The organism is Rhodococcus sp. (in: high G+C Gram-positive bacteria), from assembly GCF_049286785.1.
Lineage (GTDB): Bacteria > Actinomycetota > Actinomycetes > Mycobacteriales > Mycobacteriaceae > Rhodococcus_F.
In genome coordinates, this window is sequence record NZ_JBAQEO010000205.1 from 1 (window position 1) to 56949 (window position 56949).

The window sequence follows — 56949 nt, forward strand, 5'->3', positions numbered from 1 at the left end:
GGCGGTAAGACTGCCGTCCAGATCGAGGTGCATGATCGGGGACTCCAGGGCTGAAGGGTTCGAGGTGGAGAGAGTCACCCACGCCATTCTCGCTCAGCTGCTCTCCGTCGGCCTTGGATGTCGGTCAGACGGGATCGAAGCTGGATATCAGCCAGCGTCCGTCGACGTTCTGCATCCCGAGGCGGATGCTGCTGGTGGTCATCGTGGGGTCGGGGGTGTCCCTGCTGGTGGTGGTCTGGTTGATGAACACCAGCACCGTCGCCGAGGAAGGGTCGATGCGAGTGATCGCGGTCCCCATCACCGTCGCTTCGGTTTCGACGGCTTTGTCCTTCGCTGCGGGAGCCACCACCTGCTCGGTGAATCCCGAATAGTAGTTCAGGAAGTCGCCCGTCAACCGCGACTCGGCGTTCGCGAAATCGGCGTCGAGCGTGTCGGGGCGGTATGTGAGCACGGCGGCGGCGCCGTCGGTCGCAGCGCTGAGAACCTCCGACTGCACGGTGCCGTTCACCCTCTGATCGGCGCGGTAGTTGACGAAGTACAGCACCGACGCCAAAATCGCTGACCCGGTCAGCAGGACCGCAGTGAGCGCTGACACGATGACGGCCCGGCGGCCGAACCGCGCCGACCGGGTCTTCGGCTGGTCCTGGGTGGTCGCTGTGACTTCGACTGTTCCCGTCGTATCTGTTCCCGTCGTGTCCCAGGGCCTGTGGTCGGTCGAAGCAGACACGTCGTGCTGAGCCGGAGTGGATTTCTTCTCGAGCTTGTCGGTTGCGGTCACGGTACGAACTCCACCTTCGACATCTTGAGTTGGTCGCCGTCCGGGCTGACGGTGACACGCAGTCGCCAAGATCGCGGCTCTTCTTGCGCGCCGGCGGTATTGGTGACCTCGGAGGTTGCCGCGACCAGTACGACGGCCGAATCGCCGTCGGTGGACTCGACTCCGGCGTCGGATACGGTTCCTTCCGTCACCACCTTCGAGGCTTGCACGGTGGAGATGAAGGATTCGGATCGTCCCTGGAAGTCGTCGCGGAAACCGCCGGTGGACCCGTCGATGACGCGCTGCACGTCGGCTTCGGCGTTGTTGAAATCCAGGGTCGTCATGTTCATCACTCCCTGTCGAGCGGCCTGCACGAACGCGGCGTTCTCCGCCTGCCGCGTGGTCACGTCATGATGGTGCTTGACGAAGTGGCCACTCACGCCGAGAAGAGCGAAGCCGGCCAGCCACGCCAGGACGACAGCGGCGATTGCCCTGGTGGACCGCTGCCGACCGGCAACTTTCGCCGGTTCTTTCTGCACTACTTCTTCCGCTCGAGCTGCGGCCAGGCGAGCTGCGCTTGCGCGATCACGGGCCTCGGCTACCTCGGCTTCGCTTTCTGCCGCCTCGGCCGCGAGTCGTGCGGCGGTGGCTCGCTCACGTGCCGACTCCGCTGCGGTCTTGCTGCGTGTTGTCGCCGGTGGGTCGGACCGCTCGGCGCGTGTGTTCGTCCACAGCACGTGGGATGTTCCTCCTCGTAGCAGTCTCGGATCGTGGCATGAGAACTCGAGCCCGCGCTCGGTGGTGCCATGTTCGACGGCAGGAGGGAAAGTCACGGACTGCCGACTTGTCGACGAGCAATGCTCGTCAGCTGATATCTGCTACCTCCGGGCGTTCGGTGAAGGGCCGTGCAAGCTCCTGCTCATCACAGATCCGTTGGAGCTTGTCGAGGGTCTCGTCGAGACCGGCGCCTCGCCGAGGGCCGGGGGTGAAGGTTGCCGGGAGGTTGCGCATGCCCTGGATAACACCGATGGTGTCGTAATGCACGGCGCTGTCAGGGTCACAGTGGTAGTTGGGCATTCGGTCCAACACCGCGGTGAGCATCGACTTGAAAACGGTGCGCGCGACGTTGGAGCCGATACAGCGATGGACGCCCAGGCCGAAGCTGAGATGCCGATTCGATTTGCGGTCCAAGATGATCTGGTTGGGTTCGGGGAACACCGAACCATCCCGGTTGGCCATCGCCCACGACAGCCACAGCCGCTCACCTTCTTTGAGCTGTGTGCCGTCGATCTCCAGGTCTGCGGAGATTGTGCGTCCGTCACCGGGCGCTGGTGTGAAGTATCGCAAGAACTCCTCGGTGGCGGGGTTCAGCAGCGTCTCACGCTCGAGGCTGAGCATCTCGCGTTGTTCGGGATTGTCCGATAGCCACTGGAGCGAGTGCGCCGTGAGTGCGGTGGTGGTATCGAATCCACCACCGATGAGCAATCCCAGCATTCCTACCTGTTCCAGGATGGGCGCGGGCTCACCGCCGACCTGAAGGTTGGTGAGCGCATTCACCAAACCGGGGCGCGGGTTCTCCTTGATGTCGTTGAGGCTTGTGACCAGATCCAACCCCATCGTCCGATGCATTTCGGCGACCCGGATCATGTCGGGGGAATCCTCCGGCGTGTACACCGAAGCGTGCACCGGCTCGCTGTAGATCGACCACTTCTTCAACGGAATTCCGAGCATCGCCAGTGTGAGAACGGCCGGTGCGATGTTGGCGAGATCGTCGACGAAGTCGATCTGTCCGGTCTCGATCTTCTCATCGATGCACGCGCGAACGACGTCGTCGATGAAGGGAACCCACCGCTGGACCGCGGCGGGGGACAGGTACGGGTTGAGCACGGCACGGTATTCGCGGTGCTCAGGGTCGTCCATTTCCAGCATTCCACCGCGCACGACGCCGACGCGCTGGGCGCTCGGGATCGAAATGCCCTTGTACCCGCGGCGCTCGTTATTCAGGTCGTGATCGTTCGACACGTGTGGGCTTCGAGCCAGCTCGAAGACCTCGCGACTGCCGCTGGCGACCCAATGGCCGTCATAAGCGTCCGTCCAGGCTATAGGACACTTTGCGTGCAACTCCTCGGTGATCGCCTCGAAATTATGACGATATTCCGGAGTGTGCCGATCGAAGTGATAGCGGTTCCTCTTGCGGTCGCTGTCCGACTCGACGTTATCGACGCTCATCGCACTGTCCTTGTGGATTGCTCCTGGTTGACAGCGACGCGGGGAGAATTGTCCGGCAGTAACGAGATCGCCTGTTCCGGGCACGAGTGCGCCGCCTCGCTCACGTTCTCCTCTTGGTCGATAGGGACCCTTCCGGAAACGGCAGTCGCATGACCATCGAGGTCATCGAGTTCGAACGCACGGGGAGCTGCCATCGCGCACAGCGTGTGCCCTTGGCATCGCTCCGGGTCAACCCAAACCTTCACAAACGTTCCCTCCGCCGGACCGGCTGACCGGTCGATCATCGCAATCTAAGCAAAATGTGAACGCGCAACGAGATATTCGGATCAGACGTGGTAGTCGTACCACTTGAGGTAGCCACCGGCGTCGACACGCATCTGCATGCCGGTGATGTACCGGGCCTCTTCGGAGGCCAGGAAAACGATGATGTTGCTGATGTCCTCGGGTTCGATGTAGGGCACCTGCATTGCTTGCATGACTCCGAAGACTGGTTCGGCGTCCGCGCGGGTCGGGTGCTCGAGATCCGGCCGGAAAGAACGGTACATCGGTTCGCTCTGCAACATTGGAGTATTGCAGTTGGTCGGGTGCACTACATTCGCGCGAATGCCCCGCGGTGCCAGATGGGTGGCGAGGTCGTGCACGTACTGGGACAGCGCGCGTTTGGAAGTCACATACGCCGCACCGCCGAGGTCCTTGCCCGGGTTGTCCACCTTGTTGGTATCGATCAGAGCGGCTGTGGAACCGGTGGCGATGATTGCGGCGCCGTCGGAAAGGTGCGGTAACGCTACCTGAATCGCATTGATTGTCCCGACGAGGTTGGTATTGATGACATCGGTCCAGGCCTGTATCTGCGGCTCGCCCTTCATGCCGGCGATGCCGGCCTGTGCGACGACGATGTCGAGCCTGCCCAACTCGGAGATACCGCGTTCGAGCGCCGATGCAAGCTGAGCTGCGTCTCGTACGTCGGCCTGCGCCGTCACGATTCGCTGTCCCGATTTCTCCACCAGCCGTGCGGTTTCCTCGAGATCTTCCGGCCGTGAGAGTGAGTACCCGATCGACGTGATATCGCTGCACAGGTCGATGGCGATGATGTCCGCGCCTTCGTCGGCCAAACGGACTGCGTGACTGCGGCCTTGGCCCCGCGCGGCGCCCGTGACGAATGCGACTTTGCCGTCAACGCGTCCCACAGTGGTCCCCTTCGTCTGTTTCGTCGGATTCCTCCAGCGTGCGCTGACCCACCGACCGGAATATGTTGCTATTCAGAAAGATTGGTGTGCAGTGCCGATCGCGCGGGAGATGATTGGTGGCTCAGAGGGCAGAACCCCTCGCGCCGGTCCGGGCGCCGCTCACCGGATCGTTGCTTCAGGATTTGTGAGGTCGCCGGTCCCGATTTGTAAGAACTTCCTTCCCGATTTCGAGAACTGTACTTCCCTGTGCTGGATGCCCGCAAGGTTTCGGTCGATCCTCTTCGGTGAACGCGCGCTTGCGATCGCGCACTGTCGGGGTGCGTCCCCCGAATGGTGCGATGGCCGAAGTGGTATCTCAATGTTGTTGCGGTGCAGAGTGCTGGGCTGCTCGCGGTGCCCAGGGCCGTACAGCGCGAGCCGGTTCCCGGAATTCGGCCTGGTGAACCTACTTGAGGCAGGCGCCGGCATCGATGGGCAGCTGTACACCGGTGATGAAGCGAGCCTCGTCGGACGCGAGGAACAACACTGCGTTGCTGACGTCCGTGGCGTCGACCCATGGCGTCGGAAGAACGTGACTCTGCTGGGAGAACGGCGCGAAATCGTCGGCCGTCGGGTGCTCGAGATCCGGACGGAACATCTTGAATGTGGCGTCGTTCATCACCATGGGGGTGCTTACTTGCGTCGGGTGGACCGAGTTGACGCGGATGTTCTGCCAGCCGAGTTCTACGGCGAGGGAGCGCATGATCCCGATGACGCCGTGCTTGGCGGTGACATAGTGGCCCATCATGGGGTACGCCTTCATTCCGCCGACAGAGCTGGTCAGAATGATCGACCCACCGCGGCCACCGGCCACGAGGTGCGGGATCGCGACTTTTGCGGTCAGCCACACAGCGGTCATGTTGATGTCGATCATTTCTTTCCAGACCGACTCCTCCATGTCCTCCATCATTCCGCCGCTGGAACCGATGCCGGCGTTTGCGACCACGATGTCGAGTCGGCCCAGCTGCTCGACTCCACTGTCGACCAGCTCCCTCATGGCTGTCAGGTCACGGACATCGACCTGCGACGACACGATACGTCGTCCCAAACCCTTAACCAGATCGACAGTTTCGGCGAGATCGTCCGGGGTCGCCAACGGGTACGGCACGTTGTCGAATTGCTCGCAGCTGTCGATCGCGATGATGTCGGCACCCTCTTCGGCCAACCGCACCGCATGACTACGGCCCTGGCCACGAGCTGCGCCCGTGACGAATGCGACTTTACCTTCAACTCGACCAGCCATTATTTCCTCTTCCTTGACGTGTGTTGTGGGAGTCAACGGAGAAGCACCGTTGATGTGTTTCTGTCTGGAGAAAGCGGAGAGATCTTGCCGTCGAGCACCATCGCCGGCATCGCAGAGCTCAGGACGTGGATGCCGGGAGTTTGTCCCAACCTCGAACGGTGGATGTCGCGGAGAGGCTCGCGTTCGGCAGGTCTACTTCCCACTCGGGGAACCGCTTCAAGATCTCTTCGAGCGCTACCCGCCCCTCGAGACGAGCGAGCGCGGAGCCCAGGCAGTAATGGGTTCCGACGCTGAAAGCGAGGTGTTGACGTGCTGCCGCCCGGTGGATGTCGAAGACGTCGCCGTCCGGCGGATACCGGCGATCATCCCGGTTGGCTGATCCGATCAGCATCATCATCGTGCTGCCCGCCGGCACTGTCCGGCCGTAGTATTCGACATCGCGGGTCATATATCTTGCGACGTGTGGAGCAGGCGACTCGAAACGGAGAAGCTCTTCGATGGCGTTGGGGATGAGCGCGGTGTTCTCGACCAACTCACGCCGCTGATCCGGATGCTCGGCCAGTACCTTGCCGGCCCAACCGATAAGCCGCGTGGTGGTCTCGTTCCCGGCCCCGGCCACGATGTTTACATAGGTCAGCAGTTCGTCGCGGGTCAGTCGGCGCGTCCTCCCCGTCTCGTCCTCGAACTCGACGTTGAGAAGTTCGGTCATGATGTCGTCGGAGGGGTTCTCTGCCCGCCAGTCGATGTAGGCGGCGAAGATCTGACCGGTGACCATGCCGTCCTCAGCGGCTTTCATGGGTTTGCCCGCTTCGGTTCGCATCTGCTCATTCGCAAAGTCTCGAATGGCCTCCTGGTCTTCCTCGGGGATGCCCAACAGCATGCCGATTGTCCGCATCGGCATCTGTGCACCGAGATCGGCGACGAAGTCGAACCGCCCGGTGCCGATCAGTGGGTCCAGGCTTTGAGCGCAGAACTCACGGATCTTGGGCTCGAGCTCGCTGATCTTCTTCGGTGTGAACATCCGAGCCAACAATTTGCGGTGTATGTCGTGGAGTGGCGGATCCTCGAACACGAGTACCCCGGAGGGAATCTCGATGTTCGCTTTGATGAGCTCCAGGATCGCCCCTCGACCCGAGATGAAGGTCTGGTGATCGACCAGGGCTCGGTTGACATCGTCGAAGCGACTCACGGCATAAAAATCGTGCCGCTCGTTGTAATAGATCGGGGCTTCCTCACGCAGCCGTCGAAAGACCGGGTAAGGGTTGTTGTTGATGTCCACGTCGTACGGATCGAAATAGAGGTCGCTGGTAGCGCTGATCGTCATGGAACACTCGCTCTCTCGCCAGGAGCCACATTGTTTGAGGCGGGATGTGAGTGCGAAGAGCGTAGAAAGCCCGCCGGATCTGAGAATCGCATCCGAGTGAACACCGTCACAGCCACCACGTCAAGCACTTTCGACTAGGATCGCGCGAATCCGGGTGTCCGAAGAACGGTGCTGATTCGCCACATCGTTTCTCGCACCATAGTTCTCGATCGAGGCCGAGTCTGCGGCTCCGAATCTGCGACGGCGAACCGCTTCTCATTCACGCTCGGCATCGAACTCCGCACGCCATACGAATACCGGGCGAGACGCTGACCGACCGACTGTCGGCGAGAGTGCCCGGTGACCGCCGTCGGCGATTGCCCCGCCCCAGCAGACGTAGGCCGGAACGGACATGGGACCGATGAGATCGCCTGATCAGACGAAGATTTCGTAGACACCGATTCCGCCGTTCACCTCCATGTCAACTCGAAACTGCACTGATCGCGGAGCAGTGGATCGTGCGGTTTCCGACTGACAGTGTGATCGTGAGGCGCCGATCATCGGCCGGCTCACGCAGTCTGCACCGGAATTGCAGCCGTGCTCCCGTGCCGACGGTCACAGAGAGCGGGCCGACAATCGACAACACCATCCGATCGGACGAGCACGGCATCAGCGTAAACTAAATTTGCGAAAAAGAAGAGTGCACCTCTCAGTGCCGTCGCAAGGGGGCGTGCCAACCCGGATTGTGGTTTTTAGTTGAGGGAACGAAGAACTCGGCGATGCAACACTGGGGTTCAACGCGGTTCGCCAGGTTCGGGTCGCAGGCATGATGGCGCGAAGGGGCCTCAATCTCCCGTCGGGGACGTGAGGGTTCGGGTATTGTGATTTCGACATTGTCCCGAGGAGAGAATGGCATTATCAGTACCCGATGGAGAGGAATGAATCTCGAGCGCCGTAATCGGTCGCGAGCCGACGCAAGTGTTGGGGCGGGCCCGAGCGGCAGTGAACCATGCGTGCCGGATATTCGACATCACGGAACCCGTCGGTGCGCGATTTCGGTGCGGTGCAGACCGGATCGCCGAGTCGACGGAAGTTCGTTCACCTGAAGGGGTTCCGTGCAATGCGCTTCGCGCGTACGGTAAGCGCGGAATTGATTCGCCTGTATGAGAGCGGCATTTATCGAGAACGTGTCACGGGTTCTCACTCGAAAGGATCCGATGGATCGGAACGAACCGGCCGGTAGGACTTCGTGTGACCGTCACTGTGGCCGAAAGTTCGTCGATACGGAACCAAATGGGCGAAAAAGTCTATGGTACAAGCGAGTTCGGCCGAGCATCGCCGACGCGGCGGTACATGAATCTGATTGTGTCATTTCTCAGCATCGTTCGAATCGATTGTGGAGGACAAGGCCATGGGAATAGTCGTCGGGGAAGGGGCGTCCGCCTCGGTGTGCGAGGCGGTATGTGACAGTGCCTTGGCGCCATTTGAACGGGGTAGGGGCCGGTGCGGAGCACTGCCGGCATGAGCGGTCGACTCAACGCGCCGTTGAACGGTGTGGGTGGACTCTTCGCGATGTCCGCCGAAGCTGTTCGATGCTTGTTCAGGCGCCCGTTTCAGACCGCTGAGTTCATCGAACAGTCCTGGTTCGTCGCGCGGGTATCGCTCGCTCCCACCCTCGCGGTGGCGATTCCACTCACGGTTCTTGTCAGCTTCACCTTGAATATTTTGCTTCGCGAAATCGGTGCTGCCGACCTCAGTGGCGCGGGTGCTGCGTTGGGCGCGGTTACTCAGGTCGGCCCCGTCGTGACGGTTCTCATCGTTGCCGGCGCAGGTGCAACGGCCATGTGCGCCGATCTCGGCTCGCGCACCATTCGGGAGGAGATCGACGCGATGGAAGTGCTCGGAATCAATCCGGTGCAACGACTCGTCACGCCGCGAATGCTGGCCTCCGGACTGGTTGCGTTGCTGCTCAACAGCCTTGTCTGCACGGTCGGAATCGTCGGGGGGTTCCTCTTCTCTGTCTTCCTCCAAGATGTCAATCCGGGCGCTTTCGTCTCCGGAATCACGTTGCTGACACATCTGACGGAAGTGGTCCTGTCCTGCGTCAAGGCACTGCTCTTCGGTCTGATCGCGGGGCTGGTCGCGTGCTATCGGGGTTTGTCGGTCAAAGGCGGAGCCAAGAGTGTCGGAAACGCGGTGAACGAAACGGTGGTCTACGCATTCATGTCGTTGTTCGTCGTGAATGTGGTCGTCACTGCCATCGGTATCAGGTTGACCGTGAGTTGAACGGGGGGCAAACCAAAATGGCTGTCAGAGCTACACATCCGCTGGTTTTCCGGCGACTGAGTGTGCCGATCGATGTTCTCGGATCGATCGGTGATCACGCAATCTTCTATTGCATCGTATTACGGGGCGCGCCTCGTGCGGCAATGCGCTACAAGCGGGAGACGGTGCGTCTGATTGCCGAAATCAGCATGGGATCAGGTGCGCTGGCGGTGATCGGAGGCACCGTCGTCATCGTAGGATTCCTCACCCTCGCAGCCGGTGGCACCCTTGCGGTGCAGGGCTTCAGTTCGCTTGGAAACCTTGGAATCGAGGCTCTGACAGGGTTTTTTGCGGCTTTCATCAATGTTCGCATCTCCGCTCCCGTAATTTCCGGCATCGGGTTGGCAGCCACTATCGGCGCCGGATCGACCGCGCAACTCGGCGCGATGCGCGTCAATGAAGAGATAGACGCCCTCGAAGCCATGGCCATTCCGTCTGTCGCGTACCTGGTGAGCACCCGCGTCGTCGCGGGAGTTCTTGCAATCGTTCCGCTGTACTCGTTGGCTGTCATCGCGTCCTTCCTGGCCAGCAGATATACCACCGTCCTCTTGTTCGGGCAGTCGGGCGGACTGTACGACCACTACTTCTCGACGTTCCTCAATCCGATCGACATTCTGTACTCGTTTCTGCAGGCGATCCTGATGGCGATCGCAATCATGCTCGTTCATACGTACTACGGCTACCACGCTGCCGGCGGACCGGCCGGGGTAGGCGTGGCCGTCGGCAGCGCAGTTCGTGCGTCGCTGATCACCGTGGTGTCCGTGACGTTGCTCGTGTCCCTCGCCGTGTACGGCGGCGACGGAAATTTCAACCTGTCGGGTTAGGGGAGATGATGATTCACAGTATTCGTCCGCTCGCCGGATTGATTTTCGTGTCGGTGGTGGTCCTGGTCATCGGTCTCGTTCTGGTCATGTTCTCGGGGGGTTTCACCCGGTCGGCCGCGCTGACGGTGGTGTCCTCCCGTGCGGGTCTGGTGATGAACCCGGACGCCAAGGTGAAGTTTCGTGGTGTTCTGGTCGGTAGGGTCGCCTCGATCGACGAGCACGGGGGCACGACGGTTCTGACGCTCGATATGGATCCGGACAAGCTTCCGCTGATCCCGTCTAACACGCTTGTCGATATTCGGTCCACGACCGTCTTCGGCGCGAAATTCGTCGATTTGATCCCGCCCGCCGACCCGTCACCCGAACACATCACTGCCGGCACCGTGCTCGACTCGGGCAATGTCACGGCCGAGTTCAACACCTTGTTCCAGCAATTGACCGATGTTCTCGGAAAGATTTCGCCCGAGAGGCTGAACGAGACACTCGGAGCCATCCGGACCGCGCTGGACGGGCGGGGCAACGACGTGGGTCAGACGCTCGTGGACCTCGACACCGTGGTCTCGAAGCTCAACGAGGTGACTCCCGAACTCCAGCATGATCTGACCGCGGCGGCTTCCGTTACCGACACCTATGCGCGGTCGGTTCCCGATCTGCTGAACGTTGCGAATAACGCGACCGCGATCGGGCAGACGGTAGTCGACGAGCGAGCGAACCTCGACGGGCTGCTGACGGGAGTGATCGGACTGTCGGATATCGGTGATCGCGTGCTCGGAAACAACGGGCCGGCGCTCGAGGGCACGCTGCACGAGCTGATCCCGACGGTCGAACTCACCGATGAGTACAACGCGACTCTGACGTGTCTGCTCACCGGCTTGGCAGCGTTCAGGGATACCGCTGTGGAGAACGGTTCCAGCGTCCAGTTCTCGGTGAGCTTCACATGGGGTTCAAAGCCGTACGAGTACCCGGAGAACCTGCCGAAGGTGGCGGCCACGGGCGGTGATCAGTGCGGGCTTCTGCCGGCGGTTCCGCGCGGCCATATGGCAAAGTACGTTGTCGCCGACGTCGGAGCCAATCCGTTCGACCATCCGAACACGGCACCGATTGTCAGTACAGAATCGCTGGCGGAAATTCTCTTCGGCAGAAACGGGGTGAGTTTCCCGTGACGAAGACGACGCGAGCCGCGGCGTTGAAGTTCGGCGTCTTCGCCATGGTGATGCTGTTGGTGACCTTCGGTTTGGTCGTTGTGTTCGGCCAGTTCCGGGCGGGTGCAACCGCCAATTACACTGCGGTGTTCACCAATGTGTCCGGGTTACGCAAGGGGGACACCGTCCGCATCGCCGGAATTCGTGTCGGTACCGTCAACGACGTCACGCTCGGCGACGACCACCTTGCGTACGTGACGTTCGACGCGGACCGGACCTCGACGCTGACCCAAGGCTCACGGGCCACCGTGCGATACCTCAACCTGGTGGGCGACCGTTTTCTCGAGTTGCTCGACGGCCCCGGCAATCCCGAACCGCTCGCGGCGGGCTCCGAGATTCCGGTCGATCGGACAGCGCCCGCATTGGACCTGGACCTGCTCATCGGTGGCTTCAAACCGCTCATTCGGGCCCTGGATCCGGCCGAATCCAACAAGCTGACCGCGTCGTTGGTTCAGGTGCTGCAGGGACAGGGCGGAACACTGGTCTCGCTGTTGTCGAATACGAGCTCGTTCACGTCCGCACTCGCGGACAAAGATCAGCTGATCGGGCAGGTCATCGAGAACTTGAAGACCGTGCTGGGAACGATCAGCGCCAAGGGCGACCAATTCTCGGCGGCGATCGACAGACTGGAGCACTTGGTGTCTGGTCTTGCACAACAGAGTGATCCGATCGGTGACGCCATCACCTCCATCGACACGGGAACCGCGACAGTTGCCGATCTTCTGACCGAGACACGTGGACCGCTCCATGCGACCCTCGACAACCTGGCCGCCGTCGCGCCGACCCTGGACAGCGAAAAGGGTCCGATCGAGGCTGTATTGCAGAGGGCTCCGGGCAACTACCGGAAGCTGGCGCGGCTCGGCATCTACGGCAGCTTCTTCCAGTTCTACCTGTGTGGGGTGGCGGTGAAGGTGGACGGTGTCGACGGGGGTCCTCCGATCACGCTGCCATGGATCGCGCAGACCGAAGGGCGGTGTGCGGACGAATGATTCGTTTTCGTGATACGGACCTCTCGCGTGTCGGCATCATCGGCATCATCGTGATCATCGCGGTTATTCTGACCGGCTTGCAGTTCGGCAAGGTATGGCCGGTGAACTCGGGACTCACCTATCGTGCCGTCTTCGACGAAGTGGGTGGACTCGAGATCGGTGACAACGTCGCCATATCAGGTGTAATTGTTGGCACAGTGACCGCAATGGAGCTCGACAACGGTACTGTTGCAACGGAGTTCACGGTAGACGCGAACGTGCTCCTCGGTACCGAGTCGATCGTGAAGATCAAGACGAGTTCCGCCCTCGGCAAGCGGCAACTCGAGGTGGAATCGGTCGGCGAGACGTGGTTGCGTGCGGGCGAGATCATTCCGGTCGAGCGCACCATTTCGCCGTACTCGCTCACGGACGCCCTAGGTGACCTGACGACCGGAGTCGAAGGAACCGATACCGAGACGCTGAACAGTTCGCTCGACACTTTGTCGTCCACGCTGGATCAGGCAACCCCGGAACTGGGTCCGACATTCGACGGTTTGACCCGGTTGTCATCGACGCTGAACACGCGCGATCAGGGCCTGCGTGATTTGCTCGACACCGCCGGTGAGGTGACAGGAGTACTCGCCAAGCGAAGTGCGCAGGTGAATTCGCTGATTCTCAACGCCAACGATCTGCTTGGTGTGCTGAACCAGCGTCGCCAGGCGATCGTGGAGTTGCTCGCGAACACGGCGGAAGTAGCAACGCAACTGGACGGGGTGGTAGCGGACAATGAGGCTCAGCTCAAACCGGCTTTGGACCAACTCAATTCGTTCACAGACATGCTGATCCAGAACCGGGACAATATTTCCGCCCTTCTACCCGGCCTCGCGACCTACATGACAGCCCTCGGCGAGGCAGTGTCGACCGGGCCGTGGTACAACGCATATGTCGCGAATCTTATTCCTGCCCAGATGATTCAACCATTCATCAACTCGGCGTTCGATCTGCCACCTCAGCCGCTTCCGCTTCCCGGAGGCGGCGGTATCACGGTGCCAGGGGGTACCCCATGACGCGAACGAAGGTGACCAAGGCTGCGGTCGTGACGATCATCGCGCTGATGATGATCGTCGGGGGATATGCCGGATATCGGGTTGTGTTCGGGCCCCATACGATCACGGCGTACTTCACGTCCGCGACTGCGCTCTACGAAGGTGACGACGTCCGCGTCGCGGGGATGCAGGTGGGAACCATCTCGTCCATCGAGCCGCAGGGCGACCGAATCCGACTGGTGCTGAGAGTCGACCGCGATGTGAAAGTGCCGGCGGATGCCAAAGCGGTCATCGTGGCTCAGAGCCTGATCGCAGCTCGTTTCGTGCAACTGACACCGTCGTATCATGACGGTGGACCGACCATGGCGGACGGCGCCGAGATTCCGCTCGAGCGTACTGCGATCCCGATCGAATGGGACGACATCAAAGATCAGCTCCAGCGACTTGCGGACGCCGTGGGCCCGACCGCCGAATCGAAAACCGGAACGCTCGGAAACTTCATCGACAGCGCCGCCGACGCAGTCGACGGCAACGGGCGCAAGCTCAAAGACATGCTGACCCAGTTGTCCGGTTCGGCAAAGATTCTGTCGGACGAGAGTACCGACTTGTTCGACACGATCAAGAACCTGCAGATCTTCGTCGATGCACTGTCGGGAAGTGGTGAGCAGATCGTGCAATTCGAAGACCGGCTCGCATCCGTGTCCAGCCTGATCGACGCCAACAGGAACAACCTCGATGCGGCCCTGACCAACCTGTCTTCGGCGGTGGTGAACGTGCAACGGTTCGTGGCGGAGAATCGGCAGGGCGCACCCGAGCAGTTGGACAAGCTGCGTCAAGTGACGCAGATACTGGTCGATAACAGGGATTCGCTGGCACAGCTTCTGCACGTTGCTCCGAACGGTCTGGCGAACTACAACAACATCTACAATCCGGCGACCGGCACTGCGGCGGGCGCGTTCGCACTCAACAGTTTCGCAAATCCGATCCAAGCAATCTGCTCGGCCGTCGGGGCGATCCAGAACGCAACGGCGGAGGAGGGGGCGAACCTCTGCCGAGAGTACCTGGGGCCTGTCCTGAGCACCCTGTCTCTCAATTCGCTTCCGGTGCCGGTCAATCCGATTCTGGAGCCGACCGTGCCCCAGGACCGGTTGATCTACACCGAGCCGGATCTGATTCCGGACTCCGCGTCAGCGCAGCCGCCGGGTGCGCCGCCGACGACGTCGATCGAGGATTTACTAGCCCCCATCGGAGGTGGGCGATGACTTCTCCGTCACGCGCCGGCCGCGTCCGGCTCGCAGTCGCCGGACTGTTGACGCCCGTTCTGCTGACCGGCTGCAACTGGCAGGGCCTGAACTCGCTCGCTCTGCCCGGCGCGGAAGGTCGCGGCAGTGGATCGATAGTAATCCACATCCAGATGGAGAATGTCGGCACACTGACCGAGAACTCGCCTGTCTTGATGGACGATGTCGTGGTCGGCAGTGTGACGACTCTGGCGGTGAACGGGTGGAGCGCCGACGTCGATGTCTCGGTGCGAGGTGATGTGGTCGTACCCGCGAACGCGATCGCGAGCGTCGGCCAGACCAGTTTGCTCGGATCGAGCCACCTACAGTTGCGGGCACCCACGGGGACGGCGCGCGAAGGCGAGTTGAAGGACGGGGACACCGTACCGCTGAGCAGGTCCGGAACCTACCCGTCCACGGAGCAGACGCTGTCGTCGCTGTCGGTGGTACTCAACGGTGGTGGGCTCGGTCAGCTCAACGACATCATGCACGAGCTGAACCTCGGTCTCGACGGTCGGCAGGATTCGATCAGAAGCCTGCTCGGGCGGCTGGATACCCTCGTTGGAACTCTCGATGCGCAGCGCGGTGACATCATCACCACGATCGACGGATTGAATCGTCTCGCAGCGGAAGTATCGGCACAGGACGCCGTTGTCGCCGACGCACTCGACAAGCTTCCGCCCGCGCTGCAGGTGCTGGTGGATCAACAAAGGCACCTGGTGGACGCGGCCACCCGCCTCGGCACGTTCAGTGATACCGCCACGCACGTGATCGACGCGACGAAGTCCGATCTACTGACGGTGCTGAACAATCTGGCGCCGACATTGCGGGCCGTCGCGGACGCGGGCCCGGTGCTCGGCAAGGCGTTGGCCGGGGCCGCGCTGTACCCGTTCTCGCAATACGTTGTCGACCACCAGGTCCGGGGCGACTACATGAACTTGTTTGCGACTCTCGACCTCCGGGTCGGGCGGTTCCGCAACGAACTGCTCGCGGGGACGCCGCTCGGTCGGTCGGTGGTTGCGCTGCCGAGCATCGTCGGCAGCACTCCCGCCACGGCGCCGCATTCGACGAATCCCCTTGCCCAGCCTGTGACTCCGGCGACGGTGGTTCCGCCGCCGGATCCGCTGGAGATTCCCGGGCTTCCACCGATTCATCTTCCGCCGGTGCCTGGGCTGACGCTGCCCGGAGGTGGACGGTGATTCTTTCCAGGTTCGTCAAAGTTCAGCTGGCGATCTTCACCGTGCTGACGGTCATCGGTGTGAGCGTCGTCAGCCTCGGGTACATCCAGTTTCAGACATTCCTGGGTATCGGCAAGGACAACATCACCCTTCGGTTGCCGGCGGTGGGTGGCCTCTACAAGTTCTCGAATGTCACGTACCGCGGTGTCACAGTCGGGAAGGTCACCGCGCTGGATCTGACGTCCGATGGCGTGGACGTGACGCTGTCGCTCGATGATTCCGCGAAGATCCCGGCCGACCTCGAGGCTTACGTGCGTAGCGTGTCCGCCGTCGGCGAGCAGTACGTCGATCTGAGGCCCAGGACCGACAATGGCCCGTATCTCGAAGATGGGTCCGTGATCGACTCCGAGGTGACGTTGCCGCGTGAGGTGGGGCCACTGCTCGATCAGGTCTCCAACTTGGTCAGCAGTATCCCGCAGGACAAGACGAAGATTCTCGTTGGTGAGGCGTTTACCGCGTTCAACGGGTCGGGCGACGACTTCGGAGCACTATTGGATGCGACCGAGACGCTGGTCTCAGGTGCCAACGAGGCCTCGGATCAGATGAAGCAGCTTGTGCAGCAGGCCGGGCCGCTGCTGGACACCCAGATCGAGTCCGCCGACAAGATCGCGGAGTGGGCGTCCAGCCTTGCCGGGATCACCGGTCAGATTCGGCAGAACGACCCGCACGTCCGCACGGTGCTCCAGCAAGGTCCCGGTTTGACGGATCAGATCAATGGTCTCCTCAGGGAAGTGGAGCCCACAGTACCGGTGCTGCTTGCGAATCTCACGACGGTGGAGCAGGTTCTGGTGACGTACAACCCCTCACTCGAGCAGATTCTGGTGCTGTTGCCGGGTCTGATCGAGGCCGTCATCGCATACGGCCCGGGATACAGCGAGGGCGGGCTGACGCCGGCCAGCTTCCGGATGCAGTCAGACGCGGAGCCGTCATGTACCGTCGGATTCCTTCCGGTGGGAGAGCGACGCGATCCACAGGACGTCAGTGAGATCGACACGCCGGACGGCCTGTACTGCAAGCTCCCGCAGGACTCGCCGATCTCGGTGCGTGGAGCCCGCAACTACCCCTGCATGGGTGTACCGGGAAAGCGTGCACCGACTGTCGAGATGTGCCGCGGCGATGAGGACTTTCGGCCGGTGGCGACGGGCCAGCCGCCGATCGGTACGAATCCGCCCGATCCGAGTCTGTCCGAACAGGGCGTCGTCCCCGACCCCTACCCCTCGCCGAACCAGTTCCCTCCAGGTGACTTCCAGGCACCGCAGATTCCGGTAGCGAGGTACGACCCGAACACGGGTCGATACGTCGGTCCGGACGGTCAGACGTACACGCAGGGCAATGTGGTTCCGGGTGATGCTCCGGCATCGTTCGAGTCACTCATGCCGAGGTGACGCGGATGCCCTGCTTTCCTGATTTGTCGACTCGTTCCTTCTGTGGGCTTCTATACTCCCCACGTTCACGCAACGGAGACGATGGAACTGCCGGCTCTGGCCCGTGCAGTCATCACCGCGCGCCACAAGGATGCCTACGGCCGAGTTCCGCGCCTCATGACAGGACGGGGCCCGACCGGTGACGGAATGGTTCTTGTTTCTTCCCCAGGTCCGCCTGGGTATCGAGGACATGGTTGAGCGGTCGGTTGCTGCAGAACGGTCGGGGTTCACGGGCGTTGCGTTCATCGATCATTTGGTTGCTCCGATGGCGGAGGAGCAGACCATTTGGGAGGCGATGACCCTCGCGACGTGGGTGGCCGCCAAGACCGAGACTCTGCGTATAGGGCATCTCGTTCTGTGTGACTCGATGCGCCATCCCGCGGTGCTTGCAAAGCAGGCCGTGACGCTCGATCACGCGAGTGGGGGCCGGTTCGAACTCGGCCTCGGATGGGGATCGTTTCCCGCAGAGTTGAACGGCTTCGACATCACCGATGCCCCGCCGTCCGAACGAGTCGATCGGATGGGCGAGAGCCTCGACGTGATCCGTCGACTCTGGGACGAGCCCCGCGCGCACGAGGGCGCCGACGCGCCGATGTCCCGGTATCCGATGTCCCAGTATCCGAAACCACAGGCCGGGATACCGTTGGTGATCGGGGGCGCCGGTCCGCGGACACTCGCGCTGGCAAGAGAATACGCCGACTGGTGGAATCTTCCCGCACCGAATCTCGACCGGTTGCCGGACCTGGCCGGTCGGGTCGGATCGGCTCGAATCTCGGTGCAACAGATGGTCGCTCCTGTGTACGGTGACTCATCCCTCGAGCAGGTCGAAAGAGTGTGTGGCCGGAGGTTCGGACATCTGGGATCGGGACTCGTGTGCGGCGACGCCGACGCCCTGCGCGAGCGGTTTCGGATGTTGTCGGAGCAGGGGGTCGAGCGGTTCTATGTGTGGTTTGCGGATTTCGCGCCGTCGGAATCGATCGAGTGGTTCGGCGAACATGTGGTGCGTGCAGGACTCTAGCTCGTGGGGAAGTACGACGCGGAAGTAGGCGCCTGCCCGCCCACACATTTCTCTGGTTCACATGCAGGCGGTTCGCAGGAAACGGACACAATTGCGTCGTTTCCGACGAATGTTTCATCGGTCTGGCACATGTGCCCATGACGGGTGCCGATGTGTCAGGAGAATGTGCACGCTGATGAGGAACACCCAGACCGGGAAGGTGAGTACCACCCACAGGCTGAAGCCGATCGCCAGCAGCAGGGTCAGGGCGATCAGATAGGTGAGGATCACGAGCCATCGAGGCATCAGCTGTGTGCGTAGCCAGATGGTTCCCAGTGAAATCATGAACACTCCGCCCATGCGCAGCCCGAAGGCGGTGTTGATGTGCACCATCGCCTCACGGCCGAAGTAGATGACGTTCGATGAAGCATCCGGTCTTCCGGATTCGTCGAGGATGGCGCCGGCAATCGCCATCGATATGAACGTCATCGCCATGAACAACAGCCCGCTGCCCAGAAACACCGTGGTGAAGAACCGGTCCTCGAGGTGTCCGAACCCGTCCCGTACGACCGCGATGAACCACAAGAAGGCGATGCCTGCAAAGGGCGCCAGCACCAGTGCCGTCCTGATCCTCGTCCGTCCGTGCACCCAGGGTGACGCAACGTCGGCGGGGAGCGCGGTGATCATCAGGACTACGCAGGAAGTGAACAGTACCGCGAAAATTATCCCTGCTACCGCCGCGGACTTCGGCGTTCTCAATCCGTTGAGCTGCGCCCGGTCACTCGTCTCGGTCATCTATCGGTAGTTCCCCCGTGGACCACGTCGAAACCCGTCAGGGCCGGAGCGGCAACAGGCTCTGCTCCGGATGTTGGGACTGCTTGCTTCTTGTCAGGGGACCCGCGCTCGGACCAGCATGGAAGAGAACCCTCCACCACTGCGCGCCGGTAGCGGACGGCGCACCGAATCGAATGGAGAACCCCATGAGTCATGACCGCACTCTGGTCCTCGTCGCCGGTTACCAAGATCTGGATGGTGCCCGCCGCGACTTCGATGCCCTGACCATGGAGGTGAAGGAGAAACGGGTCGGCATCGAGGGTGCGGTGCTGGTCGCCAAGGATGCGGATGGCACCACCACCCTGATCGACACCGGCGACCGACTGGGCCGCAAGGGTGCCGGCTGGGGTGCGGGGGTCGGTGTGGCCGTGGGTTTGTTCGCGCCGCCGTTGCTCGCGGCAGCGGCCGTCGGCGCCGTCGGCGGTGGGTTGGTGGGCAAGTTCGCAGACCACCGACTGAAGAGTGGCCTCGAGGAGAAGATCGGGCAGGCCCTCGCTGCCGGCTCTGCTGTGGCGATCGTGGTTCTGCCGGAAGGGGGCAAACTGGCGGTGGAACGAGCGCTCGCCGGGTCGCCGATGATGTCGGTGGTGGAGATGGAAGGCGGGCGACTGCACGACCTCGAAGCCTCACTGGCGGAGGCCATGGGAAAGTTCGAGCCAGATCGTACCCGGCTGCCGATTCCGGACCGGAACTTCGGTGGCACGATCGGCCGTACGCTGAACGACTCCGCCCCCGACTGGACCATCGTCCCCGGGCCGAAGGCGCCGGACGGGGCCCCGAATGTACTGATCGTGCTGATCGACGACGCCGGGTTCGGCGGCCCCGACGCATTCGGTGGTGACATTCGCACTCCCAATCTGGCCCGCGTGCAGCAGATGGGCTTGACGTACAACCGCTTTCACGTGACGGCGGTGTGCTCACCTACCCGGGCCGCGCTCCTCACCGGCCGCAACCACCACCGGGTGGGCTTCGGTTCGATCGCAGAATCTCCCGGCCCCTTTCCCGGCTACACTTCTGTGAAACCGAGGTCTTGCGCGGCCCTTCCTCGGATCCTGCGTGATATGGTTATGTCACTGGCGGATTCGGCAAGTGGCACCTCAGCCCCGATAACGTGGCGGGGGCTGCGGGCCCGTTCGACCACTGGCCGTCGGCATGGGGCTTCGACCACTACTGGGGCTTTCTCAGCGGAGCGGCGGGACAGTACGATCCGGTCATCACTCAGGACAACTCGACGCTCGGTGTTCCCGAGGGCAAGAACGGCAACCTGTACTACTTCCCCGACGATCTCACGGACAAGGCGGTGACGTGGCTGCATGAGGTTCGAGCGCAGGACCCGCGGAAACCGTGGTTCATGTACTACTCCACGGGGTGCTCACATGCACCGCACCACGTTGCGAAGGAGTGGGCAGACAAGTACAAGGGGCGGTTCGACGACGGCTGGGATGCGTACCGCGAGAGGACACTCGCGCGCCAGAAAGAACTCGGCATCGTGCCCGAGGACACCGAACTGACCGAGCGTCCGGACCTCTTTCCGGCCTGGGACTCGATGTCCGACGACCAGAGAAAGCTCTGCGCCCGGCAGATGGAGGTATTCGCGGGCTATTCGGAGAACGCCGACTGGAACGTCGGACGGCTTCTCGACTCGATCACCGAAATGGGCGACCTCGACAATACGTTGATCTTCTACATCTGGGGCGACAACGGCGCCAGCATGGAAGGCACGGTCACGGGCTCGTTCAACGAGACGACCTTCCTCAACGGGTTGGTGCTCGACGCCGAGCAACAGCTGAAACTGATTGAGGAGTACGGCGGAATCGACGCGCTCGGCGGCGACCACACCGCCCCGCACTTCGCATCTGCCTGGGCGCATGCAAACAACACACCGTTCCAGTGGGGCAAGCAGATGGCCAGCCACCTCGGTGGCTCCCGCGACCCGATGGTGGTGGCGTGGCCTGACCGGATCAAACCGGACAAGGCGATGCGGACACAGTTCACCCACTGCATCGACATCTGCCCGACCGTCCTGGAGGTTGTCGGGGTGCCCGCGCCGACCGCCGTCGACGGCATCGAGCAGGAGCCGATGGACGGTACGTCTCTGGCGTACACGTTCGACGACGCGTCCGCCGACGAGCGGCACGTGGTGCAGTACTTCGAGATGTACGGCAGCCGTGCCATCTACAAGGACGGTTGGTGGGCCTGTGCCCGATTGGACAAGGCGCCGTGGGATTTCTCGCCGGAGACCATCCAGCGGTTCGCACCCGGTGTCTGGGACCCGGACGCCGACGTCTGGGAGCTGTACTACCTGCCCGACGATTTCTCGCAGGCACACAACGTTGCGGCAGGCAACCCGGAGAAGGTCGCGGAACTGAAGGAACTGTGGTGGAGTGAGGCCGAGCGCAACCGAGCGCTCCCGCTGCTCGGGGGCCTGTCCATGTTTTTCGGTCTGCTTCCACCGATGCCGACGGTCACCCGGTTCAGGTTCCACGGCGATGTCCAGAACGTCCAGCGGGGCATGGTTCCCCGTGTCATGGGGCGCTCCTATGCCATCGAGGCGAGGCTCGAGGTGCCGGAGGGTGGTGCGGAAGGTGTCGTCGTCGCCAACGGCGACTTCATCGGCGGATTCGCACTGTGGGTCGACGGCGAGGGCAGGCTGAACCACACCTATTCGTACCTCGGGGTGGAGACCTACAAGCAGGTGTCCGACAAGAAGATCCCGACCGGTGACGTCAGTGTGAAGATGCTGTTCGAAACCGATGAACCGACCCCGGGTTCCGGTGGGCACGTCACGCTGTGGGCCAACGACGAAAAGATCGGCGAGGGCGACATGCCGCGGACGGTGCCCGTCTCGTTCTCGACCTACGCCGGGATGGACGTGGGCCGGGACAACGGTCTCGTGGTCGACCGCGACTACGAGAACAAGGCGCCGTACGTGTTCACCGGAACGGTGAAAGACGTTGTGTTCGACCTGAAACCGGAGAACCTGGAGGCCGAGATGGCCCTGCACCGGCACGCGGCCGTCCAGTCGGTCGGTGAGGGCGCGGCCGGCTGAGCGACGCGAGTACCAGGGGAGGTGCCCGCCTAGTCGCGCATGAGGTAGGCGAGCACCTCCTTCTCGTGGTCGACGAAGCGGTCGCCCGACACGTCGACCACGACGGCTTCGATCGTCCCGCCGGTGAACGTGAACGGTGGCCGGTAGTCGGGGGAAGCGGGCGAACCGCTGTCGCGTCCCACGCTGAGGCCCTCGCTCAGGGAGAAGGGTCCCGGCTGGGTGATGATGTCGAGGCTGCCCACCTGCTCTTCGTCGAGGAACAGGGTCAGTGTGCCGAGGGCGCTTCCCGTGGGATCGCCGCCGGTGACTCGGAAACCGGCTGTGAGCAGGTGCCGTCCGGCGCTGATCTCGGTGTCGGCGGAGATCTTTTGAATCTTTTCGCCGAGCCAGTTGTAGACGAAGTGGAACCGGCGGTCCCGGACGTAGAGCGATAGGCCGCCGCCGACACCGCCGATCGCCAGAAGGACGCCCTCGGCATCGGGTGAGTCGATCACCACCCCGGCGGCGATAGCGAACGAACGGCGCACGATGTTCACCGCCGACCCGAGTGGTACCTCGGCGGTGCCGGGGTAATAGACGTACCGATCCCGCGGCTCGGACGGCTGGGGTCGTGGAGACATGCCGATCTCCAGCGCGGTGCGATCATCGAGCGGCAGACCCTTGTACATGCCCGCGTAGTAGAACCAGAGGCCCTTCATCCGCTCGAGCAGGTCGGGATTCTCGGCGGCGACGTCATGGGCCTGGGTCCGGTCTTCGTCGAGATGGTAGAGCTCCCAGACGTCGTGATCGAAGTGTCCCCAGCCCGACATAGGGGGATGGACGGTGTTGGCGAGCCAGCCGTCGTGGTAGATCGCCCGCATCCCCAGCATCGAGTAGAACTGCGTTCTGCGGCCGGGTGCCGACGTGTCGCCGATCGTCGCCGCGAAGCTCTCACCCTCGATGGGTGTCTGCGGAAAGCCCTTCAACGTCGTGGGAGGTTCGATGCCGAGGAAGTCGTACAACGTCGGGACCACATCGACCGCATGGACGTACTGGTCGCGGACCTCGCCTCGGGCGGCGATGCCCCGCGGCCACGAGACCACGCACACGTCGCTGACCCCGCCCTCGTACCCGGAGAACCGCTTCCAGTACGGGAACGGGGTGTCGAACGCCCACGCCCAGCCCGTGTTGTAGTGGTTGTACGTGGTGGGGCTGCCGAGTTCGTCGATCCGCCCGAGAGTGTCCTCGATCGTATCGGGCAGGCCGTTGAAGAATTTGTTCTCGTTGGCGGAGCCGTTGGGACCGCCCTCGGCACTGGCCCCGTTGTCGGAGACGGCGACGATGATCGTGTTCTCGAGCTGGCCCGACTCCTCCAGGTAGTCGATGAGACGGCCGATCTGGTCGTCGGTGTACGAGACGTATCCGGCATACACCTCGGCCATGCGGACGAAGAGCCGTTTCTCGTCGTCGTTCAGTGAATCCCACGGGCGCACGAAATCCATCAACGGCCACGGTTGTCCGTCGGGCCCGGCGGTCCGGGGCTCGCCGTGGGGATTGATCGGTGAGAGTTCCACATCCGCGGGAAGCAGGCCCATTTCCTTCTGGCGGGCCAGGATGGCGGGCCTGATCGCCTCGTAGCCCTCGTCGAATCGACCCCTGTACTTGTCGGCCCACTCCTTGAAGACATGATGCGGTGCGTGACTGCAGCCGGGGCAGAAGTACATCATCCACGGTTTGTCCGGTGCCACCATCTTGGCGTCGCGGATGAATCGGATTCCTTGGTCCACAAGGTCTTTCGATAGGTGGTATCCGTCCTCCGGCTGTGCCGGCTGATCGACCGGATGGTTGTCCTCGACCAGGTTCGGATACCACTGATTCGTTTCGGCGGCGAGGAATCCGTAGAACCGTTCGAAGCCGCGTCCCAGCGGCCAGCGGGCCTTCCACGCCGACATGTCGACCTCGTCGCCCGGTGCCAGATGCCACTTGCCCATCGCATAGGTATTCCAGCCGCGTTCCCCGAGCACCTCGGCGATCGTGCCGTTCTCGAACGGGATCCGCGCCGAGAATCCGGGGAAGCCGGCCGACGCCTCGGTGATACACGCCATGTTGTTGCTGGTGGCATTACGACCGGTGAGCAGGGACGCCCGGGTGGGAGAACACAATGCCGTGGTGTGGAAGTTGGAGTACCGGATGCCGGCGTCGGCGATGCGGCGCATTGTCGGGGTCTCGATGGGTCCGCCGTTCACATCCATCGCCCCGTAACCGACGTCGTCCCAGACGATCATCAGGACATTCGGTGCTCCGGGTGGCGCCTTCGGCTGCAGAAAGGGCGTCCAGTCCGGAACCGAATCGCGGATGTCGACGTCGACCCTGCCCCGGAAAACCTGGCTCCTGACATCGTTCTCGGACGGGTTACCCACGGTGAGCCTCCTGGTGCTTGATGACAAGGGAAGGCTCGGCGGGTCGTCGCGAAGGTCTACTTACGCGGCGGTGTCACGACACCGGAACCGAGGCCCCGGATTCACTCGCACCAGCCCCACTCTCACCATCGCATCCACGCTGTCTCGGCAGCAACCCCTGACACGACGGCTATCGTGCATGCGTTCCCGGACCTACCGTCTCGTAGGCCTCGGCCAGGAGTTCCCCGAGCGAGTCGTCGATCTGGCCGTCCTCGGTGATCGTCATGCGATGCGTGATGACCGTCCTGGTGGTGGGGAACGCCTCCCGCAACTGGGGGTGGTGCACTCGTCGCCGAAGATCGACCGCGACCTCCAGCCGGGACGAATAGATGAACGCGGCGGCGAATACGCGGGTGCGAGCCCACGCGATCTCGGTCCGGTGCACTCGTTCCTCCACCTCGCCACACGCCAGCACCAGGTCACGAAAATGCAGCAGCCGGGCTACGGCGTCCGGGTCCTTGCCTGCCAGGTACTCGCCGATCGTGGCATTCATGGGACGCCTCCTTTACATCGAATGCAACGTTAGTTGATACAAATAGTGGCGTGAATCGAACCTCCCGTCCCGGCACTGCCCGCGCTGCCGGCCTCCTGCTCGGCTTCGCCGCCGACCGGTGGTTCGCCGACCCGGTTCGGTGGCATCCGGTGTCCGGCTTCGGCGGCGCCGCAATGAGGTTCGAGAGGCTGACCTACCGGGATGCGCGTGCTGCGGGCGTCCTGCACGTTCTCGTGCTCGTCGGTGCCGCAGCGGGAACGGGTGCTGTCGCCGCCCGGCTGGCACGTCGGGGTGGCTGGGTGGGCGAGGCGGCCGGAACCGCGGTGGCCGGATGGGTGGTCCTCGGCGGAACGTCCCTCGGACGAACCGGCTCGGCCATGGCTCGCCACCTCGACGCCGATGATCTTCCCGCCGCCCGCGCGCTCCTGCCGTCGCTGTGCGGACGTGACCCCAGCGTGCTCGGCGCGGAGGGCCTGACCCGGGCGACCCTGGAGTCGGTGGCCGAGAACACCTCGGACGCCGCCGTCGGGGCATTGCTGTGGGGTGCGCTGGCGGGCATTCCCGGTTTGTTCGTCTACCGGGCGTCCAACACCCTCGACGCGATGATCGGCTACCGGTCGTCGAAATACCGCAACTTCGGATGGGCCGCGGCCCGACTGGACGACGCCGTCAACCTTCTGCCCGCCCGGCTGACAGGTGTCCTGACGGTCGCCGCGGCGCCGGCGGTCGATGGGTCACCGATCGAGGCGTGGACGGCGTGGCGGCGGGACGCGGCCACTCATCCCAGCCCCAACGCGGGGGTGGCGGAGGCCAGCGCTGCTGGCGCGCTCGGTATCACCCTCGGTGGACGCACCGAGTACGCACACGGGGTAGAGATGCGGCCCCGGCTCGGATCAGGGCGGGCACCCGAACCCGTGGATCTCCACCGGGCCGTCCGGCTGTCCGGGATGGTGCAGGCCGGCTCGGCGCTGGTGTCAGCGGCCCTTGCCGTAGCGGTCGGCCAGTTTCGCTTCTCTCGCCGTCGGCGGAGCTGATTTCGCCGGCTCGGCCCGGGAGAAGGGTCTCTTCCGGCTCGCCGGCTGCGGTACCGGTACGGCGTCGCCGACGCGCTCGGGGCCCGCTGCGTTCTCAGCGTTCTCAGCGTTCTCAGCGTTCTCTGCGTTCTCAGCGGCCCTCACGACCTTGGCGGACTTCTCCTTGCGGCGTTCGCGCCACTCGGCCCGGACGAAGTAAGCGAGGCCGAGCGGGGCCATGATCCCGAACGCCAGCCATTGCAACCCGTACGACAGGTAGGGACCCGCGTCGAGTTGCGGAAGCGGAATGGTGCCCAGACCGCCGGGCTGATCGGGGTCGAGTTGTAGATAGCCGCCCGTGAGGTCGGCACCGAGGAAGTCACCGATCTGCTGGGAGTCGATCGTGTAGACCTGTCGCAGACCGTTCTGCTCGAAGGGTTCCTTGCCCGCAGCGGTGCCTTCGGATTGGCGGATCCGAGCGTCGACGGTCAACCGGCCGGTCGGTGGCGGGTCGACGCGCGGCGGTTCCGTCCCCTGCACCGGGCGCACGTAGCCACGGTTGACCAGGATGGTCCTGCCGTCGGCGAGCCGCAGCGGTGTCAGGACCTCGTAGGCGGGTTGCGAATCAATGGATCGCAGCCGGACCAGCAGGTCGCTGTTCTGCACGTACTCACCGGACGCGGTGACGCGTCGCCACTCGTCGTCCGGGCTGGGTGACGGACCGGTGAGCAGGTCCTCGATCGGCACCGGCGCGGCTTCGACAGAATCCGCGATCAGCTGGTTCCGGTGTTCGGTGGACGTGTTCTTGCCGAGCTGCCACGGGGCGAGCACATAGAAGCACATGAACGCAAAGCCGGCGACCACCAGGGCCAACACCAACCAGCCGGGTCGCAACAAGAATCTCAGCCTCCGCACAGTTCCACGGTAGCTGCCTTCGGGTGCGGTCCGGATCGTGGGCCGCAGTCCGTGGGTTACCGGGTGCGCACCCAGTCGAGCAGACCGGGTACGGCCGCCTCGATCTGATGAAGTACCAGCCCGAAGTCCTCGAGATCGCCGTAGTACGGGTCCGGAACCGAGGACGTGTCGGCATTCGGGTCGAAACTGCGCAACAGACGGCGGCGCTCGGGTGGGACACCCAAGTGGGCAAGCTCACGGTCGTGGTTGGCTGCCAGCGCGACCACCAGGTCGGCGCCGAGGTGGTATGGGCCGACCTCGCTCGCCTTGTGACCGGTGGGATATCCGTTGATCTTCAGGATTTCGTTGGTCCGGAGGTCGGCGTCGTTGCCGATGTGCCAACCGTGCGTTCCGGCGCTGCTGACGGTGACCCGGTGGTCGAGTGCCTCCCGCCGCAGGTGTTCGGCGAAGACCTTCTCGGCCATGGGGGACCGGCAGATGTTGCCGGTACAGACGAACGTCACATGCAGGGTGGTCTCAGGCTGCGTCATCGAGCATCTTTCCCAGCGTCCCGGTGGTGGGCGCGGAACTGTGGGCGCCGGTGGCCTCGGCCGGTGAGCCGTAACCCCACTCGACGAACACCGCCGGAATGCCCCAGTGTGCGGCACCCAGCACGTCGTGTTCGCGGTCACCGATCATCAGGACATCGGTGGTGGTGCCCTCGGTGGCGTCGACACCCAGCGCCTGCAACGAGTGCGCGATCACATCCGACTTGGCGCGGCGGCGCCCGTCGTTACTGGCACCCCCGATGAACTCGAAGTAATGGGCGAGTCCGAAGTGCTCGAGAATGCGAACAGCGAAATGTTCCGTTTTGGACGTCGCGACGGCGAGTCGCGTGCCGCGGTCGCGGGCACCTGCGAGGACCTCCTCGATGCCGTCGAACACCGCGTTCTCCGCCCATCCCACGCGGTCGTAGCGCTCGAAGTAGGCGGCGACCGCCCGATCCACCTCCGCGCCTTCCAGACCGAGCGAGCGGAAGGTGTCGATCATCGGCGGCCCGATGACGGCATCGAGCATCTCCGGTGTGGGTTCGGGCTGTCCGACAGCGGCCAGCGCATGCCGGAATCCGGCATGGATACCCGGCGCGGAGTCCGTGAGGGTGCCGTCCAGGTCGAAGAGCACGATCGGGGAGGCCAGGGCGGACGGGGTGATGGTTTCGAGCGGGGTCACCGTTTCATTGTTCCTCAGGCGCCTCCCCTAGGCTCGGCAGCTGTGAACTCACGTGCCGGAAGTCGGGAGAGCCTGCGTCATCACGGTGACGTGGACGCGGGTCCCGGCCTGTTCGACTTCGCTGTGAACGTGCAAGGGGACGGACCTCCGGAATGGCTGCGCCGCCGTCTTGCCGACGCCCTGCCCAGCCTGGGGTCCTATCCGACGGCCGCGGCCGACCTCGCTGCTCGGAGCGCTGTGGCGGACCGGCACGGGCGTCATCCCGACGAGGTGCTGCTCCTCTCGGGTGGCGCCGAGGGCTTCTCGATGCTCCCGCGGCTGGGTGTGGGGGAAGCAGCTCTGATTCATCCGTCGTTCACGGAACCGGAATGGTCGCTGCGCGAGGCCGGGGTGCCGGTTGCCCAGGTACTGCTCGAGGAGCCCTACCTCCTGGCCGATGCCGCGGTTCCCGAATCCGCTGATCTCGTGGTGATCGGCAATCCCACCAATCCGACGTCGGTGCTGCACCCTGCCGTCGACATCCTGGCCTTGCGCCGCCAGGGCCGGATCGTAGTGGTCGACGAGGCCTTCGCCGACGCGGTTCCGGGGGAGGGGGAGTCGCTGGCCGGTCGGTCACTACCCGACGTCCTGGTGCTCCGCAGCCTCACCAAGACGTGGGCTCTGGCCGGACTACGCTGCGGGTACGCGCTCGGATCCCCCGAACTGCTGGAGCGACTGCAGGTGGGTCGGGCGCACTGGCCGCTGGGAACGCTGCAGGTAGAGGCGATTGCGGCATGCAGCGAACCCGAGGCCGTCGCGGCGGCGCAGGCCCAGGCGCTGGTGCTGGGGGCCTGGCGCGACGACATGACCACGCGACTGCGGGCGATGGGGGTCGCGGTGCATTCGCCCGCGACCGCGCCGTTCCTGCTTCTGCGTCTGCCGGACGGAGAATCGATGCGAACGGCTCTGCGGGAACGGGGTATCGCGGTCCGGCGCTGCGACACCTTTCCCGGACTGGGACCCGACTTCCTCCGGGTCGCGGTGCGTCCCCGCGACCAGACCGATGTGCTGATCGACGCGATGAAGGAGATCCTGTGACTGTTCGTCTCGCAGATGTGATCGCGACACTGGACGCGGCCTATCCGCCGGCGCTGGCGGAGTCCTGGGACTCGGTCGGGCTGGTGTGTGGGGATCCCGAGGACTCGGTCACCAGGGTGGTAGTCGCAGTGGATCCGACGGCCGCGGTGGTCGAGGAGGCGATCGACTCCGGTGCCGACCTGCTTCTCGTGCACCACCCACTACTGCTGCGCGGTGTGGACACCGTGGGTGCCCACACACCCAAGGGGGCACTGGTCCACAAGCTGATCAGGTCCGGGTGCGCCTTGTTCACCGCGCACACCAACGCGGACTCCGCAGATCCGGGTGTCTCCGATGCGCTCGCCGCCGCGCTGGGGCTGACCGTGACCGGACCGATCGCCCCGCGACCCACCGAGGATGTGGACAAGTGGGTCGTGCTGGTGCCCGTCGACGACGCTGACACCGTCCGCCGTGCCCTGTTCGATGCGGGGGCCGGCCACGTCGGTAATTACCGCGACTGCAGCTGGTCCGTCACGGGCACGGGGCAGTTCCTGCCGACGGACGGCGCGAACCCGACCCTCGGCGCGGTCGGGGAGCTCGAGCGCGTGACGGAGAGCCGGCTCGAGGTGGTCGCGCCGCGACGCATCCGGCAGACCGTGCTCGAGGCGATGCGGGCCGCGCACCCGTACGAAGAGGTGGCATTCGACGTGTTCGAGATGGCGAGCTTTCCCGGTCCGCGCGGGCTCGGCCGGGTCGGTGAGCTGCCCGAACCCCTGACGCTGCGCGCATTCACCGAGCGGGTCGCCGCCGCCCTGCCCGCCACCGCCTGGGGTGTGCGGGCGGCCGGCGACCCCGACGCGACCGTCAGGTCCGTCGCGGTCTGCGGCGGATCCGGCGACTCGTACCTGGGCGCGGTCGCCCGGCTCGGCGTCGACGCCTACGTGACCGCCGACCTTCGGCACCATCCCGCCGACGAGCACTTACGAGCCGGGGGCCCGGCACTCGTCGACGTCGCACACTGGGCAAGCGAACACCCCTGGTGTCAGCAGGCGAAGGATCTGCTGGATGGCGTTTTCGCGTCGACGCCGGGATGGCAGGTACGGGTATCTCCGGTACGGACCGATCCCTGGTCTGTCGGCGCAGCGTCGGCCTGATGCGGTCCAGCCGATCGACTGCTCGCGCCGAGGTACGGTTGCACCTACACATCTCCAGAGAAGAATCACTCAGAGAAGACAGCAGGAGTTACCACGCGTGAACGTCGAACCACAGGTGCAATCGAAGCTTCTCGACCTCGCGGGTGTTGATGCGGAGCTGTCGAGGATCGCCCACCGGCGCACCGTGCTTCCCGAGCAGCAGGAAGTCGAGCGTCTCGAAGCGGAGCGCGCCACCCGCAAGGATGCGGCCGTGTCCGTGGAGATCGTTCTCGACGACCTCGACCGAGACATCCGCAAACTCGAGGGTGAGGTCGACGCCGTCCGCCAGCGTGAGGACCGCGATCGCAAGCTCCTCGAAAGCGGCACCGTCGGCGCCAAGCAGCTCACCGAACTCGAGCACGAACTCGGCAGCCTCGTCCGGCGTCAGGGCCTGCTCGAGGACGAACTGCTCGAGGTGATGGAGCGACGCGAGGCTTCGCAGTCCGATCACGACCACGCCGGTGCCCAGCTGTCCCAGATCGAAGAGGACCTCATCGACGCCGGCCGCCGCCGCGACGACGCAGTGGCCGACCTCGACGCCGCGGAGCAGCGCTGCACGGCCGATCGGGCCCGGCTTGCGGAACAGCTTCCACCCGAACTGATCTCGGTATACGAGAAGCAGCGCAGCCAGCAGGGTGTCGGTGCGGCACTTCTCCAGGCGCGGCGCTGTGGTGCCTGCCGGATCGAACTCGACCGCGGTGAGATCTCCCGCATCACCGGCACCGCCCCGGACGTCGTCGTGCGCTGTCCCGAATGCGGGGCGATTCTGGTGCGTACCAAGGAGTCCGGCCTATGACGGTGAGACGAGTCGTCGTCGAAGCGGACGGCGGTTCCCGCGGCAATCCGGGACCGGCGGGATACGGCGCCGTCGTCGTGGATCCTGCGCGGGACGAGGTTCTCGCCGAGCGCAAGGAAAGCCTCGGCTTCGCCACCAACAATGTTGCCGAATACCGCGGCCTGATTGCGGGCCTCACCGCGGCCGCCGAACTCGGTGCGTCGACCGTCGATGTCCGGTTGGATTCCAAACTGATCGTCGAGCAGATGTCCGGCCGGTGGAAAGTGAAGCACCCGGACATGATTCCGTTGCAGCGCCGGGCGTCCGAGCTCGCCCAGCGCTTCGACCAGGTCACCTACACGTGGGTTCCCCGGGCCGAGAACGCCCGCGCCGATCGCCTTGCGAACGAAGCGATGGACGCGGCCGCGGCGGGTCGTGCCATCGGCTCCGAACGGGAAGCCGCGAGCGAATCCGAGGACGACGAACCGGCCGCGAAGGTGGACAAGGCGGCTCCCGCGGCTCCCGGGTGGATGAACACGAAGGGCGCTCCGACGCGCCTGCTGCTGCTGCGGCACGGCCAGACACCGTTGTCCGTGGACCGCCGGTACTCGGGACGCGGCAATCCTGCGCTCACCGACCTCGGGCAGGCGCAGGCGGCCGGTGCCGCCAAGCGCTTCGCCGGGCGCGACGGGATCGCCGCTGTCGTCTCCTCGCCGTTGGGTCGCGCGCACCAGACCGCCACGGCCGCCGCGGACGTCCTGGGTCTGCCCGTCACCGTCCACGGGGGACTCATCGAGACCGACTTCGGCGAGTGGGAAGGTCTTACCTTCGCCGAGGCCGCGGCACGCGACCCCGACCTGCACCGCCGATGGTTGTCGGACACATCCGTGCGCCCGCCCGCGGGGGAAAGCTTCGACGAGGTGCTCGAGCGGACCATGCGCGTGCGCGACGACCTGACCGCCACATACAACGGTTCCACGATTCTCGTGGTCACCCATGTGACACCCATCAAGACCCTGTTGCAGCTGGCACTCGATGCGGGTCCGTCGCTCCTGTACCGGCTGCACCTGGATCTGGCATCACTGAGCATCGCCGAGTTCTATCCCGACGGTGGGGCTTCGGTGCGTCTCGTCAATGACACCAGCCATCTCTGAACGACACCGGGGCGATTGGCGTCAGACCATGAGCCACAGGATTACCTCAGTAGTTTCTGGAATGTACGCAGGTTCCGCGTGGTGGTGGACGCCTTCAACCGCGGTGCGGCGAGGCTCTTCCCGAACTGGCTCTTCACCGTCCTGCCGCGCTCGACTTCCCAGTAGAGGACGCCGTCTCCTTCCTGGATGCGCTCGACTCCGGGATCGAGTTCGCCCTCCATCTCGAGCAGCCGCCCCAGTACCTCGGGTTCGGGTGTGACCACGACGTAGGGGTGCCGGCCTTCCCGTTCCGGATCGAACGGGTAACCGTCCACGATTGCCTGGACCTCGGACAGCTCGAGTACGAAAACCCAGGCTTCGTACTCGAACTCGGCACGCAGCGCCGTTTCGATCTCGGCTTCGAGTTCGGCGGCGTCGGTGCGACCGGAGTCGAAGAGCACGTTGCCCGACGCCAGAACGGTGGTGACATTCGCGAAACCCAGTGCGGTGAAAGTCCGTCGCAGATCTGCCATCTTGATGTTGATGCCGGCGACGTTGATGCCGCGGAGGAGGGCTGCGTAGCGTGTCATGGACCGACCATAGTGCCGGGGCACGACACGTTCGTGCAGGGAACGGCGAAGTGACGGTCGGTTGCGGTCCGACAGCCGGCGACCGACTAGGTCAAGCGAGCGTAATCGAACAGCGTGCCCTGAATGAGGCTTTTCAGCGCGCGGAGAGTGCCCTTGTAATCGTCGGGTGCCGCCGTGGCCGCGTACTCGTTCAGTCCTCGCATGATCGCGTAGATCGCATTCGCGGCGCCTTCGACATCGACCCCTGCTCCCAGGACGCCCTCACGGTGGGCCTGCTCGACGATGCCGACCACCACACCGCGCAGCGTGCTGAAGATGGTGTCGCTGTTCTCACCCAGGTGAAGGTGTTCGGCGCTTTCCACGCGGATTGCACGATCGAACGCGGCGGCGAAGGGATAGTCGCTCATCAGCTGCCCACCCTCGTCGAACACCGCCATCAGCTTGTTCAGCACACCGTCTGCACCGTCCGCTGCGGCGGCCAAACGTGGAACCGAGACCTCGGCGAATTCGAGGAACGTGGCCTTGACGAGTTCGGATTTGTTGGGGAAGTAGTGATACAGGCTGCCGCTGGTTATCTGGGCCGTACCGGCGATCTCGCGAATGGTTGCTCGTGAGTAGCCGGCCTCGGCCACGCAGCGCATCGCCGCAGCGATGATGCGCTGCCGGGTTTCTTCGCCCCTGGCACCAACCGGCCGACCCAGAAGTGACGGAGTGGTCGGCACAGCATCTCCCGGCTAGGTGAAAACGTCTTCGGAGAGCATCTCACGTTCCGATAGGGAACGGAGACTCAGCGCGCCGCGGATCGATCGGACGGGCGAGTGTGATATTTCCCATTGACAGTGCTGAATGTGACGTGCATTATTAATCAATCAATCGATTAATTCTTGTGGATCCGGGCCGTGGTGTGGGCGCGCGTTCGTAGTGGCTGATACCGGCGCGACCTTCTCGTCCGCCGGTGACCAAGCCTGCGTCTTCACCTCCACACCCACACGAAGGACCCACACGAAAGGACGAGTGGAATGAGTTCTGTGCAATCGGCAAGGCCGGGGGAATGGGTCGACACGGGAAAAGGTCTCGCGGATCTCGATCTCGATCAGTTCAAGATGAAGATCACCACAGACCGTTACACGTCCCCTGAATACGCTGAGCGCGAACGGAAATCGATCTGGATGCGGACTTGGCAGGTCACGGGCCGGGCCGATGAACTGCCCGAAGTCGGGGACCGCAAAGAATATCGCATCTACGATCAGTCCTACATGCTCGTGCGAGGCAAGGACGGCCGCATTCGCGGATTCGTCAATGCGTGCCGGCATCGTGGCAACGTATTGTGCCGGGGCACCGGAACCGGGGCGCGGATCGTGTGCCCCTATCACCTGTGGTCGTACGACCTCGAGGGCCGGTTGAAGGGCGTGTCCCGACCGGATCTTGCCGGTCAGATCGACAAGGACGAACACATGCTCCTGCAGGTGCCGGTGGAGTGTTTTGCCGGTTTCATCTTCCTCAACCCGGATCCGGACGCGGCGCCGCTGGCCGATTTCCTCGGGGAGGGACTGGCGGACCTGTTGGCGCCTTACCATCTCGACGAGATGACGACGGTGCTCAATGTTCGTGAGAGCGTGGACTGTAACTGGAAGGTGGTTATCGACGCCTTCTCGGAGGGCTACCACATCGCGGGAATTCATCCGGAACTGCTTCGCGTGATTTCGATCGACCCGGCCACGACCCGATACCGTTTCTTCGACGATCACAGCGTGTCCGTCGCGCCGTTCGAGGTGGCGAATGTGAAGGACTTCGGTCCGGAGCAGGAGCTCGAGGGAATTCGGGATCTGCCGGGCACCTTCCCGGGTGTGGCAGCGTATCTGCCTCGCTTCGAGGAACTCGTCAACGGCTATCGCGACGCGGACGGCACATTGGTGTATCCGGAGGGCGTCACCGGGCGTTCACTTCTGCAACAGGCCACACGCGAGACGCTGACCGGGATGGGCTTCGACGTGAGCGCGCTGACCGACGCCCAGATGAGCGACAACCACGGCTGGGTGCTCTTTCCGAATTTCTTCATGACGATCCGTGCCGGCGAGGCCACGGTGATCATGGCCGTGCCGCATCCCGATGGTGATCCCAACAGGTGCATCTGGCATATCACCAGCTTCATGTGGCTTCCCGAGGAGTACCGGGAGTCGGCACATGCGGAATTGATAGAGGTCGAGGAGCCGGGAAGCTTCAAGTATTTCCTCGCTCTCCAGCAGGACTACGAGCAGATGCCGCGCCAGCAGATCGGGCTGCGTAACAGCACGCTCACCCATATGTCGCTGGTGAAGGAGGAGGTTCCCATTGCCAAATATCACACGGTGCTGGATCGATACCTCGCGGACGCGGGTAAGTCCGAACAACGCGGGTAAGTCCGAACAAACAGTGTGATCGCGAAGATCGTTGTGGAAGAAGGGTTTAGGGGTATGAGAGAAATTGGCGACGTCGTCGAGGATTACACCGGGCATTCGCGCACGGTCCTGGAATACAGCCTGCTGATGAAGCGCCTGGTGGACACCGCCAAGGAGCCGGGGTTCTCCGCGGAAGGTTGGGCACCTCTGGCAGAGCTCGTCGCGGTCGACGAATTCGAACGGGTGGGGAATTTCAAGGAGGTCATGAACTGGCAGGAATATGTCGGCTTCCTGACGAACTGGGCGACCTCCTCCGAGTGGGACGGCTCGTTCAAACGCATTACCGAGAAGTCGGGTGTGGTGTTCCTCGAGCTCGAGGAACGCAGCCGGATCGGTGATTTCAGCAGCGTCGTGAATTCGGTGTCCGTGTACGAATTCGACGATGCCGGCAAGATCCGGCATATCGATGTTTATCTACAGATGGCGCTGCCGGAAAGTGCGATGCTCGAGAGTTACGAGAATGTCCACATTGCGGAGTGAACAAGCCGTGCTGCCCGTAACCGGGGAGTCGTGGTGTTCGAGAAGGCGATCGTTGACCAGCCATGGAAAGGGCCGGAATGAATAGCGAAGAACGAATTGCCCATCATCGTCGGATGGCCGAAAGTTACAGTACCGCTTATCTGCGCCAGGGGGTGCAGGACGGTGAGGAGTACACCGACGAGAACGGGCAGGAGGCCTGGAAGTTCGCGGACGACGCCGTGTATGCGTCGCCCTATTTCACGGGCGACGAGGGCTTTCCGATGAGCGAGTACAGCGTGGACACGGCCAAGGCCGCGACCATGGAAGCGAAGGCGTACTCGCTCACGTTCCCCGATTGGAAGCCGGCGGACTTCAAGTACTGGCCGGCCGACAACGGTTTCGTCATGAAGACCCGGTGGGAGGGTCATATGAAAGACGGCACCGGAATGGGTTTCTACTCTTACAGTTTCGTCGAGACCAACGACAAGGGTGAGGTCACACGTTGGGAAACCCATGTCAACGACGAGTACAGCCCCTTTCTCGAGGTCGCGATCGGTGTGAGCGGACCGTTCCACGGCACCACCGCATATGTCGACGCGCTCCATCGGTGCCTCGAGAAGGCCGGCGTGTCCGTGTGATGTAGAGCCCAGAAAATCAAAGCTCGGCGCCGGCATTCGAAATGCCGGCGCCGAGCTTTCTGCGTGCCGAGATGTTGTTGCCGCCCCTGGCGTGTCGCGGCGGGTAGGTTGGCGGTTCCGGGACGGGTACTCTGGTCGGGCGGACGAGTTGGCCGGGCGGCCGCGGCAAAGGGAACCAGCACGTACGTGCACAGGCCCTGGGTCGAGGAAAGTCCGGACTCCACAGAGCAGGGCGGTTGTTAACGGCAACCCGAGGTGACTCGCGGGACAGTGCCACAGAAAGCAGACCGCCGGCGCCACACCTCTCGGGGTGTAGTGCCGGTAAGGGTGAAACGGTGCGGTAAGAGCGCACCAGCACCCCGGGTGACCGGGGTGGCTAGGTAAACCCCGCCCGGAGCAAGGTTGAAGATCGCATCGGTCCTTCGGGATCCGGTGCGGTTGCGCAGGTGTTCGAGGGCTGCTCGCCCGAGCCTGCGGGTGAACCGCTCGAGGTACCCGGCGACGGTGTGCCCAGATGGATGGTCGCCACCCGGCGCTTCGGCACCGGGGACAGGATCCGGCTTACACGCCAACTCGTCCGCCTTGCCTCCAGCGTCCAATGGGGACCGCTCGCAGTCGTCTGAACGGGTGAATGTACCTTTCGACGCTTCCATGGCACCGGAAGGTACATTCGCCCGCGGTGTTGCCTCCGATCCGGTAACCGGTCCCGTCCGATTCCGTCCGATGACGGTGTCGTCGAGAGGAAGATGGGATGCCGAGGGTCGCCGACGAGAGCACCGTCGGTTGCGGAGGAGACGGCCATGTACCTGTGCAATACACGTCGCTGTGACGCCCGCCGAGACGCCGGAGTGCCGGGGTGACCGCGGCGGAACCGAAGCAGGCAGATCTCGTTCTTGCGGGCGGCGGCGTCAAGGGCATCGGGCTCGTGGGGGCGGTCGCCGCGCTGCTGGACGACGGCTACTCGGTCGAGAGGGTGTCCGGCACATCGGCCGGCTCGGTGGTCGGGTCGGTCGTGGCGGCGGGGTCGACGAAGCTGACGGCTGAGGAGGTCAGGGATCTCGTCCTCAGCCTCGAGTACGACAGATTTCGCGACCCAGGTCCGATCGAAAGCATTCCGGTGCTCGGGACGTCGTGGGCGCTGCTGCGCGGCACCGGCCTTTTCCGCGGCGATTACGCCCACGACTGGGTGCGAAGCCAACTCGCGAACCTGGGCGTGCGCACCTTCGGCGACCTGCGGATCGGCGACCCGGACTTGCGGGAGGAACGCCGATACAAGCTGGTGGTCACCGTCACGGACGTCACGACGGGTCAGCTCGTGCGATTGCCCTGGGACTACCGGCGGGTCTACGGATTGGATCCGGACGAACAACCGGTGGCCGATGCGGTCCGCGCCTCGATGTCGATCCCCTTCTACTTCCGTCCCGTCGAGCTGACCAGCACCGCCGGCGTCACATCGACGTTGGTGGACGGCGGTCTGCTGTCGAACTTTCCGATCGATTCCCTGGACCGTACGGACGGCAAGCCGCCACGCCGGCCCACCTTCGGGATCACGATGCTACCTAATCTGCCTGCCGGGAACGACAGGGTGATCCCGCAGCTCGCCCCGCTCCGCGTGCTGGGAGCTCCGCACCTACTCGAACGTGTCATCACCACTGTGCTGGTCGGCCGCGACCAGGCGTACCTCAACCAGCCCTGGGTCAATGCCCGGACGATCCGGGTGGATTCCACCGAGGTCGGGGTCCTCGACTTCGACATCACCAGGGAGGAAACCGACGCGCTCTACGCGAAAGGGTATGCGGCGGCCGAGGAGTTCCTCTCGACCTGGGATTGGCCGGCCTACCGCGCACGCTTCCGCTCATAGGTCTCGCGACCACGGTTGATGTCCGTCATCCGCTGGCAGACCCACGCACGGGCGCGAACGCGCGCCTTACCATGGCGCACGCATGAAGAAGCCCCCGGCGCGTGTGCGGCGGGGGCTTCCTCACGCGATGAGGATCGAACTCCGTCAGACGGGAGCGACCACCAGAAGCTGGGCCCAGTAGGTGGCGCCTTCGGCGCCGAGGTAGGGAAGTAGCTGATCGAAAATGATCGTGGACATGCTCGCTCCATTCTCTGTTCGGGCACTGCACACGGGGAACGCACCTTCGGCGCCTGCGACCGGCGCCGGGAACGTATACCGGACAGGTTCCCGAGGGTAACAGTCTGCGCCTGAACCTCAACCCCACACGCCCCATCGGTGCACACTGGATACATGACTGACGAAGATCATCTCTGGTACTACAACGTCGAGGACGGAACCGTCGCGCAGGGCAAGGCGGCATCGTCGATGACCCGGATGGGCCCGTACCCCGATCGTGCCTCGGCGGAGAAGGCCCTGCAGATCGCTGCCGAGCGAAACAAGGCGGCAGACAGGGCCGACGAGGAGTGGAACAACTGAGGCCGGCGAGACAACCGACCTGCCGGAAAGGGGCGTACCAGCGGTGCCGATGAGACGTGTCGTGGCACGCGGAATCGATTTCGAGGCCGTGCGCGACGAATTTCAGCTCCCTGAGAGCTATCCGTCCGCCGCCGTGGCGGGCGCGCGGAGCGCATCCGACAGGTACGCCCCCATGCGGGAGGACCGCACCGACCTGGAACTGGTGACGATAGACCCGCCCGGTTCGATGGATCTGGACCAGGCCCTGCACCTCGATCGCACTTCCGACGGCTTCGTCCTCCACTACGCCGTCGCCGACGTCGGCGCCGTCGTCGAACCCGGCAGTGCGCTCGACCGGGAGACCCGAAGGCGGGGCCAGACGTTCTACTTTCCGGACGGTCGGGTCCCGCTCCATCCCGTAGAACTGTCGGAAGGGTCCGGCAGCCTCCTCCCGGGCGAAATCCGCCCGGCGGCCCTCTGGCGCATCGAGTTCAGCGACGATGCCGAACCGTTGTCGTGGGCGGTCACCCGTGCCCGGGTGCGGTCCGTCGCCCGTTTGAGTTATGCCGGCGTCCAGTCCGAGTCGGAGGCCGGTCGGCTTCATCCCTCCATCACGGCGCTCCCGGAGTTCGGGCGCCTGCGTACGGCAGCGGCCGTGGCACGCGGTGCGATCGAACTGCGACTGCCGGAGCAGGAGGTGGTACCCGACGGGGGCGACGGATGGCGCGTGGATCTGGCGCCCCGCACGGAGGCCGACGACTGGAACGCGGAGGTCTCGCTGGTCACCGGAATGTGCGCGGCCGCGATGATGATGGATGCGGGGATCGGGTTGCTGCGCACCCTGCCGCCGGCCGGACCCGACGCGCTGGCGTCGTTGCGGAGGACGGCGTCGGCGTTGGGTGTCGACTGGCCCGAAGGTATCGGCGCCGGCGAGTTGCTGGCGCGCCTGGACCCGAACGACGCGTCCACTCTGGTTCTGATGACGGAGGCGCCGTCTCTGCTTCGCGGTGCCGGTTACGCCGCGTTCGACGGTGCACTTCCCGAACTGACCGTGCATGCGGCGATCGGCGCCCCGTACGCTCACGTGACCGCGCCGTTGCGCCGCCTCTCGGACCGATACTCCACCGAGGTGTGTCTCGCCGTCTCCGCGGGAACGGCCGTGCCGTCGTGGGCGCGTGAGGCGCTGGGGTCGATGCCCGAGATCATGGGCACCTCGGATGCTTTGGCGAACAAGGTCGATCGTGCCTGCATCGACCTCACCGAGGCCACCGTCCTCGCCGACCGTGTCGGCGAGGTGTTCGATGCCACGGTGCTGAGATCTCGTGAAGGCCGGCGTGCCGCGGACGTCTTCGTGCCCTCCGTGTCTGCCCTGGCGAAGTGCGTCGGTGAACCCGCGGAGGGCGAGCAGGTGAAGATCCGTCTGACCTCTGCCGACGTCGTCAAGCGGACGGTCGAGTTCGCATACCCTGCGTGAGCGCGTCGCGCCGTGCAGAAAGGAATGAGTACGCTGCGGCCGGCCCGCACGCAGGAGCCACGCCAGGCCGGTGACCTGGAATGTCTTGTCACGTACGGGATCCGGTGTTGCAGCGCTCCTGTTCAGGTCCGAGAAGTGCGGACTCGGTTTCCGGCGCGAAACCCCTCAGATGCAGAAGTTGAGACTGACCGAGCCCAGCGGCACGCCGAGGCAGATCGCGACCGAACCGACGACCGGTGTCGCCTCGACAGTTGCGGCCGAAGCGGTGGGGGCGGTCAGGGCGCCGAGGGACAGAGTGATGGCGGTGGCGGCGAGTGCGGTGGTGATTTTCTTGGACATGGTGGAGATCCTTGAACCTAGTGATGGCATGAGCCGATGCGACTCTCTTTTCATGGTTGCACCGGTGTGACGACAGTCACAATGCTGGTTCAAGATTCAATCGCAGTACCCGGCCCTGGGCTGCGCCACTTCCGTCAGGAGCGCCCGTCGTTTCGGCCCGAGGCGCCGACGCTTTTCACGAAGGAGACGAATGCCGTGACGATGCCGATGACGCTGCCGACGATCGCCATACCCAGAATGATGCGCACGACGAGCGCCCAGTCGAAGGAGGTGCCGGCGAAGTCGAAGGGAAAGACGTGCCAGATCCGCAGCAGTGCGGCCAGCCCCACGCCGATGGTGAGCATGTCGCCCAGCGCCTTCAGCCAGGCCCGATCGAAGATCGCATACACCACATTGGCAGCGAGGCTCACAGCGATCGAGGCGTTGACGAGCCCCAGAACCTGCGGCGTGTCGCTGGTGAGGAAGGGCACGGCTTCCCAACCGGGCCACACATTGACCGCATACAGCAGGACCGCGTTCACCAGTGCAGCCACGGCGTAACCGAAGCGTCGCCCGGCACCTGCCGAAGATTTGGGAGTCGGGGTGACTGTCATGAGAACCTTCTCGGTGGCTACTCGGCGATGTCCGGTGGAGGCGGCAGAAGCTCGTCCGGAAAGCGGTAGGAGCAGCCCAGTTCTTCGGTGGACCGAGCGCCCCAGTTGTCCCGGAACCAGGTGACACACGCCTCGGCGATCAATCGGACGTCGCGACTGAAGAGGTAACCGTCCGTACAGTCCTCGAAGTGGCCGTCGAAGTGCCATCGATCGAGCACCAGATCGTCGGTCGAGTAATCTGCGAGCAGCAGGTGCTGGAGTTCGACGTGTGATCGACGCAGCATCAACACGCCGTCGGCGAGCACCTGGATCTGTGCGCATACGACCTCGTCGTCTTCATCGTCGGCAACGTACATGTTGGGTCCGATTTCGACGATGAGCGCCGTCGGCTGATCCACGAGTGACTCGACGAGCCAATCGACCATGCCGTTCCACGTCGTCACACCGGAGGAACTCTGGTAGTCGTCCATCGTCACCCCTGTCTCGATACGTGAGTCCTGTGCATGAACTCAGTGTGCATCGAACTCAGTGTGCATGAACGCAGCGTCCGCGGATCGCTGACGTCGATTCAGTTGCGGTACCCGTCCGTGGCTTGCACGAGGCGGTGCACGATGCCCGGTTCCATTGCCGAGTGCCCGGCATCGTCGACGATCTCCAGGCGAGACCCGGGCCAGACCCGGTGGAGCGCCCATGCGCTGGTGGCGGGGCACACCACGTCGTAGCGGCCCTGAACGATCACACCCGGAATGCCTTCCAGCGCAGCGGCATCCCGTAGCAGCTGGTCGTCGTCCAGAAAGCCGCCGTGTCGGAAGTAGTGGTTCTCGATGCGGGCGAACGCGAGCGCGAACCTCGGTTCCGACGACTCCGCCACCCGTTCCGGCCGGGGGAGCAGGAAACTGGTGGCACCCTCCCACGTCGACCACGCGATCGCCGCACGCGTCGCCACCTCTGGATCCTCGGCATGAAGAAGCCGGTGATAGGCCTCCACGAGGTCGCCGTCGCGTTCGGACTCGGGTACCGGCGCGAGAAACTGGTCCCATCGTTCCGGGAAGATGTTTCCCGCCCCGCCGTTGTAGTACCAGTCGATTTCGCTGCGGCGAAGCAGGAAGACGCCGCGGAGCACGAGTTCGGTGACCCGTTGCGGGTACTGCTGCGCGTAGGCCAGGGCGAGGGTGGAACCCCATGATCCGCCGAACACCTGCCAGCGGTCGATCCCGAGGTGGCTGCGCAGCAGCTCGATATCGTCGATCAGGTGGCCGGTCGTGTTGACGGCCAGATCGGCGCCGTCCGCCACGTGAGGTGTGGAGCGCCCGCAGCCGCGTTGATCCAGGAGAACGATCCGGTACACCTGTGGATCGAAGAACCGGCGATGGGCAGGATCGGTGCCACCGCCCGGACCGCCATGAAGGAAGATCACCGGTTTTCCATCGGGGTTCCCGCTCATTTCCCAATACATCTTCTGCCCGTCGCCGACCTCGAGATGTCCGAAGTGATACGGCTCGAGCGTCGGATAGAGGGTGCTCAGCTGCGACTGGGTGGGAAGCTCGGTCACGTCGACCCTCAGAATCCGATGAGGCCGGATGCCAGGTCGGGTATGTCCAACGCGGTGACCGCCTGCTGCCGGACGTCGGGACAGGACGCCGTGGTGATTTCGTCGATCCGGCCGCGATCCCGCAGGAAGTCGAGCGCGTTGAGATTGCTACCAGCGATCCAGGAGGCGACCAGTCCGTTCAGCCCGGTCTTACCGATGGTGGGGGTGTACGTGCGCCAGCTCTGCAGCTGTCCCTCGAGATCGCTGCACAGTTGGGCGGCCTGGGCCTCGGTGACACCGCCGGGAACCACGGCGGTTCCGGAATCCGTCGGGGCGGGGGCCGGGGGAGGGGCGGTTCCGGGGGACGGCGTCCCGCCCTGCCCGGCACATCCCGCGACGGTTGCTGCAATCAGGAGCGTCCCGGCGGCGAAAGCCCCCACGCGCTGACGACGGCTGGTTCGGGACATGCGGCGTCGCATGACACCCCTCTCGAGTTGGTGTGGGAGCGGTCAGAAACTGTGCTCCGGTGCCGGGAAGGTTCCCGCCCGTACCTCGGTCGCGTAATCCGCGGCCGCGGCCCGCAATTCGTCGCCGACGTTACCGAAGCGCTTGACGAACTTGGCCGTCTTGCCGCTGGTGTAACCGGCCATGTCCTGCCACACGAGGACCTGCGCGTCACACTCCGCGCCGGCTCCGATCCCCACGGTGGGAATGGTGAGCTTGCGGGTCACCTGTCCGGCGAGTTCGGCGGGCACCATCTCCATCACGACGGAGAACGCGCCGGCTTCCTGCACTGCGATCGCGTCGGCGATGAGCTGTTCCGCGCCGTCGCCGCGGCCCTGGACACGGAAACCACCGAGTGAATTGACACTCTGCGGCGTGAAGCCGATGTGCGCCATCACCGGGATGCCGGCGGCGGTGATGGCCGCGATCTGCGAAACCACTCGTTCGCCACCCTCGAGCTTGACGGCGTGCGCGAGGCCCTCCTTCAGGAAGCGCGTCGCGGTTGCCAGAGCCTGCTCGGGTGAACTCTCGTAGCTTCCGAACGGAAGATCCGCCACGACGAGGGCGTGCGGCGCGCCGCGGACCACTCCGCGTACCAAGGGCAGGAGTTCGTCGACCGTGACGGGCACGGTGGTCTCGTAGCCGTAGACGACGTTGGCGGCGGAGTCGCCTACGAGGAGCACGGGAATGCCGGCCTCCTCGAAGAGGCGGGCGCTGGAGTAGTCGTATGCGGTGAGCATCGCCCAGCGTTCACCCTCGGCCTTCATCGCCTGCAGATGGTGCGTGCGTGTCTTGCGCTTGGGTGCATCCTGATGCGAGGCGGACGAGCCGTACGGGTTGTTTTCGGACATCGTTGTCCCTTTCTGGCCTCGAGGCCCTTGGCGGGTCCCCGGGTGCGGGTGATGACGCCTACAGTCTGCCATCGCCGGGTGGGGGTGCGAAGAGCGCGGCGCGGTGCGTTAGGTCACACGGGCGGCGACTGTGACGAGGTCATGATCTCCCTCGACGCTCCCGCGCGACGGACACTGGCACCATCGTCGTATGTCGAAGAATGCTCGCGGTGTCGGGGGAAAGCGTGGCGCTGCCGCGTTCGCGGGATGTGTGGCCGTTGTCTTGGTGGTCTCGGGCTGCGGCGAGGAAGGGGGAGGAGCCGGCGGGGCCGTTGCCGAGTCTTCCGCGTCGGACTCCGCAGCGCCTGCGCCGACTCCCGGGGGCCTGGAGTCGTTCTACGGCCAGGAACTTACCTGGGGCCCGTGCGACGGGTACAGCACTGACGGATCGCCGCTCGGGGACGACCTGGACTGCGCGACGGTGACCGTGCCCAACGACTATGCGGATCCGGACGGTGCCACGGCGCAGATCGCACTGTCCCGGTCGAAGGCGAGCGGCGCCAGGATCGGTTCGCTACTCGTCAACCCGGGCGGCCCGGGAGCGTCGGGACTCGGCCTCGCATCGGTCGCCGCGGGAACCGAACTCGCCGAGCGCTTCGACGTCATCGGATTCGATCCCCGCGGGGTCGGTGCCTCCACACCGCAGGTCCGGTGCCTGACCGATGTCGAGGCGGACGCGAGGCGAAAAGAGAACGACGTCGACATGACTTTCGCCGGGATCGCGCGGACCGAGGCGAAGAACCGGGAGTACGCGCAGAAGTGCGCGGAACGAACGGGTGTGGACGTGCTCGCGCACGTCGGGACGTATGACGTGGTGCGCGACATGGATGTGATTCGCGCGGTGCTCGGTGACGACGAGCTCAACTATCTCGGTTACTCGTACGGGACCCGGCTGGGTTCGGTCTACGCGGAAACGTTCCCGGGCAACATCCGCGCCATGGTGCTCGACGGTGCTCTGGATCCCGAGCAGGATCCCACCGAGGAGGTGATCCTGCAGGCAGCCGGCTTCCAGGACGCGTTCGACGCGTTCGCTGCTCAGTGCATGCAGCAGGACGATTGTCCGCTCGGCACGGATCCGCCCCAGGCAAATGCCCGATTCCGTGCGCTCGTCGATCCGCTGGTCGACAAGCCCGCCGCCACGACGGATCCGCGGGGTCTCAGCTACACCGACGCTATGACCGGGGTCCAGCAGGCGCTGTACTCGCCCAGTTTGTGGGGTCCTCTGCGCGGGGGGCTTCAGAGCCTCGCGAACGGCACGGGCGACTCGCTCCTGATGCTCGCCGACATCTACGAGGGACGAGCGGACGACGGTACGTACTCGAACCTCGATGACGCGTTCAATGCGATCAGGTGCGTGGACGACCCGCCGGTCACGGATCGGGCAGTGGTGGGCGAGGCGGACATGCGGTACCGGCAGGCTGCGCCCTTCCTCGACGACGGACGTGGCACGGGCAATGCGCCACTGGACGTGTGCGCATTCTGGCCGGTACCCAACACCGGCGTGCCGCACACCGTCGATGCGCCCGGGATCCCGACGGTGGTGGTCGTGTCGACCACAGAGGATCCGGCCACTCCTTATCAGGCGGGTGTGGACCTGGCGAAGCAGCTGTCCGGTGCGCTCATCACGTATCGAGGTACGCAGCACACCGTCGTTCTGGACGGAGAATCGTGCGTCGACGAAGCGATCGTCGACTACTTCGTGGATCTCACGGTGCCGCCGGCAGATCTGACGTGCTGACACCGGTGCGCGGCGGAGGTCCACGACCCCGTGAGCTGTATGGATTCCAAATGCCGGCGAGACGAATCAGCCAAGTAACACAGATTTAACCTACTATGCTTACGCTCGCGGACATGGATCGCCAAAAGGAATTCGTGCTTCGCACCCTCGAAGAGCGCGACATCCGGTTCGTCCGATTGTGGTTCACGGACGTACTCGGATACCTCAAGTCGGTGGCGATCGCCCCCGCTGAACTCGAAGGTGCCTTCGAGGAGGGGATCGGCTTCGACGGTTCCGCGATCGAGGGCTTCTCCCGGGTATCGGAAGCCGATACAGTGGCGAAGCCTGATGCCTCCACCTTCCAGGTGCTTCCGTGGAGCTCGAGCAAAGGCCATCAGCATTCCGCCCGCATGTTCTGCGACATCGCGATGCCCGACGGGACGCCGTCCTGGGCCGATTCGCGGCACGTCCTGCGCCGTCAGCTCAACAAGGCCGCCGACCTCGGATTCAGCTGCTACGTACATCCGGAGATCGAGTTCTTTCTGCTGGAGAAGGACGCCGGCGAGGGCGGGTCGCCGATACCGGCCGACAACGGTGGGTACTTCGACCAGGCCGTGCACCAGTCGGCACCCAATTTCCGCCGGCACGCCGTCGATGCGCTCGAGTCCATGGGCATCTCGGTCGAGTTCAGCCACCATGAGGCCGCGCCGGGCCAGCAGGAAATAGATCTGCGCTACGCCGATGCCCTGTCGATGGCCGACAACGTGATGACCTTCCGCTACGTGGTCAAGGAGGTCGCGCTCAACGAGGGTGTGCGCGCGTCCTTCATGCCGAAGCCGTTCGGCGACGAGGCCGGCTCCGCCATGCATACCCATATGAGTCTCTTCGAGGGCGACACGAACGCCTTCCACAATCCCGACGACCCGATGCAGTTGTCCGCGACGGGCAAGGCATTCATCGCCGGCATTCTCGAGCATGCGAATGAGATCACCGCGGTCACCAACCAGTGGGTGAACTCGTACAAGCGCCTCGTGCAGGGCGGTGAAGCGCCGACTGCCGCCTCCTGGGGGCCGTCCAACCGCTCCGCGCTGGTGCGGGTGCCGATGTACACACCGAACAAGGCGTCCTCGCGTCGAGTCGAGATCCGTAGCCCTGATTCGGCCTGCAACCCGTACCTCACCTTCGCTGTTCTCCTCGCCGCCGGTCTGCGCGGTATCGAGAAGGGGTATGACCTGCCGCCGGAGGCCGAGGACGACGTGTGGGCGCTGACTCCCGCGGAGCGCCGCGCCATGGGGTACCGGGAACTGCCCACCGATCTCGACATCGCACTGCGCGAGATGGAGAAGTCCGAACTCGTCGCAGAAGCGCTCGGCGAGCACGTTTTCGAGTTCTTCCTGCGGAACAAGTGGCGTGAGTGGGAAGACTACCGCCGCAATGTGACACCCTTCGAACTGAAGCGATATCTAGGACTGTGACGCGATGGTGAAGCCGCCGCCTGCGCGGTCTGCCGTGCCCACTCCCGGACGTCTCGGTCTCGTCGAGCCGACGGCACCCGACGAACTCCGTCAGCTGGGCTGGGTGGACGAGGAGAGCATCGAACTGCTCTGGTCGCTTTCCCGAGCCCCCAATGCGGATCTCGCGCTCCGTACCTTGGTGCGCCTCAAGGATCAGTTGGGCGAGGGCTGGTCCGAGTTGGACAAGGCCCTACGCACCGACAAAAGTCTGCGGGGGCGGCTGTTCGGTCTTCTCGGGGCCTCCATGGCCTTCGGCGACCACCTGGTGTCCGACCCCGGACTCTGGACCATGCTCGCCGGTGACCTCGCTCTGCCGTCCAAGGAATACCTCACCGAGCAGTTGCTGGCAGCGGTCGAGGCCGCTCCGGAGCAAGGCGTTCCGCCGGAGGCGGGTCTCTACCGGGCCGGCCGGACCGGACCGGAAGCGACTGCAGCCCTGCGAAAGTCGTACCGGGATCAACTGATGCTGCTGGCCGCACTGGACTTGGCTGCCACCGTCGAAAACGAAGTAGTACTTCCGTACCAGGTTGTGGGCCACCAGCTGTCCGACCTTGCCGATGCCGCGTTGAACGCGGCCCTCGCCGTGGCGGTGGCCATGGTGTGTCCCGAGGCACCCTGTCCCGCGCGTCTCGCGGTGATCGCCATGGGCAAGTGCGGCGCGCGTGAGCTCAACTACGTCAGCGACGTCGACGTGGTGTTCGTCGCCGAGCCCGCCGACGCCATCGCGAGCCGCATCGCCGGTGAGATGATGCGGATCGGGTCGTCGGCATTCTTCGATGTCGACGCCGCACTCCGTCCGGAAGGCAAGAGCGGAGAACTGGTCCGCACCGTCGACTCCCACGTCGCCTACTACACGCGCTGGGCCAAGACCTGGGAATTCCAGGCCCTGCTCAAGGCTCGCCCGATGATCGGTGATGTCGAGCTGGGCAGGCAGTACGCCGAGGCGCTCGGCCCGATGGTGTGGATCGCTTCCGAGCGTGAGGACTTCGTTGCCGAGGTGCAGGCCATGCGTCGGCGGGTGGAGGAGATGGTTCCTTCCGAGCTCCGCGAACGGGAACTCAAACTGGGCCGCGGGAGCCTGCGGGACGTGGAATTCGCCGTGCAACTCCTGCAACTCGTTCACGGCCGTGCTGACGAGTCCCTGCATGTGCAGAGCACCATCGATGCCCTCACCGCGCTGGCCTCAGGCGGGTATGTCGGACGGGACGACGCCGCGAACCTGGCGGCGTCCTACGAGTTCCTGCGGTTGCTCGAGCACCGGCTGCAGTTGCAGAGGCTGCGGCGCACTCACACCCTGCCTCCCGCGGACGACGAAGAAGCGCTCCGATGGCTGGCTCGGGCCGCGCACATGCGTCCCGACGGCACCAAGGACGCCCTCGGGGTTCTTCGGGCCGAGATCAAGCGCAACGCACATCGGGTACGGCGTCTGCACGCCAAGTTGTTCTACCGCCCGCTGCTCGAGTCGGTGGCCCGGATGGACAAGGACGCATTGCGGCTCAGCCCGGATGCGGCGATCCGCCAGTTGGCCGCGCTGGGGTACGCCGCCCCTGAGCACGCGCTCGGACACCTCACCGCTCTGACCGGCGGCGCGTCGCGCAAGGGCAGAATCCAGGCCCTGCTGCTGCCGACTTTGCTCGAATCCTTGGGTGACACACCGGATCCGGACGCCGGACTGCTCGCCTATCGGCGGCTGTCGGATGCCATGACCGACCAGACGTGGTTCCTGCGACTGCTCCGTGACGAGGCCTCGGTCGCCGAGCGGTTGATGACCGTTCTGGGCTCGTCCGGATACGTTCCTGATCTGTTGATCAAGGCGCCGGACGTGGTGCGGTTGTTCGCAGACTCGCCGAACGGACCCAGACTGCTCGAGTCCAACCCCGACGACGTGGCGCGCGGAATCCTCACCGCATCGGCACGGCACAGTGACCCGTCGCGTGCCATCGCGGCGGCCCGCTCGCTCCGCCGATACGAACTGGCGCGGATCGCGTCCGCCGACATTCTGGGCATGCTCGATGTTCCCGGTGTGTGCCGCGCGCTGTCGTCGGTCTGGGCCGCCGTGCTCAACGCGGCTTTGGCCGCGGTCATCACCGCGAGTGAACGGGAACGCGGCACGCCGGCACCTGCCGCCCTCGCCGTGATCGGCATGGGCAGACTGGGTGGCGGTGAATTGGGATACGGTTCGGACGCCGACGTGCTCTTCGTCTGTGAACCCCGTGAGGGTGCCGACGAGACCGTCGCCGTCAAATGGGCCGACAGTGTCGCGGACAAGGTTCGGAACCTGCTCGGCGCGCCCAGCACGGATCCGCCGCTCGAGGTCGACACCGGGTTGCGGCCAGAGGGTCGCAGTGGTCCGGTGGTGCGCACGCTGGCATCGTACGAGGCGTATTACGCACAGTGGGCGCAAGCGTGGGAGGTTCAGGCCCTGCTGCGCGCTCATCCCGTCGCGGGCGATGCCGACCTCGGACTGCGTTTCCTGCACATGATCGACAAGACCCGCTACCCGGAGGGCGGGGTGTCGGAGCAGGCCGTGCGCGAGATCCGCAGGATCAAGGCACGCGTCGATTCCGAAAGGCTTCCCCGCGGCGCGGACCCCGCCACGCACACCAAGCTGGGGCGCGGCGGTCTCGCCGATATCGAATGGACCGTCCAGCTGATCCAGCTCCGGTACGCGCACGAGATCCCGTCGCTCCACAACACCTCGACGCTGGAGACCCTCGACGCGATCGGGGCGGCCGAATTGCTCAGCGAGTCGGACGTCGAACTGCTGCGCGACGCGTGGATCACGGCAACCAAGGCCCGCAACTGTCTGGTGCTGGTGCGCGGCAAGCCGACCGATCAGTTGCCGGGTCCGGGACGGGTCCTGTCCGGTGTGGCGAAACTTGCGGGATTCGGTGGAGACTCCGCCGAATTCCTCGACCATTATCTTCGGGTCACCCGGCGTGCCAAAGCAGTGGTGGAGAGAGTCTTCGGGGGATGATCGCCACCTGGGGGTGCGCGCACTGGTCGCGGTCGGCTGGCTCGCGGTGGCTGTCGGCGCCTTCGGCGTCGCACTCGGATTTCTGGATGTACCCAACCAGCGGCTACTTGTACTCGCCTCGGCCGCACCGTATCTGATGGCCGTGGCCGCGCTCGGTGTGCTGACACTCGGAGTGACCCGGCACTGGGTCGGGTTCGGTACGGCCCTGGCCGTGTCCGCGGTGGCCGTGCTGTCGCAGGCACCGCTGTACCTGCCCAACGGTTCGGTATCGGCGTCCGGACCGGACCTGACGGTGATGCAGGCCAATATCTGGCTCGGCAACGCGGACCCCGACCCGCTTGTCCGGCAGATCGAATCCCGTCACGTCGACGTGCTGACGGTGAACGAACTGACGCCGGAAGCCGTCGACAGGCTGCTGGCTTCGGGAATCGAATCGGCTCTGCCGCACTCGTTTCTGCGGCCGGGTAACGGCGGGGTGGGGACCGGGATCTGGAGTCGGTACCCGCTGTCCGAACAGGTGCATCACGAAGAGTTCCTTCTCTCCGCACTATCCGCCCGGGTCGCGGTTCCGGATGGCGGCAGCGTGGCGGTGTTCGCGTTCCATCCGGTGCCGCCGTGGCCGTCGGATCCCTCGGTGTGGTCGGGGGAGATGGACCGCATCAAAGCTATCCTCGACGCGATCCCGGAGGATTCCGGCCCGGTGATCCTCAGCGGCGACTTCAATTCCACGCGCGACCACGTCAAGTACCGCAATCTGTTGAGCGGGCGCTTCCAGGACGCGGCGGATCAGGTGGGTGCCGGAATCCAGAACACCTATCCCGCGGACAGGCGGCCCCTCCCGCCGATGATCGCGATCGACCACATCATCACCGCCGGCGCGGTCCGTGGAATCGGTGGTGATCACCGGTTCCGATCACCGCGGCCTCATCGCGACCGTCGCCCTCGACAGTCGGTAGACTCCAGTGCTTCGAACTCACGGCCTGCGCGGAACCGGTCGGGAGGCATGAGGTAGACCGTCATGGCAGCGTGACGAACCCCTGTTCGACCATCCACGCGCGCGCCACGTCTGCCGGTTCTCGGCCGTCGACGTCCACCTGCCGGTTCAGTTCGGTGATCTCCCGATTGGTCAGTGCGTTCGAGATCGGCGCGATCACCCCCGCGATCTGGGGATGCGCGTCGGCGAAGTCCTTGCGCATCGTGATCGCCGGGTTGTATTTGGGGAAGAACTGCCGGTCGTCCTCGAGGAGTACGAGATCGAGGGCGATGATACGGCCGTCCGTGGTGAATACCTCACCGAACTTGCATTGGTTTCCGTCGGCGGTGGCCTGGTAGATGATGCCGGTCTGCAGGATCGGTCGTTCGACACGGGCTGGATCGAACCCGTACGTCGCCGCCAGACCGGGAAACCCGTCCTGGCGGACATTGAACTCCGTTTCGACGCAGGTGGTGGCGGCGGCCGGGTCACGATCGACCAGATCTGCGTATTGCGACAGTGTGGTGATTCCCGTCTGCTCGGCCATCTGCCGACTCATGGCCAGTGCATACGTGTTGTTCATCGGCGCCGGATCCACCCACACCATGTTGTTGCGGGCGAGGTCCTGGTCCCGGACCGCCTCGAATTGTGCAACAGGATCGGGCAACGGTGTTTCGTTGCCCAGGTAGTTGATCCATCCGGTTCCCGTGTACTCGTAGGTGACGTCGATCTGACCGTCCAGCTGGGCATCCCGAGTGCTGTTCGACCCCTGGATGTTGGTCAGATCGCGCACCTCCATACCGGCTGCGCTGAGCGCAAATTCGATGATATAGCCGAGGATCACCTGCTCGGTGAAGTCCTTCGAACCCACGGTCACTTTCACATCTTCGAGATCCGGAACGGGTTGGATGCTGCCCGGCGCCACGGCCAAGGGCAGCGCTCCGCCGGATTCCAGCCCGCAGGACACCAGGAGCGCTGCGGCCAGGGCGATCGCACCGGTGGCGACACTCCGGCGGCCTCTCGGCGGCGGTGTCCTCATCGCAGTCCTTTCGGGCCGAGGAATTCTTCGGCCAGGGCCCCGCACCAGTCGACCAGCAACGCGAGTGCGACGGCGAGCACCGCACCGACCACGAGGGTGACGTTGTCCCGCAATTTGTATCCGGTGTCGATGAGGATTCCCAGGCCGCCCGCGCTGACGAGGAAACTCAGCGTGGCGGTGCCGACCGCGAGCACCAGTGACGTCCGCAGACCCGCGAGGATGTAGGGGACGGCGAGTGGAAGCTCGACCTTGCGCAGAACCCGTCCGGCCGACATGCCTTGCCCGCGTCCTGCATCGATGATCGCAGGGTCGACCTCTCGTAGACCCAGCATGGTGTTGCGCAGCACCGGCAGCAGCGAATAGAACGCGATGGGTAACACGCCGATCCAGAATCCGGTCCTGCCCGTCGCCAGGAACAGCAGAACGAGCAGGCCGATGGCAGGTGCCGCCTGGCCGATGTTCGCGATGCCGACGAAAATTGGTGCAAGCCTGGTGAATCCGGGCCGTGTGAGCAGAATACCGAGGGGCACGGCGATCACCACGACGATGGCGACGACCACCACCGTGATCAAGACATGCTGCCACGTCAGGGTCGCGATGTTCCCGGCGTCGATACTGCCCTTCTGAGTGGCGCTCAGGTCCCGGCTGAACGCCCAGCCGAGCACCCCCGCCACGAGTAGCACGACGATGATCGGCTGCACCAGAAGCCGGGCACGCTCCGACCGGCGCCCGGCCTGCACGGCGTCCACCGTGGTGTCGGTGGTCTCGACCGCCGTCACGACCGGTCCTCGTCCCCGTATTCCTCGCGCATGGCGGACAGGTGTTTCACCAGGGTGTCGATCGTGATCAGCCCCTCGTACTCGCCGCGGCGCCCGGTGACGACGGTGGAGGCGCTGCTCTCGGCCAGCAGCGCTTCGAGTGCGTCCTGCAACGTGGAGTGGGTCGAGACCATCTCGCCGACGGGCGTGCCGACGTCCTCCAACGACGTGGCGTGGGCTAGTTGGTTCGGTGACACCCAGCGGAGAGGACGATTGTGGTCGTCGAGGATCAGCGCCCACTTGGTCTTCCGCGTCGTGAGTGCAGTACGCACGACGTCCACCGAATCGTCCAGGTGCGCCGTGGGGCAGTCGAGCAACGGCACGTCCCGCACACGGGTGAGGGTCAACTGTTTGAGTGAGGCGTCGGCCCCGACGAATCCGGCCACGGTGTCGTTGGCGGGGTTCGCGAGAATCGCCTCTGGAGTGTCGTATTGCATGATGCGCGAACGGTCTCCGAGCACCGCGATGCGGTCGCCGAGTTTGACCGCCTCGTTGAAATCGTGGGTGACGAAGACGATCGTCTTGCCGAGCTCCGACTGCAGCCGCATCAGTTCGTCCTGCAGGAGTCCCCGGGTGATGGGATCGACCGCACCGAATGGCTCGTCCATCAGCAGCACGGGCGGATCGGCGGCCAACGCGCGGGCGACGCCGACCCGCTGCTGCTGACCGCCCGAGAGCTGACGGGGGTAACGGTCGCGGTACTGGTCGGGGTCGAGGCCGACCAGATCGAGCATCTCGTCGGTACGCTGTGCGATCTTCTTCTTGTTCCACCCGAGCAGGCCCGGGACCGTCGCAACGTTCTTCGCGATCGTCAGGTGGGGGAACAACCCAGCCTGCTGAATCGAGTAGCCGATGCCGCGTCGCAACGTGTCCGGATCGATGGACAGGGCGTCCTTGCCGCCGATCGTGATCCTTCCCGACGTCGGTTCGATGAGGCGGTTGATCATGCGCATCGTGGTCGTCTTGCCGCACCCCGACGGCCCCACCAGAACCACGATCTCCCCGGCGGGGATGTCCATCGACACGTGGTCGACGGCGGGTCGGGCCTGTCCCGGATAGTTCTTCACCACGTCCTCGAGGACGATGTCGACGCCGGAAACGGTGGTGTCGACGGATGTGTCGGTGTCAGTCACGGATCCCCCTGGAGATGGTGAGTCGGCCGACGACGACGTAGAGGCCGTCGAGAACGAGGGCGAGGAGCACGATGAGCACGGTCCCGGTCAGTGCCTGCGGCACCGCGGTCGGGCTGCCCACACGCGACAACCCGGAGAAGATCAGGTTGCCGAGCCCAGGCCCCTTTGCGTAAGCCGCGATGGCCAGGATGCCCATGAGCATCTGCGTGGAGACTCGCATGCCGGTCAGGATCGACGGCCACGCGAGGGGAAGCTCGATGCGGCCGAGAACGGTGATGCGGCCCATCCCGATTCCCCGTGCCGCATCGGTGACGGCGGGATCGACCGATGCAAGTCCGAGGATGGGGTTGCGGATGATCGGGAGCAGTGCGTACAGCACGAGTGCCGTGACGGTGGGTGCCACCCCGAGTCCGAGGATCGGGATCAGCAGGCCGAGGAGGGCGAAGGACGGCACCGTGAGGATGGTGCTGGCGAGAGCGGTCGCGACGGCAGACCCCGCGGGACTGCGGTAAACGAGAACTCCGATGGTCACCGCGAGGACCGTGGCGATGACCACCGACTGCACCACGGCGCTGACGTGCAGGAACGAGTCGGTGAGAAGTCGCTGGCGGCGTGCGGACACGAAGTCCCACAGTTGCCCGATATCCAACCGGTGACCTCTTTCGTGCTCGGCCCGAGCATGGCAGTCGAGTATTCCTCCGTTGGTTCACCCTTCTATGCGCTCGGCCGGCTCGCAGGCGAATGCGAAATCCCGAGACCGATGTCATGAGGTGGTGGGATCAGGCGGTGGGGATGGCGAGCAGTAGCGTGCACACGGCGATGGACACGCCGAACAGTGCGACCATCACGGCGTATCCGAGATTTCGGCGCCGGTCCGCAATGGTGGGGTCCATCCACCACCCGAATGCCTTGAACGCCGACGGAACCGCCCACCAACCGAGAATCTGGGTGGTGACGACGTTGCCGATGAACAGCGCGATGGCAGTGGAGACACCGTGGGCTTCGATCAGGGGAGCACTGACGAAATGCCCCCAGACCACGACGAGGGGGTACAGGACGAGGAGCACGATCAGGTTGCTGCGGGCGATCGGGACCTCGGGTGTCTCCCGGTCGACGCCGCCGCGGAACCAGAAGTCGAATCCGTAGCTCGCCTTGCGGATTCGGAGGTTCTCGTTGAATCTCGCTCCCTCTTCCAGAAGGGCTGCCCGTTCCGGGGAGTTCAACCATCTCTCCAGGTTGTCCTCGCTGTCGAAGCTGAGGATGATCGTCCAGTCCTCGGTGATTCCGGGGACGGGCCGCTCCACCTTGTGGCCGCGAAAGCCCGCGAACCGGGCCTCCGCTGTGGAGATGCGGCGCTGCCAGTCCATGAATGCGGATTCGTCCGCCGGGGCGATGTGGCAGGAGATCACCACCGACGACGCGGACTGAGCGCGGGTCTCCTCGCCGGTAAGCAGGTGGATGTCTTCGTTACCGATGAACGCATGCTTGATCTCGGCCACCAGGGCTGTTCGTTCGTCACTGTCGAGCCATGCCCGCGCCGCGTCGAGCGTGGTGAATCGCTGCACGGCAACCCAGTCGTCCTGCACTGGTGGCGACGGCGGAACCACTTCCTGATCGATGAACCCCGGCCGCCGCGCGAGAACCTCGCCTGCCCGCTTCTGCCACCGCGAATACTCGTCGAAACTGGCGTCGTCGACGCGCCGTTGGAAGATCACCGAAACCGGGGAGTTTTCGGGATCGCGACCGGACTGTCGGGACAACGGTGATTCACCTCCGCCGAGCACTGGGCACTGTCGGCTGCGAGCGGCAGTCTTCCGAATCTTACGGCCACCCGGTCGTCGGCGTGAGTCGTTGCGAGTGGGGCGAAGTGAACTCACCCTCCATTTTCGACGTCTCAGGGCCCGACCGTCCACGCGGTGCACCGTGATCCGGCGCCTTCGCAACCTGAACCGAGGACCCACTCGAGTGGGCGTTGTTGCGCAAATGCTGAGTGAACAACTTCTTTTGATTTAGGATAGTCTCCCCTAACTAAGGGGAACCAATCCTAAGAAGTGAGGAAGATATGGGTCGCAAGGCCTTTGTGAAGAAGCGATACGTTGCGCTGCCTCCGTTGCTGGCGGGTGCACTGTTGGCCGCCTCCTGCGGCTCCGACGGCAGTTCGGCGACAGACGGTCCCGACACCGCCACGAGCCTGACCATCGCACTCGCCACCGATGCCGGGCCGATGAACATCTTCAAGGGCCTGAGCGACCAGATGACCGAACTGATCTACGACAAGCTACTGGCCCCCTCACCGTACGTCGATGATCCGCAGCCCTGGCTCGCCACCGAGGTGCGTCAGGAGAGCGCCACGACCTGGCAGGTGGATCTGCGTGACGACGTGACCTGGCACGACGGCGAGGCGTTCACTGCCGACGACGTCGTTTTCAGCTTCCATTTCATGCACGCAGCGCCCACCGGACGCTTCACGCACCACGTCAACGACACTCCCTCCATCTCGACGATCAACAAGCTCGACGACACCACCGTCGAATTCGTCTGCGACTACGCATGTCCCGAGCTGGGAACCGTGACTTTGGCCGACCTGCCGATTCTCCCCGAACACGTGTGGGCCCTCGTCGACCCGGACAAGGCGAAGGAGATCACCGACCTTCCGGTCGGAACGGGCCCGTTCGAACTCGTCGAATACAGCACTACTTCCGGCTACAAGCTCGAGGCGAACGAGGACTATTTCGC

Annotated in this window: 50 protein-coding genes, 1 other RNA gene and 2 pseudogenes; 27 read left to right on the top strand and 26 right to left on the bottom strand. The window is 64.4% G+C overall.

The features are described 5' to 3' along the window. Positions 1-124 precede the first annotated feature (124 nt). The 7 genes and pseudogenes from WAW17_RS08355 to WAW17_RS08385 all read right to left on the bottom strand — a co-directional run bounded on the left by WAW17_RS08355 (position 125) and on the right by WAW17_RS08385 (position 6779). Positions 125-778 (bottom strand): hypothetical protein, encoded by a 654-nt coding sequence (locus WAW17_RS08355; protein WP_422332516.1) that lies wholly within the window; start codon positions 776-778, stop codon positions 125-127. After that, entirely contained in the window at positions 775-1494 is a 720-nt protein-coding gene (locus WAW17_RS08360; RefSeq protein ID WP_422332517.1) for a hypothetical protein, read from the bottom strand. The genes WAW17_RS08355 and WAW17_RS08360 overlap by 4 nt, the downstream gene beginning before the upstream one ends. 127 nt (positions 1495-1621) lie before the next feature. Then, a complete protein-coding gene (locus WAW17_RS08365) occupies positions 1622-2986 on the bottom strand; it encodes a cytochrome P450 (RefSeq protein ID WP_422332518.1) in 1365 nt (454 codons plus the stop codon). Between the two features lie 65 nt (positions 2987-3051). Beyond that, positions 3052-3231: pseudogene (locus WAW17_RS08370) on the bottom strand (ferredoxin); the annotation flags it as partial. Positions 3232-3312: 81 nt separating this feature from the next. Further along, the gene (locus WAW17_RS08375) at positions 3313-4173 is read right to left on the bottom strand and encodes a mycofactocin-coupled SDR family oxidoreductase (protein ID WP_422332519.1); all 861 of its coding nucleotides are present in this window, start codon (positions 4171-4173) and stop codon (positions 3313-3315) included. Positions 4174-4618: 445 nt separating this feature from the next. Next, positions 4619-5455 carry a mycofactocin-coupled SDR family oxidoreductase gene (locus tag WAW17_RS08380; RefSeq protein WP_422332520.1) on the bottom strand — a complete coding sequence of 279 codons (837 nt, stop codon included), beginning with the start codon at positions 5453-5455 and terminating at the stop codon, positions 4619-4621. A gap of 118 nt (positions 5456-5573) precedes the next feature. Continuing rightward, a complete protein-coding gene (locus WAW17_RS08385) occupies positions 5574-6779 on the bottom strand; it encodes a cytochrome P450 (protein WP_422332521.1) in 1206 nt (401 codons plus the stop codon). A gap of 1500 nt (positions 6780-8279) precedes the next feature. Here WAW17_RS08385 and WAW17_RS08390 point away from each other — a divergent pair. From WAW17_RS08390 to WAW17_RS08430, 9 genes are all read left to right on the top strand, one after another. After that, entirely contained in the window at positions 8280-9044 is a 765-nt protein-coding gene (locus WAW17_RS08390) for an MlaE family ABC transporter permease (RefSeq protein ID WP_422332522.1), read from the top strand. Positions 9045-9061: 17 nt separating this feature from the next. Continuing rightward, a complete protein-coding gene (locus WAW17_RS08395; protein ID WP_422332523.1) occupies positions 9062-9907 on the top strand; it encodes an MlaE family ABC transporter permease in 846 nt (281 codons plus the stop codon). Positions 9908-9915: 8 nt separating this feature from the next. Further along, positions 9916-11070, top strand: coding sequence for an MCE family protein (locus WAW17_RS08400; protein WP_422332524.1), 1155 nt, complete (start codon positions 9916-9918; stop codon positions 11068-11070). After that, a complete protein-coding gene (locus tag WAW17_RS08405; protein ID WP_422332525.1) occupies positions 11067-12098 on the top strand; it encodes an MCE family protein in 1032 nt (343 codons plus the stop codon). Before WAW17_RS08400 ends, WAW17_RS08405 begins: the two co-directional genes overlap by 4 nt. Continuing rightward, on the top strand, positions 12095-13144 hold the full coding sequence (locus WAW17_RS08410; protein WP_422332526.1) for an MCE family protein: 1050 nt from the start codon (positions 12095-12097) through the stop codon (positions 13142-13144). Before WAW17_RS08405 ends, WAW17_RS08410 begins: the two co-directional genes overlap by 4 nt. Further along, a complete protein-coding gene (locus tag WAW17_RS08415) occupies positions 13141-14385 on the top strand; it encodes an MCE family protein (RefSeq protein WP_422332527.1) in 1245 nt (414 codons plus the stop codon). The genes WAW17_RS08410 and WAW17_RS08415 overlap by 4 nt, the downstream gene beginning before the upstream one ends. Further along, positions 14382-15602 (top strand): MCE family protein, encoded by a 1221-nt coding sequence (locus tag WAW17_RS08420; RefSeq protein ID WP_422332528.1) that lies wholly within the window; start codon positions 14382-14384, stop codon positions 15600-15602. Before WAW17_RS08415 ends, WAW17_RS08420 begins: the two co-directional genes overlap by 4 nt. Continuing rightward, positions 15599-17026 carry an MCE family protein gene (locus WAW17_RS08425; RefSeq protein WP_422332529.1) on the top strand — a complete coding sequence of 476 codons (1428 nt, stop codon included), beginning with the start codon at positions 15599-15601 and terminating at the stop codon, positions 17024-17026. Before WAW17_RS08420 ends, WAW17_RS08425 begins: the two co-directional genes overlap by 4 nt. A gap of 178 nt (positions 17027-17204) precedes the next feature. Next, positions 17205-18083 (top strand): LLM class flavin-dependent oxidoreductase, encoded by an 879-nt coding sequence (locus WAW17_RS08430; RefSeq protein ID WP_422332530.1) that lies wholly within the window; start codon positions 17205-17207, stop codon positions 18081-18083. A gap of 114 nt (positions 18084-18197) precedes the next feature. Here WAW17_RS08430 and WAW17_RS08435 read toward each other — a convergent pair whose 3' ends face one another. Beyond that, positions 18198-18857, bottom strand: a complete 660-nt coding sequence (locus WAW17_RS08435; protein WP_422332531.1) for a hypothetical protein — start codon at positions 18855-18857, stop codon at positions 18198-18200. A gap of 185 nt (positions 18858-19042) precedes the next feature. On the opposite strand from WAW17_RS08435, the pseudogene WAW17_RS08440 reads away from it, so the two are divergent. Next, a pseudogene (locus WAW17_RS08440) lies at positions 19043-21945 on the top strand (arylsulfatase). Between the two features lie 29 nt (positions 21946-21974). Here the strand turns inward: WAW17_RS08440 and WAW17_RS08445 are convergent. Continuing rightward, on the bottom strand, positions 21975-24344 hold the full coding sequence (locus WAW17_RS08445) for an arylsulfatase (RefSeq protein ID WP_422332532.1): 2370 nt from the start codon (positions 24342-24344) through the stop codon (positions 21975-21977). Between the two features lie 169 nt (positions 24345-24513). Next, on the bottom strand, positions 24514-24876 hold the full coding sequence (locus tag WAW17_RS08450; RefSeq protein WP_422332533.1) for a DUF5655 domain-containing protein: 363 nt from the start codon (positions 24874-24876) through the stop codon (positions 24514-24516). 50 nt (positions 24877-24926) lie between these two features. Here WAW17_RS08450 and WAW17_RS08455 point away from each other — a divergent pair, with 50 nt between their 5' ends. After that, a complete protein-coding gene (locus WAW17_RS08455; protein WP_422332534.1) occupies positions 24927-25910 on the top strand; it encodes a cobalamin biosynthesis protein in 984 nt (327 codons plus the stop codon). Here WAW17_RS08455 and WAW17_RS08460 read toward each other — a convergent pair. Genes WAW17_RS08460 through WAW17_RS08470 form a run of 3 tightly spaced genes read right to left on the bottom strand, consistent with a single transcriptional unit; the run spans position 25851 to position 28013 of the window. After that, positions 25851-26804, bottom strand: coding sequence for an SURF1 family protein (locus WAW17_RS08460; RefSeq protein ID WP_422332535.1), 954 nt, complete (start codon positions 26802-26804; stop codon positions 25851-25853). The genes WAW17_RS08455 and WAW17_RS08460 overlap by 60 nt on opposite strands. 56 nt (positions 26805-26860) lie before the next feature. Beyond that, positions 26861-27334, bottom strand: a complete 474-nt coding sequence (locus tag WAW17_RS08465) for a low molecular weight protein-tyrosine-phosphatase (RefSeq protein WP_422332536.1) — start codon at positions 27332-27334, stop codon at positions 26861-26863. Then, positions 27321-28013 carry an HAD-IA family hydrolase gene (locus tag WAW17_RS08470; RefSeq protein ID WP_422332537.1) on the bottom strand — a complete coding sequence of 231 codons (693 nt, stop codon included), beginning with the start codon at positions 28011-28013 and terminating at the stop codon, positions 27321-27323. The genes WAW17_RS08465 and WAW17_RS08470 overlap by 14 nt, the downstream gene beginning before the upstream one ends. A gap of 42 nt (positions 28014-28055) precedes the next feature. Between WAW17_RS08470 and cobC the strand changes: the two genes are divergently transcribed. The 4 genes from cobC (at position 28056) to WAW17_RS08490 (ending at position 32191) form a co-directional block, all read left to right on the top strand. After that, positions 28056-29090, top strand: a complete 1035-nt coding sequence (cobC, locus tag WAW17_RS08475) for an Rv2231c family pyridoxal phosphate-dependent protein CobC (RefSeq protein WP_422332538.1) — start codon at positions 28056-28058, stop codon at positions 29088-29090. Then, positions 29087-30223: a Nif3-like dinuclear metal center hexameric protein gene (locus WAW17_RS08480; protein ID WP_422332539.1), complete on the top strand. Its 1137-nt coding sequence runs from the start codon at positions 29087-29089 to the stop codon at positions 30221-30223. Before cobC ends, WAW17_RS08480 begins: the two co-directional genes overlap by 4 nt. A 97-nt stretch (positions 30224-30320) precedes the next feature. Next, on the top strand, positions 30321-31058 hold the full coding sequence (locus tag WAW17_RS08485) for a zinc ribbon domain-containing protein (protein ID WP_422332540.1): 738 nt from the start codon (positions 30321-30323) through the stop codon (positions 31056-31058). Further along, on the top strand, positions 31055-32191 hold the full coding sequence (locus tag WAW17_RS08490) for a bifunctional RNase H/acid phosphatase (protein WP_422332541.1): 1137 nt from the start codon (positions 31055-31057) through the stop codon (positions 32189-32191). Before WAW17_RS08485 ends, WAW17_RS08490 begins: the two co-directional genes overlap by 4 nt. Before the next feature lie 41 nt (positions 32192-32232). On the opposite strand, the gene WAW17_RS08495 is transcribed toward WAW17_RS08490, so the two are convergent. Both WAW17_RS08495 and WAW17_RS08500 read right to left on the bottom strand, forming a co-directional pair. Continuing rightward, positions 32233-32760, bottom strand: a complete 528-nt coding sequence (locus WAW17_RS08495) for a DUF1697 domain-containing protein (protein WP_422332542.1) — start codon at positions 32758-32760, stop codon at positions 32233-32235. An 86-nt stretch (positions 32761-32846) separates the two neighbouring features. After that, complete coding sequence (locus WAW17_RS08500) at positions 32847-33482, bottom strand: TetR/AcrR family transcriptional regulator (RefSeq protein WP_422332543.1); 636 nt, start codon at positions 33480-33482, stop codon at positions 32847-32849. 297 nt (positions 33483-33779) lie between these two features. On the opposite strand from WAW17_RS08500, the gene WAW17_RS08505 reads away from it, so the two are divergent. From WAW17_RS08505 to WAW17_RS08535, 7 genes are all read left to right on the top strand, one after another. Continuing rightward, positions 33780-35159, top strand: a complete 1380-nt coding sequence (locus tag WAW17_RS08505; RefSeq protein WP_422332544.1) for an aromatic ring-hydroxylating oxygenase subunit alpha — start codon at positions 33780-33782, stop codon at positions 35157-35159. Between the two features lie 54 nt (positions 35160-35213). Next, entirely contained in the window at positions 35214-35678 is a 465-nt protein-coding gene (locus WAW17_RS08510) for a hypothetical protein (RefSeq protein ID WP_422332563.1), read from the top strand. A gap of 77 nt (positions 35679-35755) precedes the next feature. Next, a complete protein-coding gene (locus WAW17_RS08515; protein ID WP_422332545.1) occupies positions 35756-36295 on the top strand; it encodes a hypothetical protein in 540 nt (179 codons plus the stop codon). Between the two features lie 144 nt (positions 36296-36439). Continuing rightward, positions 36440-36875: RNase P RNA component class A (gene rnpB / locus WAW17_RS08520), an RNA gene on the top strand. Between the two features lie 276 nt (positions 36876-37151). Further along, the gene (locus WAW17_RS08525) at positions 37152-38156 is read left to right on the top strand and encodes a patatin-like phospholipase family protein (RefSeq protein ID WP_422332546.1); all 1005 of its coding nucleotides are present in this window, start codon (positions 37152-37154) and stop codon (positions 38154-38156) included. Positions 38157-38546: 390 nt separating this feature from the next. Then, positions 38547-38732, top strand: coding sequence for a hypothetical protein (locus WAW17_RS08530; RefSeq protein ID WP_422332547.1), 186 nt, complete (start codon positions 38547-38549; stop codon positions 38730-38732). Positions 38733-38781: 49 nt separating this feature from the next. Then, a complete protein-coding gene (locus WAW17_RS08535) occupies positions 38782-40185 on the top strand; it encodes an RNB domain-containing ribonuclease (protein WP_422332548.1) in 1404 nt (467 codons plus the stop codon). 165 nt (positions 40186-40350) lie between these two features. Here the strand turns inward: WAW17_RS08535 and WAW17_RS08540 are convergent, their stop codons facing one another. The 6 genes from WAW17_RS08540 to panB all read right to left on the bottom strand — a co-directional run bounded on the left by WAW17_RS08540 (position 40351) and on the right by panB (position 44003). Then, the gene (locus tag WAW17_RS08540; RefSeq protein WP_422332549.1) at positions 40351-40524 is read right to left on the bottom strand and encodes a hypothetical protein; all 174 of its coding nucleotides are present in this window, start codon (positions 40522-40524) and stop codon (positions 40351-40353) included. Positions 40525-40658: 134 nt separating this feature from the next. Then, a complete protein-coding gene (locus tag WAW17_RS08545; RefSeq protein ID WP_422332550.1) occupies positions 40659-41117 on the bottom strand; it encodes a hypothetical protein in 459 nt (152 codons plus the stop codon). Between the two features lie 17 nt (positions 41118-41134). Then, the gene (locus WAW17_RS08550; RefSeq protein WP_422332551.1) at positions 41135-41587 is read right to left on the bottom strand and encodes a hypothetical protein; all 453 of its coding nucleotides are present in this window, start codon (positions 41585-41587) and stop codon (positions 41135-41137) included. Between the two features lie 98 nt (positions 41588-41685). Beyond that, the gene (gene pip, locus WAW17_RS08555; protein ID WP_422332564.1) at positions 41686-42642 is read right to left on the bottom strand and encodes a prolyl aminopeptidase; all 957 of its coding nucleotides are present in this window, start codon (positions 42640-42642) and stop codon (positions 41686-41688) included. Between the two features lie 35 nt (positions 42643-42677). Then, a complete protein-coding gene (locus WAW17_RS08560; RefSeq protein ID WP_422332552.1) occupies positions 42678-43115 on the bottom strand; it encodes a hypothetical protein in 438 nt (145 codons plus the stop codon). 42 nt (positions 43116-43157) lie between these two features. Further along, positions 43158-44003: a 3-methyl-2-oxobutanoate hydroxymethyltransferase gene (gene panB, locus WAW17_RS08565; protein WP_422332553.1), complete on the bottom strand. Its 846-nt coding sequence runs from the start codon at positions 44001-44003 to the stop codon at positions 43158-43160. A 190-nt stretch (positions 44004-44193) separates the two neighbouring features. Between panB and WAW17_RS08570 the strand changes: the two genes are divergently transcribed. The 4 genes from WAW17_RS08570 (at position 44194) to WAW17_RS08585 (ending at position 51262) form a co-directional block, all read left to right on the top strand. Then, positions 44194-45780 (top strand): alpha/beta hydrolase, encoded by a 1587-nt coding sequence (locus WAW17_RS08570; protein WP_422332554.1) that lies wholly within the window; start codon positions 44194-44196, stop codon positions 45778-45780. A 113-nt stretch (positions 45781-45893) separates the two neighbouring features. Beyond that, positions 45894-47234, top strand: coding sequence for a type I glutamate--ammonia ligase (gene glnA / locus WAW17_RS08575; protein WP_422332555.1), 1341 nt, complete (start codon positions 45894-45896; stop codon positions 47232-47234). Between the two features lie 4 nt (positions 47235-47238). Continuing rightward, the gene (locus tag WAW17_RS08580) at positions 47239-50250 is read left to right on the top strand and encodes a bifunctional [glutamine synthetase] adenylyltransferase/[glutamine synthetase]-adenylyl-L-tyrosine phosphorylase (RefSeq protein ID WP_422332556.1); all 3012 of its coding nucleotides are present in this window, start codon (positions 47239-47241) and stop codon (positions 50248-50250) included. A 13-nt stretch (positions 50251-50263) separates the two neighbouring features. Further along, a complete protein-coding gene (locus tag WAW17_RS08585) occupies positions 50264-51262 on the top strand; it encodes an endonuclease/exonuclease/phosphatase family protein (RefSeq protein WP_422332557.1) in 999 nt (332 codons plus the stop codon). A 4-nt stretch (positions 51263-51266) separates the two neighbouring features. On the opposite strand, the gene WAW17_RS08590 is transcribed toward WAW17_RS08585, so the two are convergent. The 5 genes from WAW17_RS08590 to WAW17_RS08610 form a co-directional block, all read right to left on the bottom strand. Then, positions 51267-52262 carry a glycine betaine ABC transporter substrate-binding protein gene (locus WAW17_RS08590; protein WP_422332558.1) on the bottom strand — a complete coding sequence of 332 codons (996 nt, stop codon included), beginning with the start codon at positions 52260-52262 and terminating at the stop codon, positions 51267-51269. Continuing rightward, a complete protein-coding gene (locus tag WAW17_RS08595; RefSeq protein ID WP_422332559.1) occupies positions 52259-53041 on the bottom strand; it encodes an ABC transporter permease in 783 nt (260 codons plus the stop codon). Before WAW17_RS08595 ends, WAW17_RS08590 begins: the two co-directional genes overlap by 4 nt. Continuing rightward, positions 53038-54213 (bottom strand): ABC transporter ATP-binding protein, encoded by a 1176-nt coding sequence (locus WAW17_RS08600; RefSeq protein WP_422332560.1) that lies wholly within the window; start codon positions 54211-54213, stop codon positions 53038-53040. The genes WAW17_RS08595 and WAW17_RS08600 overlap by 4 nt, the downstream gene beginning before the upstream one ends. Next, the gene (locus tag WAW17_RS08605; protein WP_422332565.1) at positions 54206-54856 is read right to left on the bottom strand and encodes an ABC transporter permease; all 651 of its coding nucleotides are present in this window, start codon (positions 54854-54856) and stop codon (positions 54206-54208) included. Before WAW17_RS08605 ends, WAW17_RS08600 begins: the two co-directional genes overlap by 8 nt. 136 nt (positions 54857-54992) lie before the next feature. After that, positions 54993-55973 (bottom strand): antibiotic biosynthesis monooxygenase, encoded by a 981-nt coding sequence (locus tag WAW17_RS08610; protein ID WP_422332561.1) that lies wholly within the window; start codon positions 55971-55973, stop codon positions 54993-54995. A gap of 302 nt (positions 55974-56275) precedes the next feature. Between WAW17_RS08610 and WAW17_RS08615 the strand changes: the two genes are divergently transcribed. Further along, positions 56276-56949, top strand: a 674-nt coding sequence (locus WAW17_RS08615) for an ABC transporter substrate-binding protein (RefSeq protein ID WP_422332562.1), incomplete at its 3' end; no start/stop codon positions are given.

Excerpts from the sequence above, each read along its gene's own strand:
- WAW17_RS08435 (WP_422332531.1), bottom strand. The coding sequence starts at position 18,857 with ATGACCGAGACGAGTGACCGGGCGCAGCTCAACGGATTGAGAACGCCG.
- WAW17_RS08385 (WP_422332521.1), bottom strand. The coding sequence starts at position 6,779 with ATGACGATCAGCGCTACCAGCGACCTCTATTTCGATCCGTACGACGTG.
- WAW17_RS08590 (WP_422332558.1), bottom strand. The coding sequence starts at position 52,262 with ATGAGGACACCGCCGCCGAGAGGCCGCCGGAGTGTCGCCACCGGTGCG.
- WAW17_RS08550 (WP_422332551.1), bottom strand. The coding sequence starts at position 41,587 with ATGGACGACTACCAGAGTTCCTCCGGTGTGACGACGTGGAACGGCATG.
- WAW17_RS08465 (WP_422332536.1), bottom strand. The coding sequence starts at position 27,334 with ATGACGCAGCCTGAGACCACCCTGCATGTGACGTTCGTCTGTACCGGC.
- WAW17_RS08420 (WP_422332528.1), top strand. The coding sequence starts at position 14,382 with ATGACTTCTCCGTCACGCGCCGGCCGCGTCCGGCTCGCAGTCGCCGGA.
- WAW17_RS08410 (WP_422332526.1), top strand. The coding sequence starts at position 12,095 with ATGATTCGTTTTCGTGATACGGACCTCTCGCGTGTCGGCATCATCGGC.
- glnA (WP_422332555.1), top strand. The coding sequence starts at position 45,894 with ATGGATCGCCAAAAGGAATTCGTGCTTCGCACCCTCGAAGAGCGCGAC.
- WAW17_RS08580 (WP_422332556.1), top strand. The coding sequence starts at position 47,239 with ATGGTGAAGCCGCCGCCTGCGCGGTCTGCCGTGCCCACTCCCGGACGT.
- WAW17_RS08515 (WP_422332545.1), top strand. The coding sequence starts at position 35,756 with ATGAATAGCGAAGAACGAATTGCCCATCATCGTCGGATGGCCGAAAGT.
- WAW17_RS08365 (WP_422332518.1), bottom strand. The coding sequence starts at position 2,986 with ATGAGCGTCGATAACGTCGAGTCGGACAGCGACCGCAAGAGGAACCGC.
- WAW17_RS08535 (WP_422332548.1), top strand. The coding sequence starts at position 38,782 with ATGAGACGTGTCGTGGCACGCGGAATCGATTTCGAGGCCGTGCGCGAC.
- WAW17_RS08560 (WP_422332552.1), bottom strand. The coding sequence starts at position 43,115 with ATGTCCCGAACCAGCCGTCGTCAGCGCGTGGGGGCTTTCGCCGCCGGG.
- WAW17_RS08400 (WP_422332524.1), top strand. The coding sequence starts at position 9,916 with ATGATTCACAGTATTCGTCCGCTCGCCGGATTGATTTTCGTGTCGGTG.
- WAW17_RS08415 (WP_422332527.1), top strand. The coding sequence starts at position 13,141 with ATGACGCGAACGAAGGTGACCAAGGCTGCGGTCGTGACGATCATCGCG.
- WAW17_RS08495 (WP_422332542.1), bottom strand. The coding sequence starts at position 32,760 with ATGACACGCTACGCAGCCCTCCTCCGCGGCATCAACGTCGCCGGCATC.
- WAW17_RS08545 (WP_422332550.1), bottom strand. The coding sequence starts at position 41,117 with ATGACAGTCACCCCGACTCCCAAATCTTCGGCAGGTGCCGGGCGACGC.
- WAW17_RS08380 (WP_422332520.1), bottom strand. The coding sequence starts at position 5,455 with ATGGCTGGTCGAGTTGAAGGTAAAGTCGCATTCGTCACGGGCGCAGCT.
- WAW17_RS08395 (WP_422332523.1), top strand. The coding sequence starts at position 9,062 with ATGGCTGTCAGAGCTACACATCCGCTGGTTTTCCGGCGACTGAGTGTG.
- WAW17_RS08510 (WP_422332563.1), top strand. The coding sequence starts at position 35,214 with ATGAGAGAAATTGGCGACGTCGTCGAGGATTACACCGGGCATTCGCGC.
- WAW17_RS08505 (WP_422332544.1), top strand. The coding sequence starts at position 33,780 with ATGAGTTCTGTGCAATCGGCAAGGCCGGGGGAATGGGTCGACACGGGA.
- WAW17_RS08570 (WP_422332554.1), top strand. The coding sequence starts at position 44,194 with ATGTCGAAGAATGCTCGCGGTGTCGGGGGAAAGCGTGGCGCTGCCGCG.
- WAW17_RS08490 (WP_422332541.1), top strand. The coding sequence starts at position 31,055 with ATGACGGTGAGACGAGTCGTCGTCGAAGCGGACGGCGGTTCCCGCGGC.
- WAW17_RS08390 (WP_422332522.1), top strand. The coding sequence starts at position 8,280 with ATGAGCGGTCGACTCAACGCGCCGTTGAACGGTGTGGGTGGACTCTTC.
- WAW17_RS08540 (WP_422332549.1), bottom strand. The coding sequence starts at position 40,524 with ATGTCCAAGAAAATCACCACCGCACTCGCCGCCACCGCCATCACTCTG.
- WAW17_RS08450 (WP_422332533.1), bottom strand. The coding sequence starts at position 24,876 with ATGAATGCCACGATCGGCGAGTACCTGGCAGGCAAGGACCCGGACGCC.
- WAW17_RS08530 (WP_422332547.1), top strand. The coding sequence starts at position 38,547 with ATGACTGACGAAGATCATCTCTGGTACTACAACGTCGAGGACGGAACC.
- panB (WP_422332553.1), bottom strand. The coding sequence starts at position 44,003 with ATGTCCGAAAACAACCCGTACGGCTCGTCCGCCTCGCATCAGGATGCA.